Source organism: Flavobacterium sp. B183, from assembly GCF_023539155.1.
Classification (GTDB): Bacteria; Bacteroidota; Bacteroidia; order Flavobacteriales; family Flavobacteriaceae; genus Flavobacterium; species Flavobacterium tructae.
The window spans coordinates 1-57,671 of the sequence record NZ_CP097434.1 but is presented as its reverse complement, the minus strand read 5'-3'; the positions used below and the strand labels follow the sequence as shown (position 1 = coordinate 57,671).

The following is a 57,671-nucleotide window of genomic DNA, read 5'->3' as shown; positions in this document are numbered from 1 at the left end:
ACTACAGATTGCTTTTGTTTTTATTGCGATAAGATTTTACTCTATTTGCAAAAAGTTGATTTGTTTTTGATAGCGCTTTGACTGCCTAATTCTATTGCTTTTGTAAAATCTTTGCAGGCATTTTTCTGATCTCCCATTTTGTTATAAGCCAAGCCTCTTAGGTTGTAAGCGATATAATCTTTTGGATTTAAACCTAGAGATGAGGTGCAGTCCGCAACGGTTTCTTTAAAATTCGTTAACTTGTAGTTTACGTTTGCTCTTCCGGTAAAGGCGTCGGCATTCATGCTGTCTAAGTCGATGGTTTTGCTAAAATCAGCAAGGGCGCCTTTAAGGTCATTGAGTTTTAGTTTTGCAACACCTCGATTTTGATAGGCCTCTACAAATTTTGAATTCATGCTGATGGCTTTTGTATAATCGGCAATCGCTCCTTTTGTATTGCCGGCTTCAGCTTTTTTCAGGGCTTTATCAAAATAGCCGGTTGCAGATTGTGCCCAGGTAGAGCAAGTGATCATAACAAATGATACTAATAGAAATTTTTTCATAAACCAATTTGGGATTAGTTAGTAGGTTAATAATTCAGGAAACGAATTTAATGAAGTTTTGTTTTGTAAGAGAAGTGCTTTTGTCAAATATTTATTATTTTTTTTTGAAGAGAAGGATCGGTATTTTATTCCGGTTTCTTCTTGCTTAAAAAGGGGGTAGTGTTTAATCTCCAGATGGCGCCAATCTGGAAATTTCCAGAAGACAAACCAATGTTGTTTTTGTTATTGTCAGAGAAAGCGGAGAATGTAGAATTATTGAGATAGGACAGACCAAGTGACCATCTTTCTTTGTTATAGCCCAAGGCAATTCTGGGGAAAAATGTGGGATAAATTTCGATTTTTTGTTTTCCGAAATCATTTATTCTTTCGGTGCCAACATTTGCTCCTAGGGTTACTGATCCGCTGGTAAACCATCTTTTGCTAATTGCCCAGGTGTACGCATAGCCCCCGCTAATTCCAAATTGAAAATTGCGCAGTGAATTTTTAGATTTGTGAACAAAAGAGCTATCAGAGCCTATTTTCGAAAAATAAACTCCTCCACCAAGCAGGAAGCTTCCGGCTGATTTTAATTGTCTTTCGTTTTGAACAAAGGCCGCTTTATAGGAGAATTTTTTGTGGTTAAAAACATATTGTCCAAAAGCGCCATATTGCTGGATTTTGAGATCAGGGTATAGTTGTATGTTTTTGTCGGAATCATCGGCCGTATAGAAACCGTGGTATTTTTGAATGAAAAGATCAATTATGAATTTTCTTCCGTAGTTATGAATCTGGAAATCGAGTGCTTTGGTTCTTCCTTTTTCTTTGTCTTTCAGGAAACTTAGTCCGTAACCGTAGCTAAAATCGATTATGGTATTTTTTACAGAAACACCAAAACCTAAGCTCATAGGTGTATTAGGCATGAATCTTTTCATATCGCCTCCTGTTTCCTGTTGCAGCGAAATGAATTTCATCGACAAATAGGTTCTTACGGAAGCTTTATTTTCAAAAGGTTTGATGTAAGTTGTGTCAATCTGTGCAGTGCAGAAATATGGAAAAACAAAAATAAGTAGCAGCGAAAAATAGAATTTCATTAGATTCTCGAAAAGTAGATGATTAAGGTTGTGCTTTGTTTAATTTGTTTTGGCAGTCTTGACAGGTTTATAGTTCAAAGATATTTAAAACATTCTATCTTCTGTTAAATTTTCCGGCTTCAAATCCGGATTTGTTGATTTCAAGGTTGTAATAGGGAGTGACTTTAAAGGATTGTAAATTTTTGGGTTTAATTTACCACAATAGAGTCTGCTGTTTTAAGGTAAGGCTTAGAAATAAAAAAAGGTCAAGTAAATTAATACTTGACCTTTTGTGACCCGACTGGGGCTCGAACCCAGGACCCCATCATTAAAAGTGATGTGCTCTACCGACTGAGCTATCGAGTCATTGCTTTCAAGAAACTTGTATTGTGAATCACAGTTTGTGACCCGACTGGGGCTCGAACCCAGGACCCCATCATTAAAAGTGATGTGCTCTACCAACTGAGCTATCGAGTCATATTCGTTTCTTGAACGCGGGTGCAAATATAAGAAGTTATTTTGGATATATCCAACCTTATTTCAAGTAAAATTTAATAAAGAATTAATATGCTGAAACAGAGGTTGTAAATAAAAAAAGGTAAATTACAATTTGTGTAATTTACCTTTTTTAGTGACCATGGAGGGATTTGAACCCTCACGCCCTTGCGAGCACCACCCCCTCAAGATGGCGAGTCTACCGTTTCTCCACATGGCCGAAAATTAAAAAAGGTCAAGTAAATTAATACTCGACCTTTGTGACCCGACTGGGGCTCGAACCCAGGACCCCATCATTAAAAGTGATGTGCTCTACCGACTGAGCTATCGAGTCAATGCTATCAAGAAACTTATATTGTGAGTCACAATTTGTGACCCGACTGGGGCTCGAACCCAGGACCCCATCATTAAAAGTGATGTGCTCTACCAACTGAGCTATCGAGTCATATTCGTTTCTTGAACGCGGGTGCAAATATAAGAAGTTTTTTTATTATTTCCAAGCTTATTTATTATAAATTTGTCTTTTTTTAAGTAAAATTTACAACGTCTTAGTTTATAAGGTATTATTAAAATGAAAAAAATTATATTGTTAGGATATATGGGGTGCGGGAAGTCAACGATTGCCCAAAATATGTCAAAAATTACAAATATTCCATTTCTGGATTTGGACAAATGTATCGAAGACAGAACCAATTTATCAATAAATGAGATTTTTGAGAAACATGGAGAGATTTATTTTAGAAAATTAGAACATGAAATGTTTGTAGAATTGCTCCAGTCTTCTGAAAAAAGTATAATAGGTTTAGGAGGAGGAACACCCTGTTATGCCAATAACCATGAATTATTAAAAGGTGAAGATGTTGTTTCAATCTATTTAAAGGCTTCTATTGAGACTTTATATGGAAGATTGGTTCATAATAAAAGCAAACGTCCTTTAATTGCTGAAATGAATGAAGAGGAAATGAAAGAATTTATCGCGAAACATTTGTTCGACAGAAGTTTTTATTACAACCAGGCCCAATATAAGGTTACAGTTGATGATAAAACTGTCGAAGAAACGGTTCAGGATATTTTAGCTATTTTAGCTTAAGAAAGCGTAGTTGTCTCCGTTATCATCAAAAACAACCTGTACATGTTCTAATAAAGAAGTAGACAAAGAGATTCCTTTGAAATCGGCTTTTACCGGATACTTCTTGTGATTTCTGTCAACCAATACTGCTGTTTTGAATTTCTTAAGCGGAACATCTAAGAAATGACGAACAGCATATATTAAAGTAGTACCGGAATTTAAAACGTCATCTACTAAAACAAGGCCTTTGTTTTCGTATTCTTCTTTGGTTAATGACGTATGTATAGGTAATTGCGGATTTTGTTTGTCGACTTTAACTTCGCAAAGGGAGATCTTTAGAGTTGAAATACTTCCTAAAGATAAGGCAAGCTTTTGAGCAAAAACAGAACCATTTGAAGCAATTCCTGCAATTACAACTTCGTCTTCATCAACAAAAGTTTCGTATATCTGATAAGCGATACGCTTTATTTTGTGTTCGATTTCCTGATTGGTTAAAATGATATTTTTGCTCATGATTTATTTTTTTGCTAATATAATTAATTTAAATTCCAATATGAAAAATCCAAATTCCAATTTTGATAATGGAATTTTATGATTTTAGCTGTTTGAAATTTTTACGGACGTAAGTTTTGAATTTTGGAATTTGAAAATTGGATTTTAAACATCCTCTTCCTCGTCAAAAATCTCATTTCCATATTCGTCAATATCACGACGGTCTTTTTTAGTGGGTCTTCCTGTACCGCTTTTACGATAATGTTCTTTTGATAGTTTTAGTAATTCCAGATGAGCATATGCTTCAGGCGGAGTTTCGTTTTTTCGATATATATCAACCAGTTTTGCTCCAACACGGCTTTCAGGAATGTCGAGTACAGTTATAATTTGTGTAATCTGATCCTTTCTAAAAGTAATTCTGTCGGTTGGAAAAACCTCTTTGGATGGTTTGGCAACTTGCCCGTTTACAGTGATATGGTTCTTTTTGCAGGCCTCCGTAACCATGTTTCTGGTCTTGTAATATCGTACGCACCAGAGGTATTTATCTATTCTCATAATTTTTCTAAAATCGAAGTTAAAATCTTTACAAAAATAAATCAATATTGTATCTTGCGCACCTAAAAAATTAACAATAATGAATAAATTTAAATATTATTTTATTTTATTGCTTGCAGGTATTTCGTTTGTTTCTTGTAGTAAAAAGGATGATGATGAGGTGGTGGTTACTCCGTTAAGAGATTATGCTACGCAGTATAAAGCTGATAATGATTCTATTGTCAAATATTTAAAGACAAATTATATCATTGTGACAAATAGTCCTGGTAATCCGCAAGATCAGGATGTAGTGATAAAGAAAATAGTTCCCGGCGACGGAAATGTTTCTATTTGGGATCAGAAAACGTATGTTTTAGATACAAGAGACGTATATAGTAATGATGTTACTTATAAAGTCTATTATTTAACCTTGAGAAAAGGAGTTGGTAGTTCTCCAACAAATACAGATAAAATTGTAGCTTCTTATTCTGGTAATTTATTGAATGGGACAGTTTTTGATACTTCCAATAATAATCAGGTAGTTTTTAATTTGTTCCCATATGCAGTTGAAAAGACTGTAATTGAAGGCTGGTCAGAGATTTTTCCGAAGTTTAAAACGGGTACTTCAAGTACGGATAGTAATGGGGTTATTACCTACAGTGGTTTTGGTGCAGGAGTAATGTTTTTGCCTTCAGGACTGGCATATTATGGTGATGTTAAAGATGCTATCCCGGCATATTCTCCAATAGTTTTTAGCTTTAAATTATACGATCTTCAAAGAATGGATAATGAAGTAAGTACTTCAGCAAATGGTGACAGACTTGTAGTTGGAGATGGTATTCCGGATTATTTAGAAGATCTTAATGGCGATGGTTATTTGTATGATTTTGGTATCAATAAAACAAAATATCCAAATCCTCCAGCTGGATTAGCAGATGATACAGATGGTGACGGAATTTCAGACTTCCTTGATCTGGATGATGACGGAGATGGTTTTACGACCCGATTTGAAATTACGAAACCAGCGACTGAGGTAGGGATTGTAAATGGAATTAATTATGGTGCTAGTAAGTATTATCCTTGGGAGCCAACTGTAGATAATCCTCTAACTCCAAATGTTGATGAAACAGAGCCGAGGGGTATTCCTAGAAGACCAACAGGGGCGCTTACTGACCCTAGCAAGCCGGAATCGTATACCAATGCAAGAAAATTTATAGAAGCAGATTATACGGATAAGCCAAGATTAAAGATTCATTTGGATAAAACATATCCTTTTAAGCAGAACTAAATTTTAGCTTGTATAAAAGATAAAACCTCGAAAGTGATTTCGAGGTTTTTTTTTTATGACTTGAAAGACGGTGCTTTTTATCTGTTTAATCAGGGATTTGAAGATTTGTTTTCACGCAGATTCGGCAGATTTTTGCTTAAAAAAGTAAATCAGTTTTAAGATTCATTCTGGATCTCAATGAGGATATATTTGAAATAAAAGCGTGGTACAAAGTGTTGTAAACTCTAATCTCAATAGATACAGAGTCTTTTTTTTGTCTTATACAGATTTAGAAAGAGACATTGCGAGTTTTTAACATTAAAATCTGCTGAATCTGCAAAATCTGCGTGAAGTAAAAAGAAAATTTATAAAGATGGAGGTAAGATGAAATATGTTCTAATTCTCTCTTAAGGAGAGGTTTTAAAATAAAAAACCCCGAAAATTGCTTTTCGGGGTCTTTTTATAAAGTAAGAAAATGAAATAATTATTTTCTTTTGATTACTCTTTCTACAGCTTCAACGATCGCCTGATTGTTTAATTTGTATTTTTCCATTAGCTGCTCCGGAGTTCCAGATTCACCAAAACTGTCGTTAACAGCAACAAATTCTTGCGGTGCAGGATTGTTTAGTGCTAATACTCTTGAAACGCTTTCACCAAGACCTCCAAGGATGTTGTGTTCTTCGGCAGTTACCACACATTTTGTTTTAGCTAATGATTTTAGAATGGCTTCTTCATCAAGAGGTTTAATGGTGTGGATGTTGATTACTTCAGCAGAGATTCCTTTTGCTTCAAGAGCTTCGGCAGCAATAAGTGCCTCCCAAACCAAGTGTCCTGTTGCAACGATCGTTACATCAGTTCCTTCGTTTAATAAAATGGCTTTTCCAATTACGAAAGGCTCATCAGCAGGAGTGAAGTTAGGTACTACCGGACGACCGAAACGTAAGTAAGCCGGTCCGTGGTGATCTGCTAATGCCAAAGTAGCAGCTTTAGTCTGATTGTAGTCGCAAGTATTGATTACAGTCATTCCAGGTAACATTTTCATTAATCCAATATCTTCAAGAATTTGGTGTGTTGCTCCGTCTTCACCTAGTGTTAAACCGGCGTGAGAAGCGCAAATTTTTACGTTTTTATCAGAATAAGCAACTGATTGGCGAATTTGGTCATAAACTCTTCCTGTAGAAAAGTTAGCGAAAGTTCCTGTAAAAGGAATTTTTCCTCCAATAGTTAAACCTGCAGCGATTCCAATCATATTTGCTTCAGCGATTCCGATTTGAAAGAAACGTTCAGGGTGATTTTTTTTGAAATCATCAAATTTTAATGATCCAATTAAATCCGCACATAATGCTACAACATTTTCGTTCTTTTGACCTAGTTCAGTCATTCCCGCTCCAAAACCCGAACGAGTATCTTTACTTCCTGTATTTGTATATTTTTTCATTTTTGTTTTTTTGCTGTACGCAATAGGCTATAGGCAATAGGCATAAAGCTTACTGCTTAAGGCTTAAAGCTGTTTTTAATAGTCTGCTAAAGTTGATGTGTTTTGAGCCAGAGCACTTGCCAACTGATCGTTGTTTGGTGCTTTACCATGCCATGCATGTGTGTGCATCATAAAATCAACTCCGTTACCCATTTCTGTATATAGCAAAATACAAACTGGTTTTCCTTTTCCGGTTCTTGATTTTGCATCGTTTAAACCTGCAATAATAGCTTCGATATTGTTTCCTTCTTTAATTTCAAGAACGTCCCAGTCAAAAGCTTCAAATTTTGCACGAAGACTTCCCATTGCCAAAACTTCGTCAGTTGTTCCGTCAATTTGTTTTCCGTTAACGTCTACAGTTGCAATAAGGTTGTCTACTTTTTTAGCAGAAGCATACATGATCGCTTCCCAGTTTTGACCTTCTTGTAATTCACCATCTCCGTGTAAGCTGTAAATTAAATGATTGTCTTTGTTTAGTTTTTTTGCTTCGGCAGCACCAATAGCTACAGATAAACCTTGTCCTAATGAACCAGAAGCCATGCGAATTCCAGGTAATCCTTCATGAGTTGTTGGATGTCCTTGCAAACGAGAGTTTAGTAATCTGAAAGTGGCAAGTTCTGAAACAGGGAAATAACCGCTACGTGCTAATACGCTATAAAAAACAGGAGAAATATGTCCGTTTGAAAGGAAGAAAAGATCTTCTCCAATTCCGTTCATATCAAAACCTTCTTTGCGTTCCATAATGTTTTGGTAGAGTGTTACCAAAAATTCAGTACAACCTAATGAACCACCTGGGTGACCTGAGTTGACAGCATGTACCATTCGAAGAATGTCTCTTCTTACTTGGATAGTTAAATCGCTTAATTGTTGTGTGTTAGGCTTCATTTTATGTGTAAAAGTTAAACTGGTGCAAAAGTAATTTTTATTTTGCGGGGAGACAAATGATTTTTCGCTTTAGTTTCCTGTAAAAATGAAATAATCACTCTTTTTTGTCTTCCTACAGAGAAAAAAAGGGAATGTTTCGATTTTATAAAGTAAAAAAGAGGTGTCATCATGATTTCAAAGCCCGCTTTGTGTGTCATCCCGTTTTTATGAGATTGCAAAAAGGAGAAATGACGAATTGCCAAATTATCTCATTATCCAATTGATCCAATCTCTCGCCAGGTCACCAGTTGAATGTTGTTTTCTTTCAGCTTTGCACCGCATTCTTCACTGGTAAAAAAGTCAAAGTCAATTTGTCGCCAGGCCGAACCAAAATTCGGATGATTTAGGGTGATGCCCTGCATTTCGAAATCGTCAAAAGCAGGGTGAAGCAAAAATACATTTAATCCCGGGAGGGCATTGTCCAGTGCCTTAGAGTATGATTTTCTTAATTCCCCTTTTTCAAAGTCCGAAAAATATCCAATCAATAAATGATCGGCGAGAAGAGTGTCTTCAAAATGGTATTTTTCGTTAGATAAACTTATGGATTCGACAAATTGTTTGTTAATGAAAACCGGAAGATTGTACTGTTTTCCAAGTTCTTTATAAATTTCTAAAATTTCAGGAGTTACACCGATGCTACACATGTGTGAATCAAGATGGGTAGGCTGTATTCCGAATTGTAAAGCTTTTTCGATCTGAGCAGTAAGTTCTTTCCTGATTTCAGGAAGTTTGGCATTATTTTTAAAATCAGTTCTGTTTTTGTAGAAATGACCATTTTGATCTGTTAAACTTGAAACCTCAGAAAGTGGAAGAACCGGACCAAATTTGTAATTCTCCCACTCGCAGGTTAAGGTGAGGTGAATGCCACAATCGTATTGCGGATTGTCTTTGGCAAAATTAGCCATTTCGAAAAACCATGGACAGGGAACCATTATGCTGTAAGAGTTTACAAAGCCATTTCGCAGTGTTTTTATGGTTGCCTGATTTTCAGAATGCGACAGACCGGCATCATCAGCATGAATAATTAATAGTTTAGTATTTTCAGGATATCCAAGTTTTTGTGCTAGGTTCATTTTTAGTTGTCTTTTTGTATAGAGGAGATTATGCGGATTTTCTATTTTATCAAATTTAGATTTTTTTCATGATAAATTCGCATTAATGGTTTCAAGTTTCAAGTTTCAGGTTTCAAGTTTCAAAGTTTCAAGTTTCAAGTTTCAGGTTTCTGACTGCATTAAAAATAAAGTTGCCTAAATAATCTGACTATCTAAAATTCCAGCGATCCAATAATCTAACAATCCAACATCCAAATTATCTAATTTTCTAATTGCCAAATTATCTAATTAATTTTCTCTGAAATTAGCTTATCTTTGCCGACTGAAAAAAGAAACAGATGAAGTTTGATTTATTACAAAGAGATCCGCAATCTAAAGCAAGAGCGGGAAGTATTACTACAGATCACGGTGTAATTGAAACGCCTATTTTTATGCCTGTCGGGACGGTGGCTTCTGTAAAAGGAGTGCATCAGCGAGAACTTAAAGACGATATCAATCCGGATATTATTCTTGGAAATACCTATCATTTGTATTTACGTCCGCAGACCGAAATTCTGGAGAAAGCAGGTGGATTGCATAAATTTATGAATTGGGATCGTAATATTTTAACGGATTCTGGAGGATATCAGGTGTACTCCCTTTCTAATAACAGAAAAATTAAGGAAGAAGGAGTAAAGTTCAAATCTCATATTGATGGTTCGTACCACTTTTTTTCACCGGAAAGCGTAATGGAAATTCAACGTACTATTGGAGCCGATATTATTATGGCTTTTGATGAATGTACGCCTTACCCATGTGATTACAGATATGCACAGCGTTCGATGCACATGACCCACCGTTGGTTAGATCGTTGTATCAATCATTTGGATAAAGTACCTTATAAATATGGATACGAACAAACATTTTTTCCAATTGTTCAAGGAAGTACTTATAAAGATTTACGTCGTCAGTCGGCAGAATATATTGCAAATGCAGGACAACAAGGAAATGCAATTGGAGGTTTGTCTGTAGGAGAACCTGCAGAAGAAATGTATGCCATGACCGAAGTAGTTTGCGAAATTTTACCTGAGGACAAACCACGTTATTTAATGGGAGTTGGAACTCCGATTAATATCTTAGAAAATATTGCTTTAGGAATTGATATGTTCGATTGTGTTATGCCAACCCGTAATGCCAGAAACGGTATGTTGTTTACAGCAAACGGAACTATTAACATCAAGAATAAAAAGTGGGAAGCTGATTTTTCTCCAATCGATGAAATGGGACATACTTTTGTGGATACAGAATATACAAAAGCTTATTTACGTCACTTATTTGCGGCTAACGAATATTTAGGAAAACAAATTGCGACTATTCACAATCTTGGTTTTTACATGTGGTTGGTTCGTGAAGCCAGAAAACATATCTTAGCAGGCGATTTCAGACCATGGAAAGAAATGATGGTTAAAAATATGAGTCAGAGACTTTAAAATAAGTTGATTTGTTTAATCGTTTATTCGGTTAAACGGTTAAACAAATAATCGATTAAACTTTACTATGTTAACGATAATAGATAAGTATATTTTAAAAAGATATTTAGCCACTTTCTCGGTGATGATTTTATTATTTATTCCAATTGGAATTGTAATCGACGTTTCTGAAAAGGTGAATAAGATGTTGGAAAATAAAATTCCGTTTACCGCAATTGCGATCTATTATTACAATTTCACGGTTTATTTTGCGAATTCCTTATTTCCGATCTTTTTGTTTTTATCTGTAATTTGGTTTACCTCAAAATTGGCTAATAATACAGAAATTATTGCCGTTTTAAGTTCCGGAATTTCATTTTCCCGTTTTTTAAGACCTTATATTATTGGGGCTTCGATCGTTTCGGTTTTTGTACTTTTAATGGGGTTTTTTATTGTTCCCGCGGCCAGTGAAGGTTTTAATAATTTTAGGTATACGTACCTGAAAGGAAACGGAAAACAGTTAATGCGGGGCGAGAATACCAATGTTTACCGTCAGATTAATGACAACGATTTTATTTTTGTCAATAGTTTTAATGAAGAGTCTAAAACGGCTTTTAATTTTACATTAGAACATTTCGAAAATGAAAAGCTGACCTATAAAATTACTGCCAGCCGTATCAAATGGGATCCCAAATCTAAGACTTATGCTTTGTATGATTACACCAAAAGAACTCTTGGAGAATTAAACGATCAGATCGAAAAAAGTCCCGAGAAAAGAGTTGCTTTCAAATTTGAACTAGCCGATTTAACTCCTGTAGTTTATATTGCAGAGACCCTGCCGCTTGGAAAACTGATCGATTTTATTGAAAAAGAACGCAAAAGAGGCTCAGGAAATATTGATATGTATTTGGTTGTGCTTTACAAAAAATACAGTGTACCCGTTTCAGCTTTTATCCTGACTATTATCGCTGTGGCCGTTTCGTCGATGAAACGCCGTGGAGGTATGGGGACTAATTTAGCGATCGGAATTGCAATTGCCTTTTCATTTGTGTTCTTTGATAAAATATTCGGAACACTTGCCGAAAAATCTGCTTTCTCACCTTTATTTGCTGTCTGGCTCCCGAATATTGTTTTCGGAATCCTGGCGGTTTACCTATTACGTAATGCGAAACGATAATTTAAAAAGTTATTTAAATCTTCATTTAATTGTTTTTATTTGGGGTTTTACGGCCATTCTGGGCGCTTTGATAACCATTGATGCCGAAAATTTGGTCTGGTTCAGAATGCTTCTTGCAGGAGTTTTTCTGGCGGCATTTATTGTGTACAAAAAACAATCGTTTGTAATCTCAGCCACTTCCTTTGCGAAACTGATTTTTGTGGGATTACTGATTGCGCTTCACTGGATTTTCTTTTTTAGAGCGATACACGTTTCCAATGTTTCTATAACACTTTCGATATTCTCACTCGGTGCATTTTTTGCGTCGTTACTGGAACCTCTTTTTTACGGAAGAAAGATCTTATTCTACGAAGTTTTCTTCGGATTGATTATTATTGCTGGTTTAGCATTGATTATGCAGGTCGAAGTAAAGTATCTGCATGGAATGTATTATGCATTAGCAGCTATTATTCTGGGGGTTTTATTCACTTTAATGAATGGGAAATTAATAACAGAACACGATCCTTCGGTAATTACTTTTTATGAGTTTGCTGCCGGAGTATTCTTTATTTCAATTTATTTTTTAGTACAAGGAAAATTTACTGCCGATTTTTTTACAATGTCACTAAACAACTGGGCTTTATTGCTTCTTTTGGCTTCGGTTTGTACCGCTTATGCCTTTACTGCTTCAGTGAAAGTGATGCAGAAATTAACGCCTTATACCGTAATGTTAACGACTAATTTAGAGCCTGTTTACGGAATTATGCTGGCTTATTTTATTCTTGGAGGAAAAGAAAAAATGAGTACAGAATTTTATATTGGCGCCCTGATAATTGTAATTACCGTTATTTTAAACGGTGTTTTGAAACATTATAAAAACAAGAAACAAGTGTAATAATTTCCTTATTTTTAAATTACATTTTTATATTTTAAATACGATTTAATTCAACCAATGATATAATATTTTTATATTTGCGGTTCGATTTACAAACAAAATTCAAAAATCCATGGAATATTTAGATTTTGAGCTTCCAATTAAAGAACTTGAAGAACAGTTAGAAAAGTGTGTCATAATTGGAAAAGAATCTGATGTTGATGTAACACCAACCTGCAAGGAAATCAACAAAAAATTAGAGCAAACTAAGAAAGAAATATACAAAAACCTTACAGCCTGGCAACGTGTTCAGCTGTCAAGACATCCAAATAGACCTTATACTTTAGATTATATCAAAGCACTTTGCGGAGATACATTTTTAGAGCTTCACGGAGACAGAAGCTTTAAAGATGATAAAGCGATGGTGGGTGGATTAGGAAAAATAAACGGACAGTCGTTTATGATCGTAGGTCAGCAAAAAGGTTTTAATACCAAAACTCGTCAGTACCGTAATTTTGGTATGGCAAACCCTGAAGGATATCGTAAAGCTTTGCGTTTGATGAAAATGGCAGAGAAGTTCGGAATCCCGGTTTTAACTTTAGTAGACACTCCGGGTGCATATCCAGGACTTGAAGCTGAAGAAAGAGGACAGGGAGAGGCAATCGCCAGAAACATTTTCGAAATGGTTCGTTTGCAAGTGCCTATCATTACAATTATTGTGGGTGAAGGAGCTTCAGGAGGAGCATTAGGAATTGGTGTAGGAGATAAAGTGTATATGTTAGAGAATACTTGGTATTCTGTAATTTCTCCGGAATCTTGTTCGTCAATTTTATGGAAAAGCTGGGAGTACAAAGAACGTGCTGCCGACGCTTTAAAATTGACTTCATCTGATATGAAAAAACAAAAATTAGTTGATGATGTGATTCCTGAACCATTAGGAGGAGCACACTACGATCGCGAAACAACTTTTAAAACAGTAGCGGAGTACATCACTAAAGGATATAATGAATTGAAAGACTTATCAACACATGATCTGATTGCCCAAAGAATGGACAAGTACAGTAAGATGGGGGAGTATAAAGAGTAAATTCTTACAAAACGAATTAAAATCCGAAGCCTTACAGTTTCGGATTTTTTTTTGGTTATGAACAAAAAAACATATTTATAAACAATTAATAGTTATAACTCAATAGCAATTTTTTTTTAAATTTTGTTACTTTCGCTATATGGAAAATTTCAAGAATGTAAATCCTGTAAAGGTAGATAAAACCACAATTATTAATTTAGAAAAAGGAAAACTTCCGCCGCAAGTGCTTGAATTGGAGGAGGCTGTTCTTGGGGCGATGATGATTGATAAAAAGGGGGTTGATGATGTAATTGATATTTTGCAGGCTGATGCTTTTTATAAAGATGCACATAAATTTATTTTTGAAGCGATCGTTCAGCTTTTTACCGAAACACAGCCAATCGATTTGCTGACAGTTTCGGCACAATTGAAGAAGAATGGAAAATTGGAGTTAGCCGGAGGAGATTTTTATTTAATTCAGCTTACTCAAAAAATTGCTTCTTCTGCGCATATCGAATTCCACTCTCGTATTATTCTTCAAAAATTCATTCAAAGAAGTTTAATTCGAATTTCGTCCGAAATTATCGAAGCCTCTTACGATGAAACGGCAGACGTGTTTGATTTGCTGGATCAGGCCGAATCTAAACTGTATGAAGTAACACAAGGAAATATCAAACGTAGTTCTGAAACTGCTCAGAGTTTAGTACTTCAGGCTAAAAAGAAGATTGAAGAGATTGCGAAAAAGGAAGGATTGAGTGGTGTAGAAACCGGTTTTCATAATCTGGATAAACTGACTTCGGGATGGCAGCCTAGTGATTTAATTATTATCGCGGCGAGACCTGCGATGGGAAAAACGGCCTTCGTACTTTCAATGGCGAGAAATATAGCCATTCAATATGGGCATGGGGTGGCCTTATTCTCTCTGGAGATGGCATCCGTTCAGTTGATTACAAGGTTAATTTCGTCAGAAACAGGATTGTCATCGGAAAAACTTCGTACCGGTAAATTAGAACCCCACGAATGGGAAATGTTGAGTACCAAGGTAAAAGATCTGGAAAAAGCACCTTTGTTTATTGATGATACACCTTCGCTTTCTATTTTTGACTTGAGAGCAAAATGCCGTCGTCTGGCTTCACAGCACGGAATTAAAATTATTATTATTGATTATTTGCAGCTGATGACTGCCGGAGGAAATAATAAAGGAGGAGGAAATCGTGAACAGGAGATTTCTACCATTTCCCGAAACTTAAAAGCCCTTGCAAAAGAGCTAAACGTTCCGGTAATTGCACTTTCGCAGCTATCGCGTGCGGTTGAAACGCGTGGATCCAGTAAACGTCCGTTGCTTTCGGATCTTCGTGAATCTGGAGCTATTGAGCAGGATGCCGATATCGTTTCGTTTCTATACCGACCGGAATACTACAAAATTGAAGAGTGGGATGACGATGAAGCATCACCAACTGCAGGTCAGGCAGAGATTATGATCGCCAAACACCGTAACGGGGGTATCGAAAACATTCGATTGAAATTCTTAGGACATCTTGGAAAGTTTGATAATCTGGATGATTTTTCAGGTAGTTATGACGATTTGCCGTCAAAAATGAATCATGACGATAATTCTTTCATCACTAAAAGTCTGCCTTCAGCTAATGAAGCTTTCGGAAGTAATTTAAATGACGACGACGACGACAACGATGTTCCGTTTTAATAAAACAATTTAGCCTCATTTTGAGGCTTTTTTTATGCTTTTATATTAATACTTTTCCTAGAAAATTCTGTAGTTTAGCTAAACAATTGCGTAAAGCGATTAATGAATTAAATTTTAACCCAAAAACAAATTTAAATTATGTCAGAAGAAAAAAAATTAGGATCAGTTGAAGTCAGTTTGGCTGTTGGTCAGGAATGGGCTCGGAAATTTCGAAAGTCTCAGGAAGGTAAAGGAAAAGTAGATGCTTATTTAATTCCGTTAGAAAGTATCAAGCTGGTGTTAGATCAGGATATTGATGCCGTACGTGCTTATGTAGGGATTAATAACGCCGGAGAGCAAAACTTAATGCTTGTGGGTACAAAACTAGATCCAAAAACAGGTGTTTATGTAGATGTTTTCAAAAAACAGCTAGCCGCAGCCGGAGCAAGAACTGCCGGAGATGGTGAAGATGTACTTTACGATGCTTCTCGTCCTTGTCCTCCATACACTGACCCGGATAGTCCAATGAATCAATAATTGATGGATAATTTTCTAATATATTCAGGTTATTTGGTGCTCTTACTTAACCTGATTTTATATACATATAGCTTTTTCCTACGGGAAAAAGCTAATGTTTTTTTTACAGTTTATGTCGTGTTTTTATGTGTTATTCAATTCACGATGGAGCTGTTATACCGTTTTCAGATTGAAAATTTATTTTTTGTAAACACCTATTTTATTGGTCAAATGGTTTTATTAGGACTGTTTTACAAATCAATTTTAGGACTAAAAAGACAAAAAGCATTTGTAAACTGGAGTCTGACTTTAATGTTGTTCGTTTTGGCCGTCCAGTGTTTGATTAATACAGAACAATTTTTTAAATTTAATTTGTTTGCCATTACGGCGACTTCTTTACTAAGCGTTGTATATGCTTTATTGCATTTTTATAATATGCTGACCGATGACAGGAAGTACTATTATTTTACAGTGGGATTGTCTTCTTATTTGTTAGTCAGTACGGTCCTTTTTTTAGTGGGTAATCTTACCCTCGGATTAAGCGATGATTTAAAATATTTTACATGGAGACTAAATGCTTTTTTCGTACTGTTGTATTATCTATTTATTTTGTACGAATGGAAAGTAAGTTTTAATCCAAAAAATAAAATTAATAATCAGATATGATATGAGTGGAAGCCCGGTTTACGAAAAAGAGATAGTTGCCATCATCTTGTACACGTCATGTTTTTTTATGGTTGTGGCATTTTTCTTAGTAGCCTTCTTTTATTTTTCGAGAAAGAAAATTATTCAGAAGGAAGTAGAGAAAAGAGATTTGGAAATTCAGTATCGAAAGGAACAATTGCATGCAGTTATTGTTACGCAGGAAGAAGAGCGAAAAAGAATTGCTCAGGATTTACATGATGACATCAGTTCTAAGCTCAATATAGTTTCATTAAATTCACATTTACTATCCTCCCCAAATTTAACGGAGGGCGAGACAAATGAAATTACGGATACAATTATAAGTCTAACGGCTAAAGCATTAGAGAATTCCAGGAAAATTGCCCATAATTTATTACCCCCGGTTTTTGAAAAGTTTGGTCTGAATGCCGGAGTTCGGGAACTTTGTGACGAATTTGAAAGTTCTAAAGCGGTAAAAGTGCATTATCATAATGGAATTGATTTTGACTCGAATCATAATGACCGACATTTGCATATTTTTCGAATCCTGCAGGAATTAATGAACAATTCTTTGCGCCATGGAAAAGCGACCGAAATTTGGATCGATTTTAAAGTAGAAAATGAGATTCAGACTTGTTATTATAAAGATAATGGAATTGGTTTTGACAGCGAAAATACCGAAAATCAGAAAGGATTGGGTATGAAAAATATGGATAGCCGTATTTCGTTTTTGAAAGGAACAATCGAAATTCATTCGGAAATTGGTAAAGGGATTAGCGTAGTTTTTACTTTTTAGGTTAAAAAAGGACAATAAAATAGGTTTTTACCTAATATATTATGGTTGTAGTACTCTTTTCTGATTCATATTTTGTAATTTCGGTGTACCAAAAGACCAAAAACAAAAAATCAAATGAGTGCCGCTATTAAAATTGCTTTAGTAGATGACGAAGTTTTGTTCCGTAAAGGAATTTCTTTTTTATTGCAAAGAGAAGATAATATCGATATTATTTTTGAAGCATCAAACGGAGAAGAACTTCTGTTAAATTTAGACAACAGCGTGATCAAACCTGATATTATTATCATGGATTTGAAAATGCCCATTTTAAATGGTGTCGAGGCTACGAAAATTATCCGGAAATCATTTCCCGAAATTAAAATTATTGCGCTAACCAGCTATGATACAAAATCATTTATTGCCAATATGATTCAGGTGGGAGCTGTGGCTTATTTAATAAAAAATACTACTCCAAAAGATTTAATTCATACCATCAATCAAGTAGCAAAAAAAGGGTTTTACTATAATGAAAGCGTGCTGCAAACCATTCAGGAAACTATTATTTCCAGTAAAACTTCAAAAGGAAATCTGGAAACCGGTTTTCTTTCACAACGGGAAATAGAAATACTTCAGCTTATTTGCCAGCAAAAAACAACTTCAGAAATTGCAGATCATCTTTACTTAAGTCCCAGAACCGTAGAAGGGCACCGTAACAACTTATTGCTTAAAACAGAATCCAAGAATATAGCCGGTTTAGTAGTATATGCGATTCAGAATGAAATCGCTGTTTTAACGCTGTAAATCTAAGCTTGCTAAATATTGAATGGAGAGTACGTAGTATAAAATTATAATAAGTACGAGTATAACTATTCCTATTTTTTGTATCATACTTAATCCCTTAGGTTCTTGGTTGCTATCATTAAGCTTCATGCCTTTGTCTTTTTCATTGATTAAATTTACGCCCGGGGGACAGCAAATGTAAGAATAATGTGCTGTTGCAAAATAGGTGTTTCTACGTGATTTTAGCCGTGTATTTAATTATTTTCAGGTATTTTTTTAACATTTATCTACCTATAAAAGCGAAAGAACAGTGGTGTTTTTTGAAGGTTCCTTTATATCTTTACTAAAATAATTTTCTAATGAAGAAGTGCTTAGTTTATATTTTCATATTGCTACTTTCATTCACGGCAAAAGCCTCGTTTATCTTACTTCCGATGGACGAAACCACACAGCAGAATCATCTTAAAGCATACGGAATTACCTATTGGTGTTTAAGTAGAGACTATAAAGCAAGCTGGTTGTTAAATTATCGTGGGGGCTCATTTTTACTCCCGGATGCCGATGAAATTCGTAAAGAATGTAAAATTAGAGGAGTAAGTTTTGAAATTCTTTCAGATGCTGAGGAGGCTTCAATATTAAACGATATTTCAAGTCCATCCCAAAATATGGAATCGGTTATTTTAGAAAAAGCACCTAAAATTGCTGTTTATACCCCAAAAGGGAAACAACCTTGGGACGACGCCGTAACTTTAGTTTTAACGTATGCCGAAATTCCTTTTACACCAATTTACGATGAAGAGGTTTTAAGTGATCAGTTGCTTCTTTATGATTGGCTGCATTTACACCATGAAGATTTTACCGGACAATATGGTAAATTTTACTCTGCGTATAAAAATACACCCTGGTACATTGAACAAAAAAAAGATGCCGAGGCTCTGGCTGCAAAATTAGGATATCCTAAAGTGTCTCAGGAAAAAGGAGCAGTTGCAAAAAAGATTAGAGATTTTGTAATTGGTGGTGGATTTATGTTTGCCATGTGTTCTGCAACAGATAGTTTTGATATTGCACTTTCGGCTGATGGAGTTGATATTTGTGAAGCCATGTTTGATGGAGATGCCAGTGAATCCAATTATCAGTCAAAATTGAATTACGGAAATTCATTTGCCTTTAAAGATTTTACTTTGGAACGAAGACCGGAGGTATATGAATTCTCGGATATTGATATGACTGGAAAACGCAGAATTCCTATGGAGAAAGATTATTTTACTTTAATGGAGTTTTCAGCAAAATGGGATCCGATTCCCAGTATGTTGTGCCAGAATCATACACAATTGGTAAAAGGCTTTATGGGGCAGACGACTGCATTTGATACCAATTTGGTAAAATCAAATGTACTGATAATGGGTACTTGTGAATTGAATGGAGAATCAAGATACATTCACGGCGAGAAAGGAAAAGGAATGTTTACTTTTTTTGGAGGACATGATCCTGAAGATTTTCAGCATCAGGTTGGAGACCCGCCTACCGTTTTAGATTTACACCCAAACTCTCCGGGTTACCGTCTCATTTTAAATAATGTTCTGTTTCCTGCAGCAAGAAAGAAAAAGCTGAAAACATAATTTAGTTCAGTGAAAATTCAATCCAGATTGGAATATGATCGGATATTTTTCGGGCTTCCTGTAGCGAATTAAAGTTTTTATAGAACGAAACAATACCGGAGTTTATATAGTTTACTGACTTTTTATGATAAAAAATATTATCAAATTCTGATGCCAGACAAACGGTTTCTTTGCATTGTTGTTTTAAAGTAGTCTTTTGATTCTGTAAAGTCGAATTGTATCCCATTTTTTTTAATGGAGTAAATACAGAGTGGGATTGCGGGCAGTTGAAATCACCAACAAACACCAAATTTAAATTGGAATATTGCTCAGGCAGAAATTTAAAATATTTAATTTCCTTCTCAGGTTGCTTCGTCTTAGTGATAGCATGAAAATTGACTAAAGTAATGCTCTTTTTATTGATTTCAAAAGTACCCAGATAAGGCTCACGATCAATTTCTGAATGGTATTTTTTTTCCAGCCAGGCATTTCCTTTCAGTTTTACTTTACTGGTTTTCCAGAGATAAGCGTATCGTTCGGTTTTATAACTGTTTCCGCTTGTTGGGTTGCTTATGGTATAGTCCCATTTTGATCCCTTATTGTTTAAAATTGAAGCAAGTTTTGCAACAGCCTGCGAACCGCCATATCCGGCAACAACTTCCTGAATTGCGATAATATCATAAGCAAGAACAGTATTTGCAATGAAATTCAGTTCTGATTCGGATTTTGATTTTCCTAAGTTCTCAATATTCCAGGATAGAATTTTAGTTTGTGAGTACGTGAGAACAGAAAAAAGGAAGAAAGTAAGACTTAATAAGTATTTCATGCTGTATTTAAAAATTCAAATATAGGCATTTCAAAATTCGATTACTGTTTAGTCGAATTCTGTTTTTAGTTTCAATGAGAATCTGTCTTAAAAAAGATTCTCATTGAAATTTCAGCATCAATAAATTTAAGGTTAATGCTTTTTATACCTGTTTTTTAGAGCAGTACCAATTATAATGATTTGCAAAACAAGCAGAGCCGGAATAAAAATAATTTTCCAATCTACTTCCAGCCATCCTGTTTTTTCAGAAACGAAAGCAAAACTTAAGGATAGAAAAAGACAAAGTAACATTGTTTTCATTATGATCTTGTTTTTAGTTGTATTAATCTTTGAAACAAAAATCTGTAGAAAATTTCTTTTAGAGCTATTTTTGTATTTGATTTTCATTAGTTGACTAATAGATTACAGACAAAAATAGATTTATTAAAAAACATTTCCTTACGGGAAACCGTAAAATCAGTTAAAAATTAAATCAGGCCAAAATCTTTTGCAATAGCAATTAAATGCACATTGTTGTTTGCCTTAAAGTAAATCTTTAGTTTATTAATGCGCTTTTCGATACTACTGGTTCCGTTTGGAGTGATCGAAGTCGCTTTAAATTCGTTTGATATGTTATCTAAAATATAGCCTTGCGACAGAAGTTTTAAGATTGAAATGTCGTACGATTCAATTTCAAACAATGATTTTTCGTTGAAATTAAATGACAAATCAGAAGAAAGTATTTTCTCTTCATTTCTAAAAGTTCCTTCAATTGCTTTTTTTAATTCGACGATACTATTACGTCCTTTAGAAACATAAGCACTAATACCTAAATCATAAAAAAGAGATTTTATACGATAAGATTTATCTTCTATAGAAAATACTATCTTTTTTATTTTAGGCTGAACTTCATTAATCGCTTCGATTAATTCTTCACCACCGTTTAAAATAGTTTTACGATGATCTTTTTTAAAAGACAAATCAGTGATTAATAAATCATATGGCTCATTATCCATAATAGCTTTTTTTACTTTATTTAATCCGTCGTCGCAATATTTGACATGGTCAATTACAGGAACGTTGAGTTCTTCAAGTGCTTGAATTACGGCAATGCTGATACTGTCTAAATCTTCGGCAACTAAAACTTTTTTGAACATATTACTTTGTTTATTTGGGGAAATTGAAACTTAATTTAAAACCTGTTTTAGAATTGGAGTCAAAAATAATATTTCCATTTATGGTTTTAATACGGTTTTCCACATTTTGTAGCCCATTTTTTAAAATTATTGATCTATTATAGGCTCCGACCCCGTTGTCACTGTAAATTATAACTATTTTTTTTTCAAAATTTTTAAAAGTAAGACTAACTAATGTCGCCTGACTGTGCTTTTTCATGTTCACAAATAGCTCCTGAAGGATTCTGTAAAGTATAATTTTTTTACTTTTTTCAAGTTCGTTCCAGGAAATTGCATCAAAACCATTGAGAATAATGTTTAAATCGGCAGTTTTAAATTCTGAAATCATTTCTTTTAAAGAGTTGGAGTAGCTTTCATTTGTAGGTACCGAGCCATTTTCTTTCGAAATGTTTCGGGTTTTTGTGTAAATCGCATGTAAATTATTTAAAAGTCTTTCTTTATTCTCCCGTTTTTCCAAATCAACAGTTTCAGCAAACGTTAAGCTGTGATACACATCATTGGTAAGTTCATCTTTCAATTTTTGTGATATTCGTATTTCACTCTCAAAAACAGCATCGTCTTTTTGTTTTGTTCCTTTTGATTTGAGATAGAAGTAAACAAAAGCAATAAGACTTAGAATAAGTACAATGATCATATACAAATAGATGTTACGTCTTTTTTGCCTCGCCAGCTCCAGGTCATTTTCTGCTTTTTGTGCTTTAAGCTGTAGGTTCTCTGTTTTGTCTATTCGGGATATATATTTAATATTGGTGAATTGATTCTTTGTTTTACACCTTACATGAGTAATGCTGTCAATAAGTTTAATATAGGATAAGGAGTATTTTTTTAGATCCGATCCCTCGCTGGTTTTAATTAATAGTGATAGCGAACTAATTCTGTCCGTCAGGATCTTTATTTTTGTGGCTACTTTATGTGACTTTAGAGCGTATTCCTTTGCTAACTTAGGATTGGTTTTCATGTAAAAAAAGCAAAGATGTCTGTAAATTCCAACCAATGAGTATTCGTATTCTGACGAGAGTGAAAGTCGGATCTTTAAAGCTTCATTTACATATTTGAGTGCTTTTTCGGAATCTCCCAATCTAAAATAACACAGACCTAAATTATCAATTGCCCGGGCATAATTATCTTTATCAATATCCTCATAATTTGAAGTTCTTTTTTGTGTCGATAGGATAAATAAAATTTGTTCTGCTTCCTTATATCGATGTTGATCCATATAAACAGTAGCCAGATTGTTTAAAGCCATATATCTTCTCCAGGTACTTGATTTTAGATGTATTGCTTTTTTTAGATAAAGAATGGCATCACTATAATTATAGGTATTAGAGTAGTTAATTCCTAGTTGATTGTAAAGGATTGATGCATGTCTTGGATTTTTAATATACTTTAAGTAAGGTAAAGCTTCGGTTGCATGTGCTTCACTGGTAATATAATCCCCCTGATCGTATTTGATTTGAGACATCGAGTACAAAGTGTAAACATAATCAATAGTATTGATTTTTGGATTACAAAGAAGCTTGGCCTTATTGTAGTAATAGTAAGAACTGTCCAATTTATAAGCATCATATAAAGAGTCGGCCAGATCTGAAAATTTTAGAATTTCTGCTGAATTATTCTTTTGACCAGAATCTGATGGTGTGTTGAACTCGTCGGATTGCAATAATGTTATACCGGCTATAGCTATTGATAGCAGTAGTATCAAACGCTGTAAAAAAACTCTTCTATGAAGAAAGTAAAGTGGTTTCTTCATTTTAAACTGGAAAATTAATAAAAACTTTAAACCCTTTTTCGGGAGTAGAATCGATAATGATTTCTCCTTTTATTGACAGAATTTTGTTTTCTATATTATAAAGGCCATTTTGAAATTTTATGGCAGCAAGGTCGATTCCTATTCCATTGTCAGTATAGGTTATCATTACATTTTGGTCTGTTTTTTTAAAGGTGATCGTAACAAGAGTTGCGGCGCTATGTTTTTTCATATTTACAAGCAACTCCTGTACTGTTCTGTAAACAGTCATCTTTTTATTCTTTTCAATTTCGTTCCAATCTATAGTTTCTAAGTCATTTACAAAAATATGAATGACGGGAGTATTAAATCCTTCAATCATTTCCTCTAAATTAAGAATGAAATCTTCTGAAGTTATAATTTGATTGTTCTCTTTAGATATATTTCGGGTTCGGGAATATATGGCTTCCAGGTTGTTTAATAATTGTGTTTTATTCTCCTTTATAGAAAGATTTTTGCTTTCAGTAAAAGCCATCGTGTGATAAATGTCGTTGGCTAATTCATCATGAAGTTTTTTTGCGATCCGGGTTTCACTTTTATAAGTAGCTTCTATTTTCTCTTTATTTCCTTTTGAAGTCAGGTAGAAATAAAGTACAGTGACTAAACTTAAACTAAGGGTAATTATGATATAGGAGAAAATGTTTCTGTTTCGTTGCTTTTCTATTTGTATTTCATTTTCGACTTTGTATGTTTTTAGTCTTAAATTTTCATTCTTCTCTTTTGTCGAGTCGTATTTAATTTTGGCATATTGATTTTTAGCTTTTTGTTTAACTTCAAAAATGCTGTCGATTAGATTCACATAAACAATAGAATATTTTTTTAATTCACGATCAGAGCTATTCTTGATAATTAGTTTTAAAGAAGACAGACGCTCGTCGATAGTATGGGCAAGAGTAAATTTATCATAGCTTAAATGCATGTATTTTTTGGCTAATAACAGATTGCTTTCTTCGTAAAATTTAGCAAAATGCAGATAGCTTTTTCCCAAACCGAAAGAATCGTTTTGTTTTTTCCTTATTTCAAGACTTTTTTGGAAATAATACAGAGCTTTATCTGAATGGTATATTTTAAAGTAGCAGAATCCAATATTGTCCAGTGCTTTCCCTTGAAACTCATTATTATTAAGAACTTCTTTTTTTGTTGTCAAAGAAAGGAAGATCTGGAGAGCCTCATTGTATTTTCCTTCTTCCATTAAGATAACAGCCATGTTATTTTTTGCGGCCAGTTTTCTCCATTCTTCAGTTTGTAGCTGCAGTGCCTTTTGATTGTAGCGTATAGCATTTTTATAATCGTACGTATTCAAATAATTGATACTTAAAATGACATAGGTGTTCCATATCTGAGATTGCTTTTTTGCATACTTCAGATAAGGCAGTATTTCTTTAATGGTATTTTCGCTACCTGCATAATCAGCTTGATCTTGCTGTATTTCTGCCATGCGGTTCAGAGAAGTAATGTAGTTTTCCGAATCTGTTACCGGATTGCAGATCGATCGTAGTTTGTTGTAATAAAAAAAAGCGCTGTCAAATTCTTTTTGGCTGTAAAAGCGATCTGCAGTTAGTATCGCTTGTTCAATTTCGGGTTTTGTATTTTTTGGTCTGGGAGTATTTGAGGTTTTTTTCTGACAGAATTGCAAGGATAAAATAGTGAATATAATAAATAGGAAAACGCGCATTCTGTAAGGTATCATGCGCCAAAAGTAAAGAATTAAAGTTCTTAAAAAAGCGTATAAATACCTGTTTTTCCATAAATTTTGATTTTATTTTTCATGCTTGATTTTCAGTTAAATACAAAAAAAAGCTTTCATACCTGAAAGCTTTTTTTGTATTGTGGAGTATTATTTATTTCTGGAACAATTATGAAACTCTTAATCCTGTTGTGATAGCAATTCTATTCCAGGAGTTAATAGTAATAATAGTCAGGATAATTTCGGCAAGGTACTGATCATTGAATAGGCTTGCAGCATTTTGATAGGTTTCATCAGAAACGTGATGGCTAATTAGTGTTACTTCTTCCGTCAGAGCTAAAATTGCTTTTTCCTCCTCAGTATAAATATCCGTATCGCGCCAGGCGCTAAGTAAATAAATATACTGTTCTGATATACCCTGTTTTCTGGCATCGGTGGTATGCATATTAATGCAATGCGCACAGCCGTTTATTTGAGAAGCGCGAATTTTAATTAATTCTTTGTGTACAGGTGTAAGTGAAGTAGTAGAAATGTATTTTTCTAAATTAAGTAATGCTTGGTACGCTTGAGGAGCAACTGTTGGAATAACGATTCTTGGTTTCATTTGAAGTGTTTTTAAAAGTTTGATACAAAGATCATATATATCATTTTTGAAAAACTTGAACTACTTCAAGAAAATTATCGAGTTGCTGAAATACTAAGGTTCTGAGTTCGCTAACGATGTGTAAAAGAACAGGATTTATTTTTTTGATACTCTAAAACCAAAAGTAGCTTAGTGTCTGAGAGCCCTTGTTTTTCAGAATTAAACTTTTCCAGCCCTGATTTTACTCATAAATTCAGCCGAAAAATCAAGATAGGAGGCAAGCATATATTGAGGAACGCGCTGAACAAACTCAGGATTGAGGTTATTGAAATGATGATACCTTTCCTCTGCAGACATGGTGAATAGAAACTTAATTCGCATTTGTGCAGCTCCAAATGACTTCTGAGAAACAATGCGAAAGTAGCGCTCCAATTTCGGAACTTGAATTAGTACAGACTCCAGTACAGATTGTTCTAAGGCAATAACCTCAGAATTCTCTACAGCCTGAATATAAAAATGAGAAGGAACGTGGTTGTGATAACTTAAGTAATCGGTAATCCACCAGCTTTCAATTCCAAATTGAAGAGTTTGTTCCGTCCCTTTTGAATTAATTATGTATTGACGCATGCATCCTTTAACGATGAAATAAAGAGTGTTGCATACTTGACCTTCCCGAAGTACGTGATCTTTCTTTTTAATATTTGATAAACTTAAAACTGATTCTAGGAGATCAATCTCAGAAGCTTCGAGAGTTACAAATTTTTCGATGTGTGCAAAAAGAGCAGTGTACATTGCTATAAGTTTTATACAAATGTACCTTTAAAAATTAGAATTTAGCAAACCGGTATAAAGCAAAAAACCACCCCGTTTCAGCGGGATGGTTTTTCTATGATAAGTAAGTAATCTAAATTGAGTTTATAAAACGTTTATTTTACTTTATTAAGTATTGCTTTGAAAGCTTCAGGGTGGTTCATCGCTAAATCTGCAAGAACTTTACGGTTCAATTCGATTCCGTTAGCTTTTACTTTCCCCATGAATTGAGAATAAGACATTCCTTCTAATCTAGCTCCAGCGTTGATACGTTGAATCCATAAAGCACGGAAATTTCTTTTATTCTGTTTTCTGTCACGGTAAGCGTAGCTCATCGCTTTCTCTACCGCATTCTTAGCAACTGTCCAAACGTTTTTACGTCTACCAAAGAAACCTTTGGCTTGCTTCATTATTTTTTTTCTTCTTGCTCTTTTAGCAACTGAATTTACCGATCTTGGCATAATTTTAATGTGTTTTTGTAGCAGGCGTCCTGAATTGAATCAAAGGAACTTAAAAGCCATACTCCAAGGTTATATAAATAATTTTAAACCTAAAGAATTATTAGATAATTCTTAATTGTTGTTTGATGCTTTTCATATCTGTTGAGTGAACTAGCGCTGAGTGTGTCAAAGCTAATTTACGTTTTTTAGATTTTTTAGTCAAGATGTGACTTTTAAAAGCATGCTTTCTTTTAATCTTTCCAGAACCAGTAACTTTGAAACGTTTCTTGGCGCTAGATTTTGTTTTCATTTTAGGCATTTTTCCTAGTGTTTTAATTTATTCTTACTTACTTATATCTTCAAAAGCTTTAGGCTTTAGGCTTTAAGCTTTAAGCAAATAGTTTATTTAAACTGCTGCTTAAAGCTTATTGCTTATTGCTTAAAGCAAATAATTATTTTTTCTTCTTCGGAGCAATGAACATAATCATTCTCTTTCCTTCCAAAACAGGCATCGCTTCAACTTTACCGTGCTCTTCAAGGTCTGTTGCCAAACGTAAAAGTAAGATTTGACCTTGATCTTTATAGATGATAGAACGTCCTTTAAAGAATACAAATGCTTTTAGTTTAGCACCTTCTTTCAGGAACTTCTCCGCATTTTTTCTTTTAAATTCGTAATCATGCTCATCCGTTTGAGGACCGAATCGAATTTCTTTTACGACAACTTGCGTAGACTTAGCTTTTAACACCTTATCACGTTTCTTTTGTTCGTAAACGAATTTCTTGTAATCCATGATTTTACAAACCGGTGGCTCAGCGTTTGGCGAGATCTCAACTAAATCAAGTTCAAATTGATCTGCTAATCGTAAAGCTTCAGCAAGCTTAAATACACCAGGTTCGATGTTTTCGCCTACTAATCTTACTTCTTGTACGCCACGAATATTATTGTTTATTCTGTGGGCATCCTTTTTTTCTACTCGAGGTTGGTAACCTCTGTTGCTTCTTATTGCTATGACTTTATAATTTAAGTTAAACTGTAAAAACTTTTAATGTCTTTTTTATTTCTTCGTTTACAATAGCGACAAATTCATCGATTGTAACTGTAATATTGCCTTTTCCTTCTTGCCCATGACGACGGATAGAAACTGTTCCGTTTTTCTCCTCTTCCTCACCAACAATCAGCATAAATGGAGTTTTTTGCATCTCAGCATCTCTAATTTTCTTACCGATAGTCTCGTTTCGGTTGTCAATTAGGGCGCGAATTTCGTGATTTTCTAGCAAATCTAAAACTTTTTTAGCATATATTTCGTATTTCTCGCTCAAAGACAAGATTATAGCTTGCTCCGGCATCAACCAAAGTGGGAAATTTCCTGCAGTGTGTTCCAGTAAAATTGCGATAAAACGTTCCATTGATCCAAAAGGAGCTCTGTGAATCATAACCGGACGGTGTAATTCGTTATCGGCACCTTTATAAGTCAATTCAAAACGTTCCGGAAGGTTGTAATCTACCTGAATAGTTCCTAATTGCCACTGTCTGCCCAAAGCATCTTTAACCATGAAGTCAAGTTTCGGACCATAAAAAGCAGCCTCGCCATATTCTACAACCGTATTCAGTCCTTTGTCGGCTGCAGCATTGATAATAGCGTTCTCAGCTTTTTCCCAGTTCTCATCAGAACCAATGTATTTCTCTCTGTTTTCTTGATCTCTCAATGAAATCTGAGCTGTAAAGTTTTCAAAACCTAAGGAACCGAATACATAAAGTACTAAATCGATTACCTTTTTGAATTCTTCGTCCAACTGTTCCGGAGTACAGAAGATATGTGCGTCATCCTGAGTAAATCCTCTCACACGAGTTAGTCCGTGTAGCTCACCAGATTGTTCGTATCTGTAAACTGTACCGAATTCTGCGTAACGTTTTGGTAAATCTTTGTAAGACCAAGGTCTTACATTGTAGATTTCACAGTGGTGAGGACAGTTCATTGGTTTTAATAAGAATTCTTCACCTTCGGCAGGAGTGTGTATAGGCTGAAAACTGTCAGCTCCATATTTCGCATAGTGACCAGAAGTAACATAAAGCTCTTTTTGTCCAATATGTGGAGTAACAACTTGTTCGTAACCGGCTTTCTTTTGAGCTCTCTTTAAAAATTGCTCTAAACGATCTCTAAGTGCAGCACCCTTAGGTAACCATAAAGGTAAACCTTGTCCGACTTTCTGAGAGAAAGCAAACAGTTCAAGTTCTTTGCCAAGTTTACGGTGATCACGACGTTTAGCTTCTTCAAGAAGTTCAAGATATTCAGTCAAATCTTTTTGCTTAGGGAAAGAAGTTCCGTAAACTCGAGTTAACTGCTTGTTTTTTTCGTCACCTCTCCAGTAAGCCCCGGCTACACTCATAACTTTCATGGCTTTGATAATTCCTGTATTCGGAATATGTCCACCACGGCATAGGTCAGTAAAAGTAGCATGGTCGCAAAATGTAATAGTACCGTCTTCAAGATTTGAAATCAGTTCCGTTTTGTAAACGTTGTCTTTGTACATTTCTAAAGCGTCAGCTTTGCTAACCGGACGCATTTTGAATTCATGTTTCCCTCTTGAGATTTCAAGAACACGATCTTCGATTTTTTTAAAATCAGCGTCAGTAATTTTTTGATCTTCAAAATCAACATCGTAATAAAAGCCATTTGCAATTGCAGGTCCTAGGGTTAGTTTAATTCCAGGGTACAATTCTTCAAGGGCTTGTGCCATTACGTGTGAAGTGGAATGCCAAAAAGCCTTTTTTCCTTCCGCATCATTCCAGGTATATAAAGTAAGACTACCGTCGGTCGTCAATTGGGTTTCGGTTTCAATTGTTGTACCATTAAAAGATGCAGAAATCACGTTTCTTGCAAATCCTTCACTAATGCTTTTCGCAACCTCCATCGGAGTTACGCCTGAAGCGAACTCTCTAATTGACCCGTCGGGTAAAGTAATCTTAATCATTGTTTATAATTTTGTGAATGCAAATATAGCGCATTACGTAAATACATACAATATATAAATTCATGTTTATACTATAATATAATAGGTGTTGATTGGATAGGCTGGTTTTCTTTGTTTTTGTATACTATAATATAGGGTGTTGTTGCGGGTTAAGTTGGAAAGAATATGATTGGAGTTGTTTTGGAGTCTGCTTTGTTTGTTTCAAGATGGGTTTTAGTAGTTGCTTGGTAGCGGGAGATGTCAAAAAACGGAGGAGTGAGGTTGTGTATGGGTGAAATTTGATAATATAATGGTAGGATCATGTAAGGAAGGGTGTGAAAAAAACATGTTGTTGAGGAGGTAAAATGCGGCAAATGGACGTTGTTTAAGAAAAATCTTATAAATTTAAAAAGAATGATAGTTTGTAAAATAGCTGTTATCAGAGTGTTAGGCGAAAGTTTCGAAAAAGATTAAAAATAAGTTTAGAAAAAGCTTGTAAAAGCGAATAAAGTGACTACTTTTGCACCCGCAACAGCGATAAACGTTCACTGAAATACTGACAAGCGAAGGGATTAAAACGGAAAGAAATTTTCAAAAAAAGATTCTGAAAAGCTTGCGAGTAAAGAAAGAAAGTTTTAAGTTTGCACCCCGCAAAACAAGGGAAGTTCATTGAAAGATTGGTAAGGAGAGGAGTTAAAAACGAAAAGAAATTTTCTAAAAAAAAACTTCAAAAAACTCTTGCCGATTAGAAATAAGTTTTCTACTTTTGCACCCGCTTTGAGAAACAAGCGAGATTAATAAAAAAGAATACGTTCGTAGACATATTGAATTGACAGCCGTCCCGATTAATCGGGACAAAAGAATAAGAGTAATAGAATCGTAAGATTCGAAAAGAACCGATAGATATCATCGCAATATAATATAAAAATATACGATGAAGAGTTTGATCCTGGCTCAGGATGAACGCTAGCGGCAGGCTTAACACATGCAAGTCGAGGGGTATATGTCTTCGGATATAGAGACCGGCGCACGGGTGCGTAACGCGTATGCAATCTACCTTTTACAGAGGGATAGCCCAGAGAAATTTGGATTAATACCTCATAGTATAGTGACTCGGCATCGAGATACTATTAAAGTCACAACGGTAAAAGATGAGCATGCGTCCCATTAGCTAGTTGGTAAGGTAACGGCTTACCAAGGCTACGATGGGTAGGGGTCCTGAGAGGGAGATCCCCCACACTGGTACTGAGACACGGACCAGACTCCTACGGGAGGCAGCAGTGAGGAATATTGGACAATGGGCGCAAGCCTGATCCAGCCATGCCGCGTGCAGGATGACGGTCCTATGGATTGTAAACTGCTTTTGTACGAGAAGAAACACTCCTACGTGTAGGAGCTTGACGGTATCGTAAGAATAAGGATCGGCTAACTCCGTGCCAGCAGCCGCGGTAATACGGAGGATCCAAGCGTTATCCGGAATCATTGGGTTTAAAGGGTCCGTAGGCGGTTTAGTAAGTCAGTGGTGAAAGCCCATCGCTCAACGGTGGAACGGCCATTGATACTGCTAAACTTGAATTATTAGGAAGTAACTAGAATATGTAGTGTAGCGGTGAAATGCTTAGAGATTACATGGAATACCAATTGCGAAGGCAGGTTACTACTAATGGATTGACGCTGATGGACGAAAGCGTGGGTAGCGAACAGGATTAGATACCCTGGTAGTCCACGCCGTAAACGATGGATACTAGCTGTTGGAAGCAATTTCAGTGGCTAAGCGAAAGTGATAAGTATCCCACCTGGGGAGTACGTTCGCAAGAATGAAACTCAAAGGAATTGACGGGGGCCCGCACAAGCGGTGGAGCATGTGGTTTAATTCGATGATACGCGAGGAACCTTACCAAGGCTTAAATGTAGTTTGACCGATTTGGAAACAGATCTTTCGCAAGACAAATTACAAGGTGCTGCATGGTTGTCGTCAGCTCGTGCCGTGAGGTGTCAGGTTAAGTCCTATAACGAGCGCAACCCCTGTTGTTAGTTGCCAGCGAGTCATGTCGGGAACTCTAACAAGACTGCCAGTGCAAACTGTGAGGAAGGTGGGGATGACGTCAAATCATCACGGCCCTTACGCCTTGGGCTACACACGTGCTACAATGGCCGGTACAGAGAGCAGCCACTGGGCGACCAGGAGCGAATCTATAAAACCGGTCACAGTTCGGATCGGAGTCTGCAACTCGACTCCGTGAAGCTGGAATCGCTAGTAATCGGATATCAGCCATGATCCGGTGAATACGTTCCCGGGCCTTGTACACACCGCCCGTCAAGCCATGGAAGCTGGGGGTGCCTGAAGTCGGTGACCGCAAGGAGCTGCCTAGGGTAAAACTGGTAACTAGGGCTAAGTCGTAACAAGGTAGCCGTACCGGAAGGTGCGGCTGGAACACCTCCTTTCTAGAGCCTTACTGTTAGCCTAGTGCACGTTAAGGAAAAAAGATGATTATTTATGGGTCTCTGAATTGGAGATTGTATTACTCTTGCTGTTAATTTAAAAAAATGAAAGAATTAAGTAAAAACAGAGTCTCGTAGCTCAGCTGGTTAGAGTACTACACTGATAATGTAGGGGTCGGCAGTTCGAGTCTGCCCGGGACTACTTTTTAAAAAGAATTGATAATTAATAATTAACAATTGATAATTAAAAAGGACTGAAAGCTTAATTTAAAAGGAAATTTTAGAGGTTGAGTAACCGTTTTAAGTACTGTTAACTGAAAACTGTTAACTGACAACTAAAAAATGGGGGATTAGCTCAGCTGGCTAGAGCGCCTGCCTTGCACGCAGGAGGTCAACGGTTCGACTCCGTTATTCTCCACGAAATAATTGACAATTATCAATTGATAATTATTAATTATAAAAGTTCATTGACATATTGAGATAAGAAAATAATAAGAAAGTAGAAAGCGTTTTTTATTAGCAATAATAAAAGACAAAAAAAAACGGTCTTGTTTTAAGAAACAAGATTGGTACAATAAGCAAAATAAGGGCGTATGGGGGATGCCTAGGCTCTCAGAGGCGAAGAAGGACGTGATAAGCTGCGAAAAGCTACGGGGACGAGCACACATCGATTGATCCGTAGATATCCGAATGGGGCAACCCACTATGTTGAAGACATAGTACACCGATAGGTGGGCAAACCCGCTGAACTGAAACATCTAAGTAGGCGGAGGAGAAGAAAACAAAAGTGATTCCGTAAGTAGTGGCGAGCGAACGCGGATTAGCCCAAACCAATGATGTTACGGCATTGTTGGGGTTGTAGGACCACGACATTTTATGTACAAGGAACCGGAATCGACTGGAAAGTCGAGCCATAGAGAGTGATAGCCTCGTATGGGTAACAAGTATAATAGATAGTGGTATCCTGAGTAGGGCGGGGCACGTGAAACCCTGTCTGAATTTGGCGGGACCATCCGCTAAGGCTAAATACTCCTGAGAGACCGATAGTGAACCAGTACCGTGAGGGAAAGGTGAAAAGAACCGTGAATAACGGAGTGAAATAGATCCTGAAACCATACGCTTACAAGCGGTCGGAGCCCTTTTGTGGGGTGACGGCGTGCCTTTTGCATAATGAGCCTACGAGTTAACGTTGCTGGCAAGGTTAAGTGATTAAGTCACGGATCCGTAGCGAAAGCGAGTCTGAATAGGGCGCTTTAGTCAGTAGTGTTAGACGCGAAACCGTGTGATCTACCCATGGGCAGGATGAAGCGCTGGTAACACAGTGTGGAGGTCCGAACCGGTTGACGTTGAAAAGTCTTCGGATGACCTGTGGGTAGGGGTGAAAGGCCAATCAAACTCGGAAATAGCTCGTACTCCCCGAAATGCATTTAGGTGCAGCGTTATTTTAGTTATATAGAGGTAGAGCTACTGATTGGATGCGGGGGCTTCACCGCCTACCAATTCCTGACAAACTCCGAATGCTATATAATGATTGATAACAGTGAGGGCTTGGGTGCTAAGGTCCAAGTCCGAGAGGGAAAGAACCCAGACCATCAGCTAAGGTCCCCAAATATATGCTAAGTTGAAAGAACGAGGTTTGTCTGCCCAGACAGCTAGGATGTTGGCTTGGAAGCAGCCATTCATTTAAAGAGTGCGTAACAGCTCACTAGTCGAGCGGACGAGCATGGATAATAATCGGGCATAAGCATATTACCGAAGCTATGGATTTTGTAGTAATACAAAGTGGTAGGGGAGCATTCTAACAGGGTTGAAGGTGTATCGTAAGGTATGCTGGACTGGTTAGAAAAGAAAATGTAGGCATAAGTAACGATAATGCGGGCGAGAAACCCGCACACCGAAAAACTAAGGTTTCCACAGCTATGCTAATCAGCTGTGGGTTAGTCTGGTCCTAAGGCGAACCCGAAAGGGACAGTCGATGGCCAACGGGTTAATATTCCCGTACTACTAATTACTGTGATGGGGTGACGGAGTGATGAAAGCGCCGCGAACTGACGGAATAGTTCGTTGAAGTACCTAGCTATATTCTCTATAGGCAAATCCGTAGAGAATGGTGAAATACGATAGTACTCGGAGTCTTCGGACAAAGAGATAGTGCGCCTAAGGGCTTCCAAGAAAAACCTCTAAACTTCAGGTAATTAGTACCAGTACCGTAAACCGACACAGGTAGTTGAGGAGAGAATCCTAAGGTGCTCGAGAGATTCATGGCTAAGGAATTAGGCAAAATAGACCTGTAACTTCGGGAGAAAGGTCGCCAGCGCAAGCTGGCCGCAGTGAAGAGGTCCAGGCGACTGTTTATCAAAAACACAGGGCTCTGCAAAATCGTAAGATGAAGTATAGGGCCTGACACCTGCCCGGTGCTGGAAGGTTAAGAGGAGATGTTATCTTCGGAGAAGCATTGAATTGAAGCCCCAGTAAACGGCGGCCGTAACTATAACGGTCCTAAGGTAGCGAAATTCCTTGTCGGGTAAGTTCCGACCTGCACGAATGGTGTAACGATCTGGACACTGTCTCAGCCATGAGCTCGGTGAAATTGTAGTAACGGTGAAGATGCCGTTTACCCGCAGTGGGACGAAAAGACCCTGTGCACCTTTACTATAGCTTAGTATTGACCTTGGATAAATGATGTGTAGGATAGGTTGGAGACTGTGAAGTGGCGTCGCCAGGCGTTGTGGAGTCATTGTTGAAATACAACCCTTTGTTTATCTGAGGCCTAACTCTTCGATGAAGAGGACAGTGCTTGGTGGGTAGTTTGACTGGGGTGGTCGCCTCCAAAAGAGTAACGGAGGCTTCTAAAGGTTCCCTCAGTACGCTTGGTAACCGTGCGTAGAGTGCAATGGCATAAGGGAGCTTGACTGAGAGACATACAGGTCGATCAGGTACGAAAGTAGAGCATAGTGATCCGGTGGTTCCGCATGGAAGGGCCATCGCTCAAAGGATAAAAGGTACGCCGGGGATAACAGGCTGATCTCCCCCAAGAGCTCATATCGACGGGGGGGTTTGGCACCTCGATGTCGGCTCGTCACATCCTGGGGCTGGAGAAGGTCCCAAGGGTTGGGCTGTTCGCCCATTAAAGTGGCACGCGAGCTGGGTTCAGAACGTCGTGAGACAGTTCGGTCTCTATCTACTGTGGGCGTTAGAAATTTGAGTGGATCTGATTCTAGTACGAGAGGACCGAATTGGACAAACCTCTAGTGTATCTGTTGTCCCGCCAGGGGCACCGCAGAGTAGCTACGTTTGGAAGGGATAAGCGCTGAAAGCATATAAGCGCGAAACCCACCACAAGATGAGATTTCTTTTAAGGATCGTGGAAGATGACCACGTTGATAGGCTATAGATGTAAAGGCAGTAATGTCATAGTCGAGTAGTACTAATAATCCGTAAGCTTATGTACACCCTTTTCCCGATAGCGCAAGCTATCGGGAGGAAACTTTCTTAAGAAAAAAACTTATTTGTTTCTTTATCTCAGTATGTTAAAATATTGTTTTAATTATCAATTGTTAATTATCAATTGTCAATTAAAAAGTTGCCCAAGCAACTAACAGCCTTAAGGTGGTTATTGCGGCGGGGCTCACCTCTTCCCATCCCGAACAGAGAAGTTAAGCCCGCCTGCGCAGATGGTACTGCAGTTATGTGGGAGAGTATGTCGTCGCCTTTCTTTTGAAGAACCTTATCCAAATCGGATAGGGTTTTTTGTTTTATACTAGTTTTAAATTCTTACGCGCTTTGCGGTTAAAAAAAAGTACACAGATGATACGGATTCGCCAGGCGAAAACGCGGATTAGAACGGATTTTTTATTGGCTGTAGATGGCTTTTGCCCTTTTAGGGCGATGTTTGCTGTTTATTTTGGTTCATAGTGCTTCGCATTTCGGGCTTTCAGCCCTTTTTCCTTGCGTGCTTTGCGTATACCTTTGCGGACTTTGCGGTTAAAAACTTTAGTTCTTTTTTTCTTTAAATATTCTTTTTATCACAAATTGCGTTAGGGATGGGAGCGATATCCTTTTGCGATTACCACACATTTAAAATTCCCTGAAACTTCTATCGCAAAAGATTTAGCGGACAGCCCGACCCAAAGGGGAACGCCATAATTGCTCTATTAATTTGGTTTTTGTTAAAATACAGTCATTTTTTGTTTTTTAAGATGGTGTGATAGATTTTTTTAAATGCTATTGAGTATTTTTGTTTGAAACATTATAAATTAAGTATGAAAAAAACTATTGTATTGTTGACACTGTTTGTAATTTCAAATTTAAGTGCTCAGCAGCGCCCTAAGTTGGTGGTAGGTATTGTGGTAGACCAGATGAAAATGGAATATTTGTATCGGTTCTCAGATGATTTTTCGTCTAATGGATTTAAGAGATTGATGAATAATGGATATACTTTTCAGAATATGCATTACAATTATATGCCTACTTACACTGCTCCTGGTCATGCGTCTATTTATACGGGGACCACACCGGCAACTCATGGAATTGTAGGAAATGAATGGTTTAGCAGAACACTTGGTAAAGATACCTATTGTACGGATGATGCTAGTGTGAAAACAGTTGGCGATGGTACTGCTGAAGAAGGTGCGATGTCTCCTAAGAACTTGCTAAGTACTACTATTACTGATGAAGTAAGAATGGGGACTAATTTTGAAGGTAAAGTGATTGGAATGAGTTTGAAAGATCGTGGTGCGATTTTACCAGCGGGGCATTTTGCGAATTGGGCTTTTTGGTACAGTAAGACAGGTTCTTTTATTTCGAGTACTTTTTATGGTGAAAAGTTACCGGAGTGGGTTTCGGAATTCAATAATGAGAAACGTTATATGACGTATATCAATAAAGGGTGGGATTTGTATAAGCCTCTTTCGGTTTATAATGAAAGCTTACCGGATAATAATCCATACGAAGGGAAGTTGTACGGAAGTGCAGCACCGGTTTTTCCTTATGATTTGAAAAGCATGTATGAGAAGAATGATGCCGGGGTTTTAAGAGCTACTCCTTATGGAAATGATTTGTTGGCAGAGTTTGCTATGAAAGCGATCGAAAAGGAAGAGTTAGGAAAAGATAATATAACTGATTTTCTAACGGTTAGTTTTTCTTCTACAGATTATGTGGGACATTTACTTGGACCAAGATCGATGGAACTTCAGGATACTTATTTAAGATTGGATCAAACAATTGCTGACTTTTTAAATTATTTAGACAAAACGGTTGGGAAAGACAATTATCTGTTATTCTTGACAGCTGATCATGCGGGTGCCGAGAATGTGATCTATTTAAAGGATCGAAAATATAATGTAAACAATTATCCGGTTAAGGATGTTAGAAAGAGTCTGCAGGATTTTTCAGTGAAAACATTTGGTGTAGATTTGATTTTAAATTATTCGAACTTTAATGTGTTTTTGAATAGGCCAGTTCTTAAGAAAAAAGGACTTGATTTAGTAAAAGTGAAGCAGAGTTTTAAAGAGTTTTTGATTTCACAGCCACAAGTTAAAAGAGCATATACAGAAGAGGAAATTTTAGCAAATTCCGGAAAGGATTATTATCTTGATTTTATAGCGAAAGGTTATGATGTAACTCAAAACGGAGATTTGATTATCCTTGATAAACCTGGAAATATTGAATATTCTACTACAGGAACATCACATGGAACTCCTTATAGTTATGATACACATGTGCCGGCTATTTTTTATGGATGGCATATTAAAAAAGGTGAGTCATACGATAAAAAGGCTATAACTGAAATTGCGCCGACAATAGCTCAAAAAATTAAAGTAACTTTTCCAAATGGAACAGAAGCAAAAGTATTGCAGGAAGTTCTGGATGAAAAATAGTTTTTCTGTACTTGAAAGCTATATAGAACCTGTCATGTTTTGTGACAGGTTTTTTTTATGCGTAAAAAAAAGGCTTTTCAATTAAGAAAAGCCTTTTGATAGTGATTTAGTAAGCACTTATTTTAATGTTAGCACTATGCGTTTGCTAACACTATTTCTTCGTCGAAAGGTAAATTCCACGCTTCAGCAACTCCTTTGTAAAGGATTTTTCCATTAGCAATGTTTAATCCTTTTTTCAATTCTTCGTTTTCGTTACAAGCTGTCTCCCATCCTTTGTTTGCTAATTGTACAGCATAAGGTAAAGTAGCGTTTGTTAAAGCTAAAGTAGAAGTGTAAGGAACAGCTCCCGGCATATTTGCTACACAATAGTGAACAATATCATCGATGATGAAAGTTGGGTTTTCGTGAGTTGTAGGAGTACAAGTCTCGATACATCCACCCTGATCTACAGCTACGTCGACAACAACAGTTCCAGGACGCATTAATTTTAACATGTCACGAGTAATTAAGTGAGGTGCTTTTGCTCCCGGGATCAAAACGGCACCAACAATTATATCAGCTGTAGCGATTGCTTTAGTGATATTGTAGTGGTTAGACATTTCTGTGTTCACGTTAGCTGGCATGATATCATCTAAATAACGTAAACGTGGTAAGCTTAAATCCATGATAGTAACCTGAGCACCTAAACCAGCAGCCATTTTAGCAGCTTGAGTTCCTACGATTCCTCCTCCTAAAACCAATACTTTTGCTGGTGGAACACCTGGAACACCTCCTAAAAGAATTCCTCTTCCTTTTAATGGTTTTTCAAGGTATTTTGCCCCTTGTTGGATAGCCATACGACCTGCAACTTCAGACATTGGTACTAATAATGGTAAACTGCGGTCTGCTTTTTCAACTGTTTCGTAAGCTAAACATACAGCACCTTTCTCAAGCATAGCATGAGTTAATGGCTCTGATGAAGCAAAGTGGAAGTACGTGAATAATAATTGATCTTTTTTGATTAATGGGTATTCAGAAGCAATAGGCTCTTTTACTTTAATAATCATTTCTGCAATGGCATATACTTCTTCAATAGTTCCTAAAACTACCGCACCTGCATTTGCATATTCATCATCACTGAAACCACTTCCTAAACCGGCTGTAGCTTGTACGTAAACAGTATGTCCGTGTTTTTTCATTTCAGAAACTCCTGCAGGAGTTAATGCTACACGGTTCTCATTGTTTTTGATTTCTTTTGGAACACCTATTATCATTTTGTTATCTTTTTTATTTTTTGTTGAAATTGTTTTACAAAACTACAGATAGAGAATATATTATTGATTAATGTGGAATAAATAAGAAAATATTATTTTATTTTATACTTTTACAGAAAAATATACTGTTTCAGGAAAGCAAATTGCCTCTAAAAAGAAAAAATGACTAAATTTTATTAATCAATGAAAACGTTTTCGTTATGGCTTTAGATGAAATTGACAAGAAAATCTTACGACTTTTACAGGAAAATGCGCATTATACTTTAAAAGACATTGCGAACAAGATAAACCTGTCTCTGACACCGGTTCATGATAGAGTGAAACGTCTTGAAAAAGAGGGTGTTATAGAGAAGTATGTCTCTATTTTGAACAAGAAAAAACTCGGTAATAATTTAACGGTGTATTGTCAGGTGACCCTCACGAAGCAGACTTATGATACTTCGGAAGGATTCAATCAGTCTATTTTAAATCTGCCTGAAGTGGTGGAGTGTAATTATGTTTCCGGAAATTTTGATTATATGTTGAAAGTTGTCATTCCTGATATGGAAAGTTTTCATCACTTTCATCAGAAAAAATTAGCAGTTCTTCCTGAAGTTTCTCTGATCAATACTGTTTTTGTAATTTCAGAGGTAAAGAGTACAACAGTTTTACCTATATAGTTTACAAAAGTGTTATGAATTCATTTTAATCGAGTAGAATTGAAGTGATTACAACTGTAAAATACAAAAGCCATCAAGAAAACTTGATGGCTTTTGCTGTATGAATGGTTTTGGTGTATCCTAGTAGTAAGTAAAACGTCTTACTTTGGCAATGTATTTCGCTAGACGAATTACCTGGTGGCTATAGCCGTATTCGTTATCGTACCAAATGTATAAGACGATATTTTTACCATCTTTAGAAACAATTGTAGCGTTACTATCATAGATTGAAGGAGCTGAAGTTCCTACGATGTCTGACGAAACCAATTCGTTGTTCAATGAATATTTGATTTGCTCTACTAATTCACCTTCCAAAGCGTATTTCTTCATGATCTTGTTGATAGCCAGGATCGAAGTTGCTTTTTTAACTTCTAAGTTTAAAACTACCAATGAACCGTTTGGAACAGGAACTCTGATGGCATTAGATGTTAATTTTCCTTCTAATGATGGCAATGCTTTTGCAACGGCACTTCCTGCACCGGTTTCGGTAATGACCATGTTTAAAGCTGCTGCTCTTCCACGACGGTATTTTTTATGCATATTGTCAACCAAATTCTGGTCGTTTGTATAGGCGTGGATAGTTTCTAAGTGTCCTTTTACTACTCCTAAAGTATCCTCAACAGCTTTTAATACCGGTGTGATAGCATTTGTCGTGCAGGATGCAGCAGAGAAAATATCAATTTCGTCAGGATTGTACTCGTTATGGTTTACTCCGTGAACGATATTTGGAACTCCTTTTCCAGGAGCAGTCAATAAAACTTTACTGGCTCCGTTAGAAGTTAAGTGTCTTTTTAAAGCTTCTTCTGTTGTAAAAGCTCCTGTATTGTCAATAACTAAGGCCTCATTGATTCCGTATAAAGTATAATCAATTTCTTCCGGTGAATTTGCTGTAATGATATGAACGGTAGTTCCGTTGATAATTAATGCATTGTTCTTTGGATCGGCAGTAACAGACCCCTGAAAATCTCCATGTATTGAATCGTATCTTAAAAGAGAAGCTCTTTTCTCTAATGTCGAAGCATCATTTTTGTCTCTGGTAACAATCGCTCTTAGTCGCAATTGATTTCCTTTACCGGTTTTAGACATTAATTCTCTCGCTAATAAACGGCCAATTCTTCCGAAACCATATAAAACAACATCTTTTGGTTGAATTTCTTCTGAAGATTTTGCTTCTTTCAATTTATCGATTACAAAATATCGCGCATCAGGATACTTTTCATCTTCCAAACGATATTCGTAAGTTAGTTTTCCAAGATCTAACTTAGCAGGTGGAAGATCTAAAGATAAAATAACTCTCGCGATTTCCACTGAATCAAAAATGGTGATAGGCTTGCCTACAAATTCACCGGCATATTGATGCAAATTGATAATATCGCTGACATTTTGATCCAGTAATTGGTTTTTGAAAAGAACCATTTCAATGGATTTGTCATACCATAAATCGCTTATGATTTTGATTAATTCGACACCAGCTCTTCTTCGGTCGACTTGTAATGATACCTCTTTTTGGTACAAAGATTTTTTGCTCATAATTGATTAAATTGAAAAAATAAATAGACGACTATTTTTAAATTTTGCGCAAAAGTACCCATTTCAATCGATTTCGTAAACTGTTTTATGATTTATTTTTGAAATTTGTATAAAAAATAATTTTTCCTAATTAGTTAAAAATTGAGCTTATGATAATGAAAATGGGAGCTCATTTGCGAAGGAAAACAAAAAAGTCACCTTATTTCTAAGATGACTTTTTTAGGAGTTTTCAGTCGCAGTTTTCAGTTTTCAGTGTAAAAAAGAAAACTATGACTGTAAACTGAGACTGTAAACGGGGAGACTTAAATAATAATTCTGAGAATTTCTCCCGACTTACTGATCATTTCAAGACGCACACTTTGTCCGTCATTTTTATTGTTTAAAAGTTTAGAAACAGTTTCAATGTTGGTCGCTTTTACATTATCAATACTTAAGATAATATTGCCTTGAAGCTCATTTTGATACTGCATTAAGTTTTCATTCGTGATGCTTCTGATTTTTACACCATAATCAATTTTAAATTTCTTTTTATCTGAAGCATCGATGTTTTCCAGTTCGATTCCTTTAAATTCAGTGCTGAAAAATTCATTTTTACTTAAGGTTACCGGAACTGTTTTTGTTTTTCCATCTTTAATATAGGTCACTTTTACAACATCATTTGGACGTTTGGTATTAATATAACCGGACAGATCTGCATAAGTGGCAATGTTCTGGTCGTCAAGTTTTATAATAATATCACCTTTACCCAATCCTGCTTTTTCGGCTCCGGAATTTTTGGAAACTTTACTAATGTAGAAACCTTGTGTTTCGGTAATTCCTAGTTCTTTAGAAGCGGTACTGTTTAATTCACCTCCTTCAACACCCAAAATACCTCTTTGTACATTTCCGAATTCCATAATGTCTTCGATTATTTTTCGGGCAATATTAGACGGAACAGCAAACGAATATCCAACATAAGAACCGGTCATAGAAGAGATCATAGTATTGATACCGATCAATTCACCTCTGGTGTTTACTAATGCACCACCACTATTTCCGGGGTTTACAGCCGCATCTGTTTGAATGAATGATTGAATTCCGTTAGTATCCAGATTTCGGGCTTTTGCCGAAACAATTCCCGCAGTAACCGTAGACGTTAAATTATACGGGTTTCCTACTGCCAAAACCCACTCTCCGATTTTTACAGAATCAGAATTAGCAAAAGCGGTATAAGGCAATTTTTCATCAGCATTAATTTTCAGTAAAGCGATGTCCATTTTAGAATCGGTACCTATTAATTTTGCTTTGTATGATTTTTTATTGTTTAAAGTAATTTCGATTTCTGTAGCATCTTTAATCACGTGATTATTGGTTACAATGTATCCGTCTTCCGAAATAATAACTCCGGATCCGGTTCCAACTTGCTCCTGCTGTTGTTGACCTCCATAACCGTAGAAAAATTCCATCATAGGATTGCTGACAGTTCTTCGCGAGACATTTTTTACGTGAACAACAGTGTGAATGGTTTTGTCTGCGGCCGCTGTAAAATCAACCGTTTCAGCGGATAGTGCTACGTTTCTTCCAAATGAGTTGGGGGCAAGAGTAACAACAGAATTTCCTCTTCCAAAAAAAGAATTGCTGCTTTCAAATAATAATTTGTAAGCACCAAGGGTAGTTGCACCGCTAAGCAGTGAAACTAAAAATAAGGTTGAAAATCTTTTCATATTACAGTTTATATTATTGGTTATTTTAACGTAAAAATACTTCAAAAAATTATCTGAGAAAATGGTTTAACGCTCTTTAACAATGATTAACATTTCATTAATTATTTGTTCGTACTTTTGTGTCAGTTAATGTAAAAAAAATGCAAATAGAATTTTATAAATATCAGGGTACCGGGAACGATTTTGTTATGATTGACAACCGTTCAGAGTTCTTTCCAAAAGACAATATTAAATTGATTGAACGCCTGTGCGACAGACGTTTCGGGATTGGTGCCGACGGACTTATCTTACTCGAAAATGATACGGAAACGGACTTCAGAATGGTCTATTATAATTCAGACGGAAATCAGAGTTCGATGTGCGGAAATGGCGGTCGTTGTCTGGTAGCTTTTGCCAATCAGTTGGGGGTTATTGACGACAAAACTACCTTTATTGCAACAGATGGATTGCATCATGCTTCGGTGGGAGAGGATGCTATTATTTCCTTGCAGATGATTGATGTGGATGAAGTAAAAAAATACGATTCTTATACTTTTTTAAACACAGGTTCACCGCATCACGTACAGCTTGTAGAGGATTTAGAACATTATAATGTGAAAGAAAATGGTGCCGCAATTCGTTATGGCGAATTATATGGTGAAAAAGGAAGTAACGTTAATTTTGTAAAAAAAGTAGACGATAGTACTTTTTCATTGCGTACTTATGAAAGAGGTGTTGAAGATGAAACTTTGGCTTGCGGAACCGGAGCAACGGCAGTGGCAATTGCAATGAACGCTATTGGTTTAACAGATAAAACGTCAATTCATCTGAATGTTGAAGGCGGAAAATTGGTGGTTTCTTTTGACAAGTCAGACGAACATTTTACCAATGTTTTTTTAACCGGGCCAGCCAAATTCGTTTTCAAAGGAACGATTGAAATTTAATTAGCCTCAAACGATCCAAAATCAGCAATCTAAAATCTAAAATCAAATGATAACACTCAAAGGCGATTCAATTTATCTGCGGGCACTGGAACCTGACGATCTGGAGTTTGTGTATGCTATGGAGAATGATGAGCGCATTTGGGAAGTCAGTAACACCCAGACGCCTTACAGTAGGTTTTTGATCCGCCAGTATCTCGAAAATGCACAGCAGGATATTTATGAGGCCAAGCAATTGCGTTTGGCGATCTGTCAGGATCAGGACTTTCCGGCGATCGGATTAATTGATTTGTTTGAATTTGATCCGAAAAATAACAGAGCAGGGATTGGGATAGTCATTCAAAAGGATGAAAACAGAAATCAAAAAGTTGGATCTGAGGCATTAGGACTTTTAATTAAGTATGCATTTCACCATTTAAATTTGCACCAATTATATGCAAATATTGCTATGGGAAATGCAGCAAGTGTAGCTCTTTTTACTAAATTTGGCTTTGAGAAAATAGGAATTAAGAAGGACTGGGTTTTGCTCCATAACAAATATCAGGATGAAGCAATGTTTCAGTTAATTAATAAACACATTTAAATTTAAAACTTTGAGCATAAAAAAAATCATCACGTTAACTGCTGTTGCCGTAATTTCAGTTTTATTGGTTTACGGATTTATTTTAATTAGTAAAATCTTCAGTGCCAATACCAAATTCGAGGAGAAAGAATTGTACGTGTATGTTCCAACTGGAGCAAAGTATACCGATGTGAAGAAAATATTGGAGCCCTATATCAAGAATTTCGAAGATTTTGAAATGGTGGCTAACAAAAGAAGTTATCCTGAAAATGTAAAGTCAGGTCGTTTTTTGCTTAAAAAAGACATGAACAATATAGATTTGGTTCGCGCTATGCGTTCTAATGTTCCGGTAAAATTAGCTTTTAATAATCAGGAGAGATTGGAAAATTTTGCAGGAAGAGTAGGCTCTGAAATCGAAGCCGACAGTTTATCTTTAATGAAAGCTTTTAAAGATCCGGAATTTTTGGCAGCAAACGGTTTCAACGAAGACAATGTCTTCGCTATGTTTATTCCGAATACTTATGAAATCTACTGGAATACTTCAGCAGAGAAGTTTCGTGATAAAATGATCAAAGAATATCACAATTTTTGGACTGCAGAGAGAATCGAAAAGGCAAAAAAGCAAGGATTAACTCCGGTTCAGGTTACTATTTTAGCTTCCATCGTTCATAAAGAGTCCGTAAAGAAAGATGAAAGACCTCGTATTGCAGGTGTTTATTTGAACCGTTTACGTTTAGAAATGCCATTACAGGCTGATCCAACGGTAATTTACGCTTTAAAACTTAGAGACAATAATTTCGATCAGGTAATTAAAAGAGTTTTTTACAACGACTTGATTATGAAATCGCCTTACAACACTTACGTGAATATCGGACTTCCCCCGGGACCAATTGCAATGCCTGATATTACAGCCCTTGATGCTGTTTTAAACCCGGAGAAAAACGATTATATTTATTTTTGTGCAAGCGTTGAACGTTTCGGATACCATGAATTCGCTGCTACTTTGGCAGAACACAATGTAAATGCAAAAAAATATTCAGACTGGATTGCTAGTCAGGGCGTAACAAGATAGTTTTGAATTTTAAAAGCATATTTTTTTTATCGGTTTTAGGGTTTTGGAGTGTTTTTTCTGTAAACGCTCAAAGCAGGGTTGAAAGTTTTTTAACACCTTCGGATACTTTAAATAAAAAAAGACAAAATACAGTCATAATTACCGAAGCTACTCTGGCTTCGGTAACTTTGCTTGGTTTGAATCAGCTTTGGTATGCTGATTATCCCCGCTCTAATTTCCACTTTATAAATGATAATAACGAATGGCTTCAGATGGATAAGGTGGGGCATATGTATTCTGCCTATCATTTAGGAAGATTTGGTGCTGAAATGATGAAATGGAGTGGTGCTGATCAAAAAAAACAATTAATTTACGGTGCAGGTTTTGGCTTTGCCTTTCTGACGGCTGTCGAAGTATTGGATGGATTTTCATCAGAATGGGGTGCATCTTCAGGAGATGTTATTGCTAATGCCACCGGTACTGCCTTATATGTTTCTCAGGAATTACTTTGGAAAGAACAGCGTATTGTTCCAAAATTCTCTTTTCATACTACACAATATGCAAATTTAAGGCCTAAAGTATTGGGAAGTTCGTTAAATGAACAGCTTTTAAAAGATTATAATGGGCAAACCTATTGGCTCTCTGTAAATCTTCATTCTTTCGCGAAAGAGAGTAAAATTCCAAAGTGGTTAAATGTAGCCTTTGGGTATGGAGCCGATGGAATGTTAACCGGAAATTTACAAAATGATAATCCTGATTTCACACAAAACCCGAAAAGATTTCGTCAGATTTATCTTAGTTTTGACGTAAATTTGAACAAAATTGAAACAAAATCACATTTTTTAAAGACTATTTTTTCCATTTTTAACACGATAAAAATTCCGGCGCCAACTCTCGAATACTCCGCCAATAAAGGGCTTAAAGCGCATGCCTTCTATTTTTAGAAAACATTAACTTGTTGATTATCAGTATAATTTGTTTTTTATTACCTTTGCACCGTAGAAATTTCAAAAAGGTGACAGCGTTTTGAAGAAAAACAATTTATGATAAAGAAGTGGTATTTTTATGCGAGTTTGATCGTTATTATTACATTTTTGACTTTGGGTTTTAAACCCTTTAATCTGGAAACCAAACCGTGGTTTCTAATAGAAAAAACAGATGGATCTGAATACGTATTTCCATCACAGGAAGAGGATGACTATCCCACCTTACACAAATTAAACACCCCATTTACCGGAAAACGCCTTATTGGATTCAAAGAAGCTGTAGCTTTTAAGGAATCTCAAGGGAAATATCGTTTGGTAAATTCGCTAGGTTATATGGGGAAATATCAATTTGGGACTCAGGCACTGAGAGCTATTGGTGTTCAAAACAACAAAGCCTTTTTAAAAGACCCTGCCTTACAGGAAAAAGCATTTCTGGTGTTATTGTCTAAAAACAAATGGATTTTACGCAATGAGATCGAAAAGTATGAAGGGAAAATTATTAACGGTATTGAAATTACAGAGTCTGGTATTTTGGCTGCTGCTCATCTTGGTGGTGCAGGTTCAGTTAAAAACTTTTTTAAGAACAAAGGAGGGCAACACTTTAGAGATGCCTACGGAACTTCTTTAAAAAGTTACCTTAAAGCCTTTGGCGGTTATGATCTTTCGTTTATTGAAGCGGATAGTAACGCTACAATACACCATTAATAAAGTGTAAGCTTTATAAAAAAAACCTGCTGTAAAAAGCAGGTTTTTTTATGGCCGTTTTTAATCGATAATATAGGATGATATCAAGAAGCATAAAAAAAGAGAGACAACTGTCTCTCTCGTAATGGATTTATCTTCTAATCAATTAAAATTTCTAAGATTTTAATGGCCGCTTCACTAATTTTTGTTCCGGGACCAAAGACTGCTACCGCTCCGGCATCAAAAAGAAATTGGTAATCCTGAGCAGGAATTACTCCTCCTACAATGACCATAATATCTTCGCGGCCGTGTTTTTTAAGCTCTTCAATCACCTGAGGGACTAAAGTTTTATGTCCGGCAGCCAGTGATGAAACTCCTAAGATGTGAACGTCATTTTCAACCGCTTGTTTGGCAGCTTCAGCGGGCGTCTGGAATAGTGGACCTATGTCCACGTCGAAACCTACATCGGCATAACCTGTCGCAACTACTTTTGCACCTCGGTCATGTCCGTCTTGTCCCATTTTAGCAATCATAATTCTGGGACGTCTTCCCTCTTGTTTGGCAAAGGCATCAGCTAATTGTTTTGCCTTTTCAAAATTCTCGTCATTTTTTATTGCTGCACTATACACACCGCTAAAGGATTTAATTTGTGCTTTGAATCTGCCGAATACGCTTTCAAGGGCATCGCTAATCTCTCCTAAAGTCGCTCTGTTTCGGGCTGCTTCAATTGCGATTGCGAGTAAGTTACCTTCTCCGGTCTTTGCACAATGAATTAATTTTTCGAGTGATTGATTTACTTTTTCAGTATCTCTGGTTTCTTTAATTTTTTGAAGTTGATCTACTTGCTGCTTGCGAACCATTTGGTTGTCAACATCCAGAATGTGTAGAGGATCTTCTTTTTCTAATCGGTATTGATTTACACCAACAATTATATCTTGTCCGCTGTCTATTCTGGCCTGTTTTCTTGCCGCAGCTTCTTCGATTCTTAATTTCGGAATTCCCGCCTCAATAGCTTTGGTCATCCCGCCTAATTCTTCCACTTCTTCGATAAGTTTCCAGGTGCTTTTGAGAATTTCATCGGTTAAGCTTTCCACATAATAACTTCCTCCCCATGGATCAACGGTTTTGGTAATTTTAGTTTCTTCCTGTAAAAAGATCTGTGTATTACGGGCAATTCTTGCCGAGAAGTCAGTAGGCAAAGCAATAGCTTCATCCAGTGCGTTTGTGTGCAAGGATTGTGTTCCTCCAAAAGCAGCTGCTGTGGCTTCGATACAGGTTCTGGCGACATTATTAAACGGATCTTGTTCGGTTAAACTCCATCCACTAGTCTGACAATGGGTTCTCAGCGCCAAAGATTTATCACTTTTAGGATTGAATTGTTGTACCAGTTTTGCCCAGATCATTCGACCTGCTCTCATTTTGGCAATTTCCATAAAATGATTCATTCCGATAGCCCAAAAGAAAGACAATCGGGGCGCAAAGTCATCAATACTCATTCCGGTAGAAAGACCGGTTCTGATATATTCCAGACCGTCGGCTAAAGTATAGGCCAGTTCAATATCGGCAGTGGCACCCGCTTCCTGCATGTGGTATCCCGAAATTGAAATAGAGTTGAATTTGGGCATTTTTTGACTCGTAAATTCGAAGATATCAGCAATGATCTTCATCGAAGGAGTCGGAGGGTAGATATAGGTGTTACGTACCATGAACTCTTTCAGAATATCGTTTTGAATGGTTCCGGATAATTTCCCAATCGGTACGCCCTGTTCTTCTGCCGCAACGATATAAAAAGCCATAATAGGTAAAACGGCTCCATTCATAGTCATTGAAACCGACATTTCATCAAGCGGAATCTGATCGAATAGTATTTTCATGTCTTCGACAGAATCGATGGCTACCCCGGCTTTTCCAACATCACCAACTACTCTTTCATGATCGGAATCGTAACCACGATGGGTAGGTAAATCGAAGGCAATCGAAAGTCCTTTTTGTCCGGCAGCCAAATTTCTTCTGTAAAAAGCATTACTCTCTTCAGCGGTCGAAAATCCTGCATATTGACGAATCGTCCACGGACGTCTTACATACATGGTAGCGTAAGGTCCGCGCAAGTTGGGTGCAAACCCGGCTCCAAAATCAAGAAATTCTAAATCTTCAAGATCCTTTTCAGAGTATCTTTTTTTGAGCTCAATTCCTTCGGCCGTGGTGAAGTTATGCGTTACGGGTTCTGAGTTATGTGCCAGTTGGTCTAACTTTTCACGGTTAACATCTAACTTAATATGTGTAAGGTCTTTTCTAATCATGGAGACTCTTCGTTGTATAGTTTAATTAATTACTTTAAAAAGATTATTCAAGTTCCAATCGCTCCTGCTCCAATTTTTCGGCTAATCTTTTTTCTATTATTGGAGTAATTAATGTTTTTCTTGGTTTTATTTTTACGAAAGGAAACAATTCTAAATCATGTTTCATTTTGTCTTCTTTGTTCGGATGTTTGTTCGTACCTAACAGAATCTCCTTTTTAGAATCGAATAATTCCTGTTCTTTTGCAGCACTTTCCTGAATTTTCTTCTTGATCGTTCCGTCATTTAAAAGTTTTAAGAATCCTCCATTTGCTTCAATGTCTTTAAACAAGGTTAAGCTTTTTTCGGCCAGCTGCATCGTCAGGCTTTCAATGTAATAACTTCCGTCTGCCGGATTATCAACCTTGTCAAAATAACTTTCATGTTTTAAAACCAGTAATTGATTGCGGGCAATACGATCACCAAATTCATTGTCTTTATGATACAAAGAATCGTAAGGCAGGTTGGCTACAGCATCTGCACCGCCTAAAATAGCCGACATGCATTCTGTAGTTGTGCGCAACATATTAACATTGTAATCGTAAATCGTTTTATTTCGTTTGGTCGGAGTTACTACTAAATGACATTCTAAGTCAGGATTATATTCCGCAGCGATTAATTTGAAAAGCATGCGCAAGGCACGAAGTTTCGCAATTTCAAAGAAATAATTAGTTCCTACTGAAACTTCAAAAACAATTGGTTTTAAAGTATTCGGAAAGCGGTTCAAATATTCATTGGCGTGTGCTAAGCTATAAGCAATTTGCTGCGTGATAGTAGCGCCTGCATTTTGATACAAACCCGAGTCGATACTTAAAAATGAAATATTGGTTGTCGCTTTTGAAATTTTTTCCAGCGTTTCAAAATTATTTTTATCTGCTGTAGAAAACCAGTTTCCTTCTCTTGCCAATTGTCCAATAGGGTCAATATTGCAATAAAAAGTTGCTTTCTTCTGAATTGAAATCTGGTCCAATAGTTTTACGAAATCGATTGAAATGAAATTCAAATTAAAGTAAACAATTCTGTTTTCTAAAGGAAGTGTTTCCAGTAATTTTTGAACATCAATGGTTTTGTCTTCAATTGTGAAACGCAGACTTTCAGCGCCTCTTTCAAGTGTATTGATGGCTCTCTGAATTGATTTGTCAATATCGTAAACAAAAATGTTCTGGCAAATTTTAAAGTTGGATACCTGAGTTTTTACCGTTGCGGCCTTTGTAAATTCATCAGTGTGGTAAAATGGCTTTACCTGAATGTCTTCGGGAGAATTCCAAATTACAGTTTGGTTGTAATCGGCTCCATCTAATTCAAACTGAATTTTTTGTTTCCATTGTTTGGATGAAATCGGACTAAAATCGTCGAACAGGGTAGTGGCCATTGTATATTTTTTCGGGTTATTCTTTATCTTGAATGGTATCTCCTTCAAAATGTATGATGTAAATATCTTCGCTGTCTTTTTTCATAAAGTACTTTTCGCGGGCATATTTTTCAATTTGTTCAGGATTTTTGAGCTGTTTGATTTGTTCCTGATCTTTTTTTATTTCGTCCTGATAGTATTTTTTATTGTCTTGTAATTCATGAATCTGGTTGTCCAGAAAACGATGATCAAAATAAGAATAATTATCTAAGAATAACATCCATATTACAAAAAAGAGCAGCACCCAAACGTATTTGTTACCCAGGAGTTTAAACCATTTTTTGTCTTTATATGGGTTTTTAATTTTCATTTAACCGATTGCGTTTTATAATTTCGATTGATGTTTTGGTTTTGATAGAAGTGATACTCCTTTTGTGCCATTTTCAGGCACAAAAGTTGAAATGTATCTTCTAAGTTTGATGCATTAAATTTACAATAAAAATTATAAAATTCGCTGATTAATTACAGCCCGGACTACATCAATGGCCACGGTATTGTATTTGTCGTTTGGAATTATAATGTCGGCGAAAGCCTTAGAAGGTTCTATAAACTGTTCGTGCATTGGCTTTAAGGTGTTTTGATAACGTGTTAAAACTTCGTCAATATCACGTCCGCGTTCTGAAATGTCTCTTTTTAAACGACGGATTAATCTTTCGTCTGAATCAGCATGAACAAAAATTTTGATGTCAAAAAGATCACGTAATTCCGGATTGGTTAGAATTAAAATTCCCTCAACAATCATTACTTTTCTTGGGTGAGTTGAAACCGTATCGTCGGTTCTGTTGTGCTGTATGAAAGAATATACAGGCTGGTCTATGGTTTCCCCTGCTTTTAAAGCTTTAAGGTGTTTTACCAGCAATTCAAAATCGATCGCGCGCGGGTGGTCGAAATTGATTAATGCTCTTTCGTCAAATGACAAATTGTTAGTCTCTTTATAATACGAATCCTGAGAAATTACACCCACTTCTGTGTCCGGTAATTCATTCATGATTTGGTGTACTACTGTCGTTTTTCCACTTCCTGTTCCTCCTGCAAGTCCAATAATGAGCATAAAATTTGTGTTATATATTTGTTCGGCAAAAATAATAATTTAAGTGGATTCATAATGGTATCCGAACTTTAAAATTGAATTTATGCGGATAAGTTTAACTAAGGTTTTGAAAGGATTACAGGAACTATGCAAAAAAAATCCCGATAGCAATGCCATCGGGATTTGGTGCAATCAGTATAGTTTTAATAAAATATTCTGAATTTAGTAAGCACTTGTAATTATTTGTTCTTTTTGGCTTTAATCATCATTTCAAGCTGATCCCAAAGTTCTTCCGGGATTGCTTCTAGTAAATTAAACTGTCCGGCACCTTTTAACCACTCTCCTCCATCAATTGTAATAACGTCTCCATTTACATAAGCTGAAAAATCTGAAACTAAATAAGCTGCCAGATTAGCCAATTCCTGATGATCGCCTACACGTTTTAAAGGTACTTTTTTCGCCATATCGAATTTTTCGGCAAGATCTCCCGGTAATAATCGATCCCAGGCTCCTTTTGTAGGGAATGGCCCCGGAGCAATTGCGTTAGAACGAATTCCGTATTTTGCCCATTCAACGGCCAAACTACGAGTCATTGCCAGTACTCCCGCTTTTGCAGTTGCACTTGGTACGACATAAGCTGAACCAGTCCAAGCATAAGTTGTAACAATATTTAAAATCGTAGCAGAGGTTTGTTTGGTGTCAATCCAGTGTTTTCCAAACGCAAGTGTACAGTTTTTAGTACCTTTCAATACAATATCAATAACTGTATCAAAAGCATTCGCAGATAAACGTTCTGTTGGCGAGATGAAATTTCCGGCAGCATTATTCAAAAGAACATCTACTTTTCCAAAAGTTTTTAAAACTTCCTGAAGCATGTTCTCCACTTCTTCGTAATGACGAACGTCACATTGAAGCGGTAAACATTTTCCTCCGGTTTCAGTTTCAAGTTCAGCGGCAGTGTTTTTAAGCTTTTCTAAATCTCTTGAAGTAATGGCTACCTGAGCCCCTAATTCTAAAAAGTATTTGGTCATGGCTTTTCCTAAACCGCTTCCTCCACCTGTAACAACAATGACTTTGCTTTTTAAAGCGTCATCTCTTAACATTTTATCTGTATAGCTCATATGTATTTCTTTTTATTACAATATTAATTAAATAAATAGGATGCACGCATAATAATGTTATAAAATTTTAATAAACTTTAAATATCACCTAATTTTTTTGCGGCAGCTTCTAGTGTAAAATTGTCTTTAGCAAAGCAAAAACGGATTAGCTTTTGATCTTTGTGGTCGGAATAAAAAGTAGAAATAGGAATTGCGGCGACACCATGCTCTGTGATTAATTTTTTACAGAAAGTAACATCGTCATCGGCTGAAATATTGGCATAAGAAGCCACCTGAAAATAAGTTCCTTCGCAGGGATTTAATTCAAATCGGCTATTTTGAAGTAGTTTTTGAAAATAATCTCTTTTTTCCTGATAGAACTTTCCAAGTAAATTGACATCGACAATCTCCAGATATTGACTGATGGCAGCCTGTGAAATACTATTCACACTAAAAACCAGAAACTGATGTACTTTTTTTATTTCCTTCATTAAGTGTTCTGGAGCAACGGTGTAGCCAATTTTCCATCCCGTAATATGAAATGATTTTCCAAAAGAAGAAACCATGATACAACGGTTTAAAAGAAATTCTTTGGTGTGCGCCGAAATGTGTTTCTCTTCAAAAGTGATGTATTCGTAAACTTCATCAGACAGGACAAGAAGGTCAGGGTGTTTGGATAATAGTCTCTCTAAGTGAGAAAAATCATCCTGAGTCAAAATTTTACCTGTTGGATTATGCGGATTGTTGATGATAATCATCTTCGTTTTTGAAGAACAGGCTTTTTCTATTGTTTCCCAATTTGGGGTGTAATCGTCGTTTAAGGCGACACGAACAGGTTTTGCGTTGCACAACAAAACAGGAGATTCATACGAATCGTAGCTCGGATCCAGAATGATGACTTCATCACCGGTTTTGACCAAAGCCAAAATTGTAGTGAAAATTCCCTGAGTGGCCCCCGCTGTTACCAGAATTTCGGTTTCCGGATGAATGGTTCTGTAATAAGATCTCTGAACCAATTGTGCTATTTGTCCCATCAATGGAGGGAATCCTGCCATTGGAGTATATTGGTGCACGTTTTCTTTTGCTAATCGCGCAATGATATCGGTCAATCTTTCATCAACAGGGAAATTCGGGAATCCTTGTGAGAGATTTATTGCGTTGTATTCCGTTGCCATTTTAGACATGACCGTAAAAATACTGGTGGTTACATTGGGAAGTTTACTCATGATAAAGTTTGATTAGGGGAAAACTTGTGAGTGATACAGATGAATCTTGTCTAGCTTATAGTTATCGCGCCTGTATTCAAGGTTCTTACTTCTTTTGTTTTATACTTGCCGGGCTTCCATTTTGCAGCAGACTTTAAAACACGCGTTGCTTCATCTCCGGTTTTAAACCCAAGATCTCTTATAATCTTTATATCACTAACAGAACCGTCTTTTTCGATGATAAAAGTGAAGTAGATTTTTCCTGTTAGATTCGGTTTTTCAGTGGGTTTTATAAAATTTCTGTTAAGGAACGCAGTGAATTCAGTGACACCACCAGGGTATTCGGGTTTTTCCTCTATTCCTTTGAGATCATAGACAGTATTGTCATTCGAAATTGAACTTGCTGTTGTTTTTTCGGATTCTTTGTTGGTTTGCGAAAATGTAATTTGGACAAAGCAGATCAGAAGTAGGAGAAGAAACTTTTTCATTATGAATACGGTTTAATAGTTTACATTTTATGAATAATAAAAATGGTAGGGCGTTTGTCGATATCTATTTTTAGTTTTTTCCAATCCGAAACCCGCATTGTTTTAATGAATTCTGTTGGTAAAGTAATATCTGTTGCAATACAAAGATGTGTTGACGGATTTAAAATCTGTAAAAGATCTTCGATTAATTTGTTGTTTCTATACGGAGTTTCAATAAAAAGCTGTGATTGGTTTTTATCTTGTGATAATCTTTCGAAATGACGGATTGCTGATTTTTTTTCGTCTTTATCAATAGGTAAATAGCCATTGAAAGTAAAACTTTGTCCGTTCATTCCGGAAGCCATCATGGCTAATAAAATAGAAGAAGGCCCAACTAAAGGTACCACCTGAATTCCTTTTTCATGTGCCAGCTTTACAATTACGGCACCGGGATCAGCAACACCGGGACAGCCGGCTTCACTCATTAATCCAACGTTTTTTCCTTCCAGCAAAGGTTTGATGAAATCTAAATGTTCGCTTGTTTCTGTGCGTTTGTTAAGAGTAAAAAGAATCAGTTCAGATTGTTTTTTTTCCGGCGAGACAGCTTTTATGGATTTACGGGCCGTTTTTTCGTTTTCAACAATATAGTGATCTATAAAATCGATGCTTCTTTTGACAGTTTGAGGTAAAACATCCATAGGGTCGCTTTCGCCCATTGTTGTTGGAATTAAGTATAGTTTTCCCAGGAGTTTCATAGATGTCTTTTTATTTTGTTAGGAAAAGAAGAGCTTATGAATGTTTTTCGATAAGTTTCTTCGAGATGATATCGGTTACTTCGTCTAACATTTGATATACATTTTCAAATCCGTTGGTAACGCCAAAGTAAGGATCCGGAACATCTACGTTTTCATCCGGAAATAATTCGTCTAAAATCAGACGGACTTTGTTTTTGTGTTCTTCAGTCTGAGCCAGTTTTATAACGTCGTCATAATTAGAAGAATCCATCACGTAGATGTAATCAAAAGTATTGAAGTCAGCAGGTTTGAATTGTCTTCCTTTTTGGTTTCCAATGTCGAGGCCGTTTTTTTTGGCTACTGCTATAGATCGTTTATCAGGGGAGTGTCCTACATGCCAGGATCCGGTTCCGGCTGAGTCAACGATGAAATTATTTTTGGGTAATTTTGAAGCTAAAATACCTTCAGCTAAAGGTGATCTGCAAATGTTTCCCAAACAAACCATTAAAATTCTTACTGGCATGATGCGCGTTTATAGCGTTAGTTTTTTGTTGATGTCTTCGACAAATTTTTTGAATTGTTTGTCTGTAGAAACTAAATTGTCAACTGTTTTGCAAGCGTGTAATACGGTAGCGTGGTCGCGATCTCCAATTTGTGAGCCAATGTTTGCCAAAGAAGCTTTGGTGAATTTCTTTGCAAAAAACATGGCCAATTGTCTCGCCTGTACCACGTGCCTCTTTCGGGTTTTAGATTGAAGTGTTTCAACATCCAACTGGAAATAATCAGACACAATTTTTTGAATATAATCGATAGAGATTTCTCTCTTTACATTTTTAACAAATTTCTCTACAACACTTTTGGCTAACTCAATAGTAACTTCTTTTTTGTTGAACGAAGACTGAGCAATTAAGGAAATAATAGCTCCCTCTAATTCTCTAACGTTACTCTTGATGTTACGTGCCACATATTCAATAATATCTTCCGGCATTTCAACACCATCACGATATAGTATGTTTTTTAAGATAGAGATGCGAGTCTCGTAATCCGGTTGGTGCAGCTCGGCAGAAAGACCCCATTTGAAACGGGATAATAAACGCTGCTCGATATCCTGCATGTCAACAGGTGCCTTGTCCGAAGTAAGGATTACCTGTTTTCCGTTTTGATGTAAATAATTGAAAATATGGAAGAATACATCCTGAGTTCCTGATTTTCCGGATAAAAACTGAACGTCGTCAATAATTAAAACATCGATTAACTGATAAAAATGAATAAAATCATTACGATTGTTCTTTTTAACAGAATCAATATATTGCTGCGTGAAAATTTCGGCAGAAATGTATAAAACCGTTTTTTCAGGGTATTTGTCTTTTACTTCCACACCTATAGCATGTGCCAAGTGTGTTTTTCCTAATCCAACTCCTCCAAAAATCAATAACGGATTAAAGGAAGTTCCTCCAGGCTTGTTGGCAACTGCCATACCTGCAGAACGGGCTAAACGGTTTGAATCTCCTTCAAGGAAATTATCAAAACTGTAATTTGGATTTAACTGAGATTCAATTTTTAAATTTCGGATTCCCGGAATTACAAACGGATTCTTAAGTTCAGGATTTAGGTTTTTAAACGGAGCATCAACCTCTTGAGGTTTCATTGGAACTCTGTTGGAACTTGGCAGCTGCTCGGTAAACGGCTGTTTATTTCCATAAGTGTTCTCCATTTTAATTTTATAGAGTAACTTTGCGTTTTTTCCCAGTTCTTTGGTAAGTGCAACTTTCAATAATTTTACGTAATGCTCTTCGAGCCATTCGTAGAAAAATTTACTTGGTACTTGAATGTATAACGCGTTATCGGTTAGTTCAACTGACTTGATTGGCTCAAACCAAGTTTTGTATGCTTGATCTTGAATATTGTCCTTTATAAAAGACAAACAGTTTTCCCATACCGATTGAGCAGTTTTAGTCAT

The 57,671-nt window shown here is 36.3% G+C and carries 50 protein-coding genes, 7 tRNA genes and 3 rRNA genes; 24 read left to right on the top strand and 36 right to left on the bottom strand.

The genetic code is table 11. The features are described 5' to 3' along the window. Positions 1-41 precede the first annotated feature (41 nt). The 7 genes from M4I44_RS00300 to M4I44_RS00270 form a co-directional block, all read right to left on the bottom strand. Positions 42-542: a tetratricopeptide repeat protein gene (locus M4I44_RS00300; protein WP_249966200.1), complete on the bottom strand. Its 501-nt coding sequence runs from the start codon at positions 540-542 to the stop codon at positions 42-44. 125 nt (positions 543-667) lie between these two features. Continuing rightward, entirely contained in the window at positions 668-1,612 is a 945-nt protein-coding gene (locus M4I44_RS00295) for a DUF4421 family protein (RefSeq protein ID WP_256472435.1), read from the bottom strand. Between the two features lie 272 nt (positions 1,613-1,884). Continuing rightward, positions 1,885-1,957, bottom strand: a tRNA-Lys gene (locus M4I44_RS00290). A gap of 38 nt (positions 1,958-1,995) precedes the next feature. Then, positions 1,996-2,068, bottom strand: a tRNA-Lys gene (locus M4I44_RS00285). A 155-nt stretch (positions 2,069-2,223) separates the two neighbouring features. Next, positions 2,224-2,306, bottom strand: a tRNA-Leu gene (locus M4I44_RS00280). Positions 2,307-2,347: 41 nt separating this feature from the next. Next, positions 2,348-2,420 (bottom strand) — tRNA-Lys (locus tag M4I44_RS00275). A gap of 38 nt (positions 2,421-2,458) precedes the next feature. Next, positions 2,459-2,531, bottom strand: a tRNA-Lys gene (locus M4I44_RS00270). Between the two features lie 126 nt (positions 2,532-2,657). On the opposite strand from M4I44_RS00270, the gene M4I44_RS00265 reads away from it, so the two are divergent. Beyond that, positions 2,658-3,176, top strand: a complete 519-nt coding sequence (locus M4I44_RS00265; protein WP_017498453.1) for a shikimate kinase — start codon at positions 2,658-2,660, stop codon at positions 3,174-3,176. Here the strand turns inward: M4I44_RS00265 and M4I44_RS00260 are convergent. Both M4I44_RS00260 and M4I44_RS00255 read right to left on the bottom strand, forming a co-directional pair. Further along, positions 3,168-3,668: a phosphoribosyltransferase domain-containing protein gene (locus tag M4I44_RS00260; protein WP_017498452.1), complete on the bottom strand. Its 501-nt coding sequence runs from the start codon at positions 3,666-3,668 to the stop codon at positions 3,168-3,170. The two genes, M4I44_RS00265 and M4I44_RS00260, sit on opposite strands and share 9 nt — an antisense overlap. A gap of 144 nt (positions 3,669-3,812) precedes the next feature. Next, entirely contained in the window at positions 3,813-4,202 is a 390-nt protein-coding gene (locus tag M4I44_RS00255; protein WP_017498451.1) for an RNA-binding S4 domain-containing protein, read from the bottom strand. Between the two features lie 79 nt (positions 4,203-4,281). Between M4I44_RS00255 and M4I44_RS00250 the strand changes: the two genes are divergently transcribed. Beyond that, positions 4,282-5,469 (top strand): FKBP-type peptidyl-prolyl cis-trans isomerase, encoded by a 1,188-nt coding sequence (locus M4I44_RS00250; RefSeq protein ID WP_249966197.1) that lies wholly within the window; start codon positions 4,282-4,284, stop codon positions 5,467-5,469. A gap of 463 nt (positions 5,470-5,932) precedes the next feature. Here the strand turns inward: M4I44_RS00250 and M4I44_RS00245 are convergent, their stop codons facing one another. From M4I44_RS00245 to M4I44_RS00235, 3 genes are all read right to left on the bottom strand, one after another. Beyond that, positions 5,933-6,886, bottom strand: a complete 954-nt coding sequence (locus M4I44_RS00245; protein ID WP_017498449.1) for a transketolase family protein — start codon at positions 6,884-6,886, stop codon at positions 5,933-5,935. 75 nt (positions 6,887-6,961) lie between these two features. After that, positions 6,962-7,810 (bottom strand): transketolase, encoded by an 849-nt coding sequence (locus M4I44_RS00240; RefSeq protein ID WP_017498448.1) that lies wholly within the window; start codon positions 7,808-7,810, stop codon positions 6,962-6,964. 251 nt (positions 7,811-8,061) lie between these two features. Next, on the bottom strand, positions 8,062-8,922 hold the full coding sequence (locus tag M4I44_RS00235) for a polysaccharide deacetylase family protein (RefSeq protein WP_249966196.1): 861 nt from the start codon (positions 8,920-8,922) through the stop codon (positions 8,062-8,064). A gap of 317 nt (positions 8,923-9,239) precedes the next feature. On the opposite strand from M4I44_RS00235, the gene tgt reads away from it, so the two are divergent. The 10 genes from tgt (at position 9,240) to M4I44_RS00185 (ending at position 19,482) form a co-directional block, all read left to right on the top strand. After that, the gene (tgt, locus tag M4I44_RS00230) at positions 9,240-10,370 is read left to right on the top strand and encodes a tRNA guanosine(34) transglycosylase Tgt (protein WP_017498446.1); all 1,131 of its coding nucleotides are present in this window, start codon (positions 9,240-9,242) and stop codon (positions 10,368-10,370) included. Between the two features lie 67 nt (positions 10,371-10,437). Further along, positions 10,438-11,526 carry an LptF/LptG family permease gene (locus M4I44_RS00225; protein ID WP_026110191.1) on the top strand — a complete coding sequence of 363 codons (1,089 nt, stop codon included), beginning with the start codon at positions 10,438-10,440 and terminating at the stop codon, positions 11,524-11,526. Next, complete coding sequence (locus M4I44_RS00220) at positions 11,513-12,400, top strand: DMT family transporter (RefSeq protein ID WP_017498444.1); 888 nt, start codon at positions 11,513-11,515, stop codon at positions 12,398-12,400. Before M4I44_RS00225 ends, M4I44_RS00220 begins: the two co-directional genes overlap by 14 nt. Before the next feature lie 112 nt (positions 12,401-12,512). Further along, positions 12,513-13,466 (top strand): acetyl-CoA carboxylase carboxyltransferase subunit alpha, encoded by a 954-nt coding sequence (locus tag M4I44_RS00215; protein ID WP_017498443.1) that lies wholly within the window; start codon positions 12,513-12,515, stop codon positions 13,464-13,466. 139 nt (positions 13,467-13,605) lie between these two features. Continuing rightward, the gene (dnaB, locus tag M4I44_RS00210; RefSeq protein ID WP_017498442.1) at positions 13,606-15,150 is read left to right on the top strand and encodes a replicative DNA helicase; all 1,545 of its coding nucleotides are present in this window, start codon (positions 13,606-13,608) and stop codon (positions 15,148-15,150) included. A gap of 138 nt (positions 15,151-15,288) precedes the next feature. Beyond that, positions 15,289-15,666, top strand: a complete 378-nt coding sequence (locus M4I44_RS00205; RefSeq protein WP_017498441.1) for a hypothetical protein — start codon at positions 15,289-15,291, stop codon at positions 15,664-15,666. 144 nt (positions 15,667-15,810) lie between these two features. Next, positions 15,811-16,311, top strand: a complete 501-nt coding sequence (locus M4I44_RS00200; protein WP_017498440.1) for a hypothetical protein — start codon at positions 15,811-15,813, stop codon at positions 16,309-16,311. 1 nt (position 16,312) lies between these two features. Continuing rightward, on the top strand, positions 16,313-17,104 hold the full coding sequence (locus M4I44_RS00195) for a sensor histidine kinase (RefSeq protein WP_249966195.1): 792 nt from the start codon (positions 16,313-16,315) through the stop codon (positions 17,102-17,104). A gap of 114 nt (positions 17,105-17,218) precedes the next feature. Then, positions 17,219-17,884 carry a response regulator transcription factor gene (locus tag M4I44_RS00190; protein ID WP_017498438.1) on the top strand — a complete coding sequence of 222 codons (666 nt, stop codon included), beginning with the start codon at positions 17,219-17,221 and terminating at the stop codon, positions 17,882-17,884. 338 nt (positions 17,885-18,222) lie between these two features. Beyond that, the gene (locus tag M4I44_RS00185; protein ID WP_249966194.1) at positions 18,223-19,482 is read left to right on the top strand and encodes an asparagine synthetase B; all 1,260 of its coding nucleotides are present in this window, start codon (positions 18,223-18,225) and stop codon (positions 19,480-19,482) included. Between the two features lies 1 nt (position 19,483). On the opposite strand, the gene M4I44_RS00180 is transcribed toward M4I44_RS00185, so the two are convergent. The 11 genes from M4I44_RS00180 to thrS form a co-directional block, all read right to left on the bottom strand. Beyond that, positions 19,484-20,287, bottom strand: coding sequence for an endonuclease/exonuclease/phosphatase family protein (locus M4I44_RS00180; protein ID WP_249966192.1), 804 nt, complete (start codon positions 20,285-20,287; stop codon positions 19,484-19,486). A 132-nt stretch (positions 20,288-20,419) separates the two neighbouring features. Next, entirely contained in the window at positions 20,420-20,674 is a 255-nt protein-coding gene (locus M4I44_RS00175; RefSeq protein ID WP_017498435.1) for a hypothetical protein, read from the bottom strand. 80 nt (positions 20,675-20,754) lie between these two features. Then, positions 20,755-21,423, bottom strand: a complete 669-nt coding sequence (locus tag M4I44_RS00170) for a response regulator transcription factor (RefSeq protein WP_017498434.1) — start codon at positions 21,421-21,423, stop codon at positions 20,755-20,757. Positions 21,424-21,433: 10 nt separating this feature from the next. Then, the gene (locus M4I44_RS00165; protein ID WP_249966191.1) at positions 21,434-23,212 is read right to left on the bottom strand and encodes a tetratricopeptide repeat-containing sensor histidine kinase; all 1,779 of its coding nucleotides are present in this window, start codon (positions 23,210-23,212) and stop codon (positions 21,434-21,436) included. Position 23,213: 1 nt separating this feature from the next. Beyond that, positions 23,214-24,923, bottom strand: coding sequence for a tetratricopeptide repeat protein (locus M4I44_RS00160; RefSeq protein WP_249966190.1), 1,710 nt, complete (start codon positions 24,921-24,923; stop codon positions 23,214-23,216). 181 nt (positions 24,924-25,104) lie between these two features. Then, a complete protein-coding gene (locus tag M4I44_RS00155) occupies positions 25,105-25,539 on the bottom strand; it encodes a carboxymuconolactone decarboxylase family protein (RefSeq protein ID WP_017498431.1) in 435 nt (144 codons plus the stop codon). Positions 25,540-25,737: 198 nt separating this feature from the next. Next, a complete protein-coding gene (locus M4I44_RS00150) occupies positions 25,738-26,310 on the bottom strand; it encodes a Crp/Fnr family transcriptional regulator (protein ID WP_017498430.1) in 573 nt (190 codons plus the stop codon). 134 nt (positions 26,311-26,444) lie between these two features. Further along, the gene (gene rplT, locus M4I44_RS00145) at positions 26,445-26,789 is read right to left on the bottom strand and encodes a 50S ribosomal protein L20 (RefSeq protein WP_017498429.1); all 345 of its coding nucleotides are present in this window, start codon (positions 26,787-26,789) and stop codon (positions 26,445-26,447) included. 100 nt (positions 26,790-26,889) lie between these two features. Further along, positions 26,890-27,087 carry a 50S ribosomal protein L35 gene (rpmI, locus tag M4I44_RS00140; RefSeq protein WP_007810722.1) on the bottom strand — a complete coding sequence of 66 codons (198 nt, stop codon included), beginning with the start codon at positions 27,085-27,087 and terminating at the stop codon, positions 26,890-26,892. A gap of 133 nt (positions 27,088-27,220) precedes the next feature. Next, entirely contained in the window at positions 27,221-27,772 is a 552-nt protein-coding gene (gene infC, locus M4I44_RS00135; protein ID WP_072974136.1) for a translation initiation factor IF-3, read from the bottom strand. A 22-nt stretch (positions 27,773-27,794) separates the two neighbouring features. Continuing rightward, the gene (thrS, locus tag M4I44_RS00130) at positions 27,795-29,741 is read right to left on the bottom strand and encodes a threonine--tRNA ligase (protein WP_017498427.1); all 1,947 of its coding nucleotides are present in this window, start codon (positions 29,739-29,741) and stop codon (positions 27,795-27,797) included. A gap of 910 nt (positions 29,742-30,651) precedes the next feature. On the opposite strand from thrS, the gene M4I44_RS00125 reads away from it, so the two are divergent. From M4I44_RS00125 to pafA, 6 genes are all read left to right on the top strand, one after another. After that, positions 30,652-32,165: ribosomal RNA gene (locus tag M4I44_RS00125) — 16S ribosomal RNA — on the top strand. A gap of 125 nt (positions 32,166-32,290) precedes the next feature. Further along, positions 32,291-32,364 (top strand) — tRNA-Ile (locus M4I44_RS00120). Between the two features lie 142 nt (positions 32,365-32,506). Beyond that, positions 32,507-32,580: transfer RNA gene (locus M4I44_RS00115), tRNA-Ala, on the top strand. A 154-nt stretch (positions 32,581-32,734) separates the two neighbouring features. Continuing rightward, positions 32,735-35,613 (top strand): 23S ribosomal RNA (locus M4I44_RS00110). Positions 35,614-35,767: 154 nt separating this feature from the next. Continuing rightward, positions 35,768-35,877: ribosomal RNA gene (gene rrf / locus M4I44_RS00105) — 5S ribosomal RNA — on the top strand. Together the 16S, 23S and 5S rRNA genes with 2 tRNA genes alongside form the textbook arrangement of a ribosomal RNA operon. Positions 35,878-36,424: 547 nt before the next feature. Continuing rightward, entirely contained in the window at positions 36,425-38,041 is a 1,617-nt protein-coding gene (gene pafA, locus M4I44_RS00100) for an alkaline phosphatase PafA (protein ID WP_249966188.1), read from the top strand. 134 nt (positions 38,042-38,175) lie between these two features. Here pafA and ald read toward each other — a convergent pair whose 3' ends face one another. Then, positions 38,176-39,294 (bottom strand): alanine dehydrogenase, encoded by a 1,119-nt coding sequence (ald, locus tag M4I44_RS00095; RefSeq protein WP_249966187.1) that lies wholly within the window; start codon positions 39,292-39,294, stop codon positions 38,176-38,178. 200 nt (positions 39,295-39,494) lie between these two features. On the opposite strand from ald, the gene M4I44_RS00090 reads away from it, so the two are divergent. Continuing rightward, positions 39,495-39,953 (top strand): Lrp/AsnC family transcriptional regulator, encoded by a 459-nt coding sequence (locus M4I44_RS00090; RefSeq protein ID WP_017498637.1) that lies wholly within the window; start codon positions 39,495-39,497, stop codon positions 39,951-39,953. A gap of 120 nt (positions 39,954-40,073) precedes the next feature. On the opposite strand, the gene M4I44_RS00085 is transcribed toward M4I44_RS00090, so the two are convergent. Continuing rightward, entirely contained in the window at positions 40,074-41,522 is a 1,449-nt protein-coding gene (locus M4I44_RS00085) for a glyceraldehyde-3-phosphate dehydrogenase (protein WP_017498636.1), read from the bottom strand. Positions 41,523-41,824: 302 nt separating this feature from the next. Continuing rightward, entirely contained in the window at positions 41,825-43,225 is a 1,401-nt protein-coding gene (locus M4I44_RS00080) for a trypsin-like peptidase domain-containing protein (protein ID WP_249966186.1), read from the bottom strand. A 140-nt stretch (positions 43,226-43,365) separates the two neighbouring features. On the opposite strand from M4I44_RS00080, the gene dapF reads away from it, so the two are divergent. The 5 genes from dapF to M4I44_RS00055 all read left to right on the top strand — a co-directional run bounded on the left by dapF (position 43,366) and on the right by M4I44_RS00055 (position 47,449). After that, positions 43,366-44,148 (top strand): diaminopimelate epimerase, encoded by a 783-nt coding sequence (gene dapF / locus M4I44_RS00075; RefSeq protein WP_249966185.1) that lies wholly within the window; start codon positions 43,366-43,368, stop codon positions 44,146-44,148. 46 nt (positions 44,149-44,194) lie between these two features. After that, entirely contained in the window at positions 44,195-44,728 is a 534-nt protein-coding gene (locus M4I44_RS00070) for a GNAT family N-acetyltransferase (RefSeq protein ID WP_017498634.1), read from the top strand. Between the two features lie 10 nt (positions 44,729-44,738). Further along, on the top strand, positions 44,739-45,779 hold the full coding sequence (mltG, locus tag M4I44_RS00065) for an endolytic transglycosylase MltG (RefSeq protein ID WP_249966183.1): 1,041 nt from the start codon (positions 44,739-44,741) through the stop codon (positions 45,777-45,779). 2 nt (positions 45,780-45,781) lie between these two features. After that, the gene (locus tag M4I44_RS00060; RefSeq protein ID WP_017498632.1) at positions 45,782-46,702 is read left to right on the top strand and encodes a DUF2279 domain-containing protein; all 921 of its coding nucleotides are present in this window, start codon (positions 45,782-45,784) and stop codon (positions 46,700-46,702) included. 99 nt (positions 46,703-46,801) lie between these two features. Then, a complete protein-coding gene (locus M4I44_RS00055) occupies positions 46,802-47,449 on the top strand; it encodes a peptidoglycan-binding protein LysM (protein ID WP_070907530.1) in 648 nt (215 codons plus the stop codon). A gap of 137 nt (positions 47,450-47,586) precedes the next feature. Here the strand turns inward: M4I44_RS00055 and scpA are convergent, their stop codons facing one another. The 10 genes from scpA to dnaA form a co-directional block, all read right to left on the bottom strand. Further along, entirely contained in the window at positions 47,587-49,728 is a 2,142-nt protein-coding gene (gene scpA, locus M4I44_RS00050) for a methylmalonyl-CoA mutase (protein ID WP_017498629.1), read from the bottom strand. A 43-nt stretch (positions 49,729-49,771) separates the two neighbouring features. Then, positions 49,772-51,136 carry a methylmalonyl-CoA mutase subunit beta gene (locus M4I44_RS00045; RefSeq protein ID WP_249966182.1) on the bottom strand — a complete coding sequence of 455 codons (1,365 nt, stop codon included), beginning with the start codon at positions 51,134-51,136 and terminating at the stop codon, positions 49,772-49,774. Positions 51,137-51,152: 16 nt separating this feature from the next. Further along, complete coding sequence (locus M4I44_RS00040; protein ID WP_017498627.1) at positions 51,153-51,485, bottom strand: septum formation initiator family protein; 333 nt, start codon at positions 51,483-51,485, stop codon at positions 51,153-51,155. A gap of 132 nt (positions 51,486-51,617) precedes the next feature. After that, positions 51,618-52,226, bottom strand: a complete 609-nt coding sequence (gene udk / locus M4I44_RS00035) for a uridine kinase (protein ID WP_017498626.1) — start codon at positions 52,224-52,226, stop codon at positions 51,618-51,620. A 218-nt stretch (positions 52,227-52,444) separates the two neighbouring features. Continuing rightward, complete coding sequence (locus tag M4I44_RS00030) at positions 52,445-53,326, bottom strand: SDR family oxidoreductase (RefSeq protein ID WP_249966181.1); 882 nt, start codon at positions 53,324-53,326, stop codon at positions 52,445-52,447. A gap of 77 nt (positions 53,327-53,403) precedes the next feature. Then, positions 53,404-54,531, bottom strand: a complete 1,128-nt coding sequence (locus tag M4I44_RS00025) for a methionine aminotransferase (RefSeq protein ID WP_249966180.1) — start codon at positions 54,529-54,531, stop codon at positions 53,404-53,406. A gap of 50 nt (positions 54,532-54,581) precedes the next feature. Beyond that, positions 54,582-54,998, bottom strand: a complete 417-nt coding sequence (locus M4I44_RS00020; RefSeq protein ID WP_249966179.1) for an energy transducer TonB — start codon at positions 54,996-54,998, stop codon at positions 54,582-54,584. Between the two features lie 20 nt (positions 54,999-55,018). Beyond that, positions 55,019-55,732: an SAM-dependent methyltransferase gene (locus M4I44_RS00015; RefSeq protein WP_089076556.1), complete on the bottom strand. Its 714-nt coding sequence runs from the start codon at positions 55,730-55,732 to the stop codon at positions 55,019-55,021. Positions 55,733-55,766: 34 nt separating this feature from the next. Next, on the bottom strand, positions 55,767-56,234 hold the full coding sequence (locus M4I44_RS00010) for a low molecular weight protein-tyrosine-phosphatase (RefSeq protein ID WP_026110208.1): 468 nt from the start codon (positions 56,232-56,234) through the stop codon (positions 55,767-55,769). A 9-nt stretch (positions 56,235-56,243) separates the two neighbouring features. Then, positions 56,244-57,671, bottom strand: coding sequence for a chromosomal replication initiator protein DnaA (gene dnaA, locus M4I44_RS00005; protein WP_017498620.1), 1,428 nt, complete (start codon positions 57,669-57,671; stop codon positions 56,244-56,246).

Coding starts and splice junctions, on each gene's coding strand:
- M4I44_RS00300 (WP_249966200.1), bottom strand. CDS start 542: ATGAAAAAATTTCTATTAGTATCATTTGTTATGATCACTTGCTCTACC.
- M4I44_RS00295 (WP_256472435.1), bottom strand. CDS start 1,612: ATGAAATTCTATTTTTCGCTGCTACTTATTTTTGTTTTTCCATATTTC.
- M4I44_RS00265 (WP_017498453.1), top strand. CDS start 2,658: ATGAAAAAAATTATATTGTTAGGATATATGGGGTGCGGGAAGTCAACG.
- M4I44_RS00260 (WP_017498452.1), bottom strand. CDS start 3,668: ATGAGCAAAAATATCATTTTAACCAATCAGGAAATCGAACACAAAATA.
- M4I44_RS00255 (WP_017498451.1), bottom strand. CDS start 4,202: ATGAGAATAGATAAATACCTCTGGTGCGTACGATATTACAAGACCAGA.
- M4I44_RS00250 (WP_249966197.1), top strand. CDS start 4,282: ATGAATAAATTTAAATATTATTTTATTTTATTGCTTGCAGGTATTTCG.
- M4I44_RS00245 (WP_017498449.1), bottom strand. CDS start 6,886: ATGAAAAAATATACAAATACAGGAAGTAAAGATACTCGTTCGGGTTTT.
- M4I44_RS00240 (WP_017498448.1), bottom strand. CDS start 7,810: ATGAAGCCTAACACACAACAATTAAGCGATTTAACTATCCAAGTAAGA.
- M4I44_RS00235 (WP_249966196.1), bottom strand. CDS start 8,922: ATGAACCTAGCACAAAAACTTGGATATCCTGAAAATACTAAACTATTA.
- tgt (WP_017498446.1), top strand. CDS start 9,240: ATGAAGTTTGATTTATTACAAAGAGATCCGCAATCTAAAGCAAGAGCG.
- M4I44_RS00225 (WP_026110191.1), top strand. CDS start 10,438: ATGTTAACGATAATAGATAAGTATATTTTAAAAAGATATTTAGCCACT.
- M4I44_RS00220 (WP_017498444.1), top strand. CDS start 11,513: ATGCGAAACGATAATTTAAAAAGTTATTTAAATCTTCATTTAATTGTT.
- M4I44_RS00215 (WP_017498443.1), top strand. CDS start 12,513: ATGGAATATTTAGATTTTGAGCTTCCAATTAAAGAACTTGAAGAACAG.
- dnaB (WP_017498442.1), top strand. CDS start 13,606: ATGGAAAATTTCAAGAATGTAAATCCTGTAAAGGTAGATAAAACCACA.
- M4I44_RS00205 (WP_017498441.1), top strand. CDS start 15,289: ATGTCAGAAGAAAAAAAATTAGGATCAGTTGAAGTCAGTTTGGCTGTT.
- M4I44_RS00200 (WP_017498440.1), top strand. CDS start 15,811: ATGGAGCTGTTATACCGTTTTCAGATTGAAAATTTATTTTTTGTAAAC.
- M4I44_RS00195 (WP_249966195.1), top strand. CDS start 16,313: ATGAGTGGAAGCCCGGTTTACGAAAAAGAGATAGTTGCCATCATCTTG.
- M4I44_RS00190 (WP_017498438.1), top strand. CDS start 17,219: ATGAGTGCCGCTATTAAAATTGCTTTAGTAGATGACGAAGTTTTGTTC.
- M4I44_RS00185 (WP_249966194.1), top strand. CDS start 18,223: ATGAAGAAGTGCTTAGTTTATATTTTCATATTGCTACTTTCATTCACG.
- M4I44_RS00180 (WP_249966192.1), bottom strand. CDS start 20,287: ATGAAATACTTATTAAGTCTTACTTTCTTCCTTTTTTCTGTTCTCACG.
- M4I44_RS00175 (WP_017498435.1), bottom strand. CDS start 20,674: ATGAAAATCAAATACAAAAATAGCTCTAAAAGAAATTTTCTACAGATT.
- M4I44_RS00170 (WP_017498434.1), bottom strand. CDS start 21,423: ATGTTCAAAAAAGTTTTAGTTGCCGAAGATTTAGACAGTATCAGCATT.
- M4I44_RS00165 (WP_249966191.1), bottom strand. CDS start 23,212: ATGAAGAAACCACTTTACTTTCTTCATAGAAGAGTTTTTTTACAGCGT.
- M4I44_RS00160 (WP_249966190.1), bottom strand. CDS start 24,923: ATGCGCGTTTTCCTATTTATTATATTCACTATTTTATCCTTGCAATTC.
- M4I44_RS00155 (WP_017498431.1), bottom strand. CDS start 25,539: ATGAAACCAAGAATCGTTATTCCAACAGTTGCTCCTCAAGCGTACCAA.
- M4I44_RS00150 (WP_017498430.1), bottom strand. CDS start 26,310: ATGTACACTGCTCTTTTTGCACACATCGAAAAATTTGTAACTCTCGAA.
- rplT (WP_017498429.1), bottom strand. CDS start 26,789: ATGCCAAGATCGGTAAATTCAGTTGCTAAAAGAGCAAGAAGAAAAAAA.
- rpmI (WP_007810722.1), bottom strand. CDS start 27,087: ATGCCTAAAATGAAAACAAAATCTAGCGCCAAGAAACGTTTCAAAGTT.
- thrS (WP_017498427.1), bottom strand. CDS start 29,741: ATGATTAAGATTACTTTACCCGACGGGTCAATTAGAGAGTTCGCTTCA.
- pafA (WP_249966188.1), top strand. CDS start 36,425: ATGAAAAAAACTATTGTATTGTTGACACTGTTTGTAATTTCAAATTTA.
- ald (WP_249966187.1), bottom strand. CDS start 39,294: ATGATAATAGGTGTTCCAAAAGAAATCAAAAACAATGAGAACCGTGTA.
- M4I44_RS00090 (WP_017498637.1), top strand. CDS start 39,495: ATGGCTTTAGATGAAATTGACAAGAAAATCTTACGACTTTTACAGGAA.
- M4I44_RS00085 (WP_017498636.1), bottom strand. CDS start 41,522: ATGAGCAAAAAATCTTTGTACCAAAAAGAGGTATCATTACAAGTCGAC.
- M4I44_RS00080 (WP_249966186.1), bottom strand. CDS start 43,225: ATGAAAAGATTTTCAACCTTATTTTTAGTTTCACTGCTTAGCGGTGCA.
- dapF (WP_249966185.1), top strand. CDS start 43,366: ATGCAAATAGAATTTTATAAATATCAGGGTACCGGGAACGATTTTGTT.
- M4I44_RS00070 (WP_017498634.1), top strand. CDS start 44,195: ATGATAACACTCAAAGGCGATTCAATTTATCTGCGGGCACTGGAACCT.
- M4I44_RS00055 (WP_070907530.1), top strand. CDS start 46,802: ATGATAAAGAAGTGGTATTTTTATGCGAGTTTGATCGTTATTATTACA.
- scpA (WP_017498629.1), bottom strand. CDS start 49,728: ATGATTAGAAAAGACCTTACACATATTAAGTTAGATGTTAACCGTGAA.
- M4I44_RS00045 (WP_249966182.1), bottom strand. CDS start 51,136: ATGGCCACTACCCTGTTCGACGATTTTAGTCCGATTTCATCCAAACAA.
- M4I44_RS00040 (WP_017498627.1), bottom strand. CDS start 51,485: ATGAAAATTAAAAACCCATATAAAGACAAAAAATGGTTTAAACTCCTG.
- udk (WP_017498626.1), bottom strand. CDS start 52,226: ATGCTCATTATTGGACTTGCAGGAGGAACAGGAAGTGGAAAAACGACA.
- M4I44_RS00030 (WP_249966181.1), bottom strand. CDS start 53,326: ATGAGCTATACAGATAAAATGTTAAGAGATGACGCTTTAAAAAGCAAA.
- M4I44_RS00025 (WP_249966180.1), bottom strand. CDS start 54,531: ATGAGTAAACTTCCCAATGTAACCACCAGTATTTTTACGGTCATGTCT.
- M4I44_RS00020 (WP_249966179.1), bottom strand. CDS start 54,998: ATGAAAAAGTTTCTTCTCCTACTTCTGATCTGCTTTGTCCAAATTACA.
- M4I44_RS00015 (WP_089076556.1), bottom strand. CDS start 55,732: ATGAAACTCCTGGGAAAACTATACTTAATTCCAACAACAATGGGCGAA.
- M4I44_RS00010 (WP_026110208.1), bottom strand. CDS start 56,234: ATGCCAGTAAGAATTTTAATGGTTTGTTTGGGAAACATTTGCAGATCA.
- dnaA (WP_017498620.1), bottom strand. CDS start 57,671: ATGACTAAAACTGCTCAATCGGTATGGGAAAACTGTTTGTCTTTTATA.